The organism is Asanoa siamensis, assembly GCF_016862555.1.
Classification (GTDB): Bacteria; Actinomycetota; Actinomycetes; order Mycobacteriales; family Micromonosporaceae; genus Asanoa; species Asanoa siamensis.
Genome location: NZ_BONE01000003.1, coordinates 55,174 through 111,501, shown reverse-complemented (window position 1 = coordinate 111,501; position 56,328 = coordinate 55,174). Strand labels below are relative to the sequence as shown.

The following is a 56,328-nucleotide window of genomic DNA, read 5'->3' as shown; positions in this document are numbered from 1 at the left end:
CGACCGGGCCGAGCAGGCCGTCGAGCCGTGTCCGCAGCTCCTCGGCGGCCCGCCGGGTGAACGTGATCGCGAGGCAGTGCTCGGCGAAGACGCCCAGCTCGGCGCAGAGGTAGGCGATCCGGTGGGTGAGCGTACGGGTCTTTCCCGTGCCGGGGCCCGCGACGATCAGCATCGGACCGCCGGGTGCCGAGGCCGCGACCCGCTGCATCGCGTCGAGCCGGTCGAGCAGGCCGGTGCCGACCTCCTCCATGCCGGCGAGCATCGGTTCGAACGGCTCGTGCGGGGAGACCTGGGGTGGTGGCGGGATGGCGGGTTCGACGCGCTTGACCGGGCCGCGCCGGGCCGACTGCTCGGACGGGCGGTCGGGGGCGGTGACCTTCTTGCGTTTCGGTTGCTGCGGCTGCGTCGGCACGTCGAACAGCGTGTCGGCCTGCTGGTGGCCGGTGGGCAACTCGTGCTTGTCGAAGACGCGGATCACGCCGTACGCGCCGTCGTAGCCGGGGGTGCGGTGCACGTCGCCGCGGCGCAGCCGGCTGATGGCTTCCTCGAGGTGGTCGCCGCCGGCCTTCTTGATCTCGTCGAGCGGGGTGTCGCGCAGGATGGTCAGCTCGGGGCCCAGGGTGGCGATCAGGGTGTTGAGCTTGCCCTCGACGGTTTTGGAGCGCGGGCCGACGCCGGCGATCTCGCCCAGGATCTCGGCGAGGGCGAGGAGGTGCTGGACCGGCTTGGGGTCGAGGCGGGTCTGTCCGTCGTGCCGGTCGGCCAGGTCCTCGACGCGGCTGAGCACGCCGACGGTGAGGGGTTTGTGGCATTCCGGGCACAGGCCGCCGGCGGCGCGGGTCCGGGCGGGTTCCCAGTTGACGCCGCAGAGGCGGTGGCCGTCGGCGTGGTACTTGCCCTCTTCCGGGAAGAACTCGAGAGTTCCGGCGAGGCCGTGGCCGGTGCGGAGGGCTTCGCGTACGGCGTAGTAGTCCAGGTCGGTCTGGAGGATCGTGGCCTCGCGGGCCAGGGCCGGCGGGGAGTGGGCGTCCGAGTTGGACACCAGTTGGTAGCGGTCGAGGCTGGAGACGCGCCAGTTCATCGCCGGGTCGGAGCTGAGGCCGGTCTCGACGGCGAAGATGTGGTCGGCGAGGTCGGCGTAGCAGTCGGCGATCGCGTCGAAGCCGGACTTGCTGCCGAGGGCCGAGAACCAGGGCGTCCAGATGTGCGCGGGGACCAGGAAGCCGTCGGGGCTCGCCTCGAGGGTGATCTCCAGGAGGTCGCGGGAGTCGAGGCCGAGGATCGGGCGGCCGTCGGAGGCGAGGTTGCCGATCCGGCCGAGCGCCGTGTTGAACCGCCCGACGGCGTCGAGGTCGGGCAGGTAGATCAGGTGGTGCACCTTGCGGGTGCGGTCGTCGCGCTTGTAGATCGTGGAGATCTCGACGGAGAGCGCGAAGCGGACCTGTTCCTCGCTGCTGGCCAGGCGCGGCGGGAGTTGCTTCGTGATCGCCTGCTCGGCGTCGCGGCTGAGCCGGAAGAGTCCGGGTTCGGCCGGTTCGAGATGCTCCCGCAGGTGGTCTGACCAGGCGGGGTGGGTGAAGTCGCCGGTGCCGAGGAGGGTGACGCCTTTGCGGCGGGCCCACAGCGCGAGGTTGGGCAGGGTGAGGTCGCGGCTGCAGGCGCGGGAGTACTTGGAGTGGATGTGCAGATCCGCGACGAAGGGTGCGGCGGAGTACGGGAGCACGGTGCATAGTGCCATGCCCTGCCCGGCAATGCGGTGACCGTCCACCGTGGTGCGGCGTGTCGCACAGCCGTCAGGGACTACGAAGCTCCACGACGGTGACTTGCGGGGGCGCACCGACGCGTACGGGCGGCCCCCAGAACCCGGCGCCGTTGGTCACGTAGAGCTGGGTGTCGTCGAACGTGGCGTAGCCGTTGACCACCGGTTGTTCGAGCCGCACCAGCAGGTTGAACGGCACCATCTGCCCGCCGTGGGTGTGGCCGGAGAGCTGCAGGTCGACGTTGTTCTTGGCGGCCTCGTGCACCTGGATGGGCTGGTGCGCGAGCAGGACGACGGGAATGTTCGTGTCGCGGTCGCGCAGCGTGCCCGGGATGTCCGGCCCACCGGTGCTGGTCCCCTTACCGGCGACGTCGTTGACCCCGGCGAGATCGATCGCCCCACCGGCGGCGGTGATGAGCTGACGCTGGTTGCGCAGGGTCCGGATCCCGAGCCGCTCGACCTCGGCGAGCCACTCCTCGGCGCCGGAGTAGTACTCGTGGTTCCCGGTCACGAAGAACGCACCGTGCCTGGACTGGATGTCCCGCAGCGGCGCGGCGGCGGCACCGAGCTCCTGCACGGTGCCGTCGACGAGGTCCCCGACGACGGCGACGAGGTCGGCCTGGGTGCGGTTGATGACGGACACGATGCGCTCGGTGTGGGCGCGGCCGGCCAGGGGCCCGAGGTGGATGTCAGAGACGGTGGCGATCCGGAAGCCGTCCATGGCCCTGGGCAGCTTGGCCAGGGTGATCTGCACACGATCGATCCGCGGGGCACTCAACGCGGTCCGGGCGCCGTAGCCGGTGATACCGGCGGCGGTCAGGCCCGCGAAGATCGCGGCGCCGCGCGCGAGGAGCACCCGCCGCTGCATCCCCGCGGGTTCGCCTGGGTTGTTTGTTGCCGACCCGGCGGACGGAACACCGATCGCGGGTTCGACGTCGTTCGCTTGCTTGTCGGCTGCCGGGTGATCGCCTGTCGCGTCCACAGCCGTGGTGACGGACGCGTCGGTAGTCGCGTCGTCGCCCGCCCGGCCCGCGGTGGCCGCCGCCGGCACGTGGGCGGCGAGGTGCTCGTCGACGTCGCTCGCGGACGAGTCGTCGGCGGCGGCGGCGCGGCGGCGGAGCGCGATGCGCACGAGCAGCATCGGGATCTCCAGCAGGGCCAGCACCACGAGCAGATAGAACATCAGGGCGATCCACAGGTACCCGGGCCAGGCCAGGGCCGTCGCACCCGTGCGCGTACCGATCAGGGTGGCCGGCACCAGCAACCCGAGCACGATCGCGAGGCCGGCACCGAAACGCCGCCAGCGCCCGGGCCGCGTCACGTCCTTGACGAGCCGTTTCCAGAGGTAGAAGTGGATCAGACCGATAGCGACGAAGGCGAAGCCGACGAACAGAACGACGCCCACTTACCCACCCGCGAACGGCGGAAGGACGTCAACCTCGGCCCCGGCCGGCAACGGCCGCTGACCGTCCCGCCAAGCGACGCCGTCGACCAGAAAGCTCGCGGCCTTGAGCACGGTGGCGAGCCGCTCACCATGCCGCCCGGCCAGCTCCGCGACGAAGCCGTCCTGCGTCAACCCAGCGGCCACGCTGGTCTCCGCGACCCCGGCGGCCGCCCGCGCCCCGGCGAAGAACCGGACGGTCACGACCCCCGACGCCAACCCGTCGACGGGATTACCCATGCCGATCAGCCTATCTCCCACCGTCACGCGGAATTCGCGCCACCACACATCGCCGCCCGCACGCCGTCACCGGCGTTGGCGGTGTGCGGGTCGTGCGGATTGCATTTCGCCGTGCCGGCGGCTTCGGCCGGGTGGGCGGTGTGCGGGTGGTGCGATTGGCGTTTCGTCGCCGCTGGTGACGATGCCCCGGCGGCCTCGTGCCGGTTCGCGTGGTCGCGGATTTATCCGCCGATAGCGGACATCGGGCGGGCTGGCTGCAGGAACGACGGGTCGTCGATGCCGTGACCGGCACGCTTGCCCCACATCGCGGCCTGCCACCGGGTGGCGAGCTCTTCGTCGGTCGCACCCGCGCGTAGCGCGCCACGCAGGTCCGATTCGTCCGTCGCGAACAGACAGTTGCGGATCTGCCCGTCCGCGGTCAGCCGCGTCCGGTCGCAGTCGCCGCAGAACGGCCGCGTCACGCTGCCGATCACGCCGACCCGCGCGGGGCCGCCGTCGCTGGCCGTGTAGCCGTCCACGACCCACGTCTCCGCCGGCGCACCACCGCGCTCCACCGGGTCGGGCAGCAGCGTGTAGCTGGCCCGCAACGCCGCGAGAATCTCGTCGGCCGTGACCATCGTGCCCCGGTCCCAGCTGTGCTGGGCGTCGAGCGGCATCTGCTCGATGAACCGCAGCTCGTAGCCGTGCGACAACGCGAACCGCACCAACTCCGGCGCCTCGTCGTCGTTGACACCGCGCATCAGCACCGAGTTGATTTTCACCGGCACCAGGCCCGCCTCGGCTGCGGCCGTCAGGCCGGCGACAACGGCGTCGTGCCGGTCGCGCCGGGTGAGTTCCTTGAACCGCGCCGGATCCAGCGTGTCCAGGGAGACGTTGACCCGATCGAGCCCCGCGCTCTTCAGCGCCGGCGCCAGCCGCTCGAGCCCGATCCCGTTGGTGGTGACCGACATCCGCGGCCGTGGCAGCAGCTCGGCACACGCGCGCACGATGTCGACCAGACCCGGCCGGATCAGCGGCTCGCCGCCGGTGAACCGGACATCCGTCACACCAAGCCGCTCCACCGCGATACGGACCAAACGCACAATCTCGGCGTCGTTCAACAACTCTTCCCGCGGGAGCCACGCGAGCCCCTCGGCGGGCATGCAGTAGGTGCAGCGGAGGTTGCACCGATCCGTCAGCGACACCCGCAGATCGGTAGCTACCCGCCCGAAGCGGTCTGCCAGCACCCCATCGGTGGCGCGGACCTCGGACATCGTCACCGCTCGACCGTATCGCGTAACGCTCGATCCCGTGGATTCCCACAAAAGGCCCAGTCCACCAGAGCCACTCGTACACGACGGTATGGCCTTGATCGACGATGACCGCTCTGCCTCCGCGAGGCGCTACGAGCGGAGCAAGCTGTCGACCGCCTGCCGCACCTCGGACCGGTAGGCCGCGCCGAACAACGCGGTGTGCACCAGCAGCAGATGCAGCTGATGCAACGGCACCCGCTGCCGCCAGCCGTCGTCGAGCGGCCACTCCTCCTCGTACGCGTCGATGATCCGGTCCAGGTGGGGAGTCCCACCCCAGAGCGCCAACTGCGCGAGATCGGTCTCCCGATGACCACCGTGCGCCGCCGGATCGACAAGCCACGCGCGGCCCTCGGTCCCCCAGAAGAGGTTGCCCGGCCACAGGTCGCCGTGCACCCGCGACGGTGCCTCGACCCCGCCGTAATCGTCGATCTGGCTGAGCACCCGTTCCGTGGCGGTGACGTCGTCCGCTGAGAGAGCGCCACCATCCGCCGACAGCCGCAGGTAGGGCCGTAGTCGCGACTCGGCGAACCACCTCGGCCACGACTCGTCGGACAGCGTGTTGTCCTGCGGCAACGCACCGATGAAGCCGGGCCACTCCGCACCGAAGGCCGGCGCTCCGGCGCGATGCATGATCGCCAGTTCGCGACCGAACCGCTCCGCCCCGGCCGGGCTCGGTCGGCCGGCGTCGAGCCACTCCAGCGCGAGCATCTCCGGCAGCGCGACCAGCACCTCCGGCAGCGGCGGACCGCCCGGAACCCGGAGCCAGTCGAGGCCGGCCGCCTCCGTCGTGAAGAACCCGTCGGGCGCCGGCGTCGACGACTGCTCCGGCCAGGTCTTGACGAACAGCGACGCCCCGTCGTCGAGCGTCAGCCGGCTGGCGGCGGCGATGCTGCCACCCGCCACCGGGGTCTCCCGGATCCGCTGATGCTTGAGAAACGTGGGCAGATGGTGCGGATGTGACCGGAGATAGGCCAGGTCCATGACGTCCAAGTCTGGACCCCTCTTGTGCGTCGGGTTCCGCCGGGTCGATTCGGAGAGTAAGCATGAGGACATGACGGATGTGGTGGTCCGCCCGTATCGTCCCGGAGACCATGCCGCGGGTCGGGCGCTCTGGGTCGAGCTCGCGGAGCGGCGGAGCGGTCTTTACGGGCAGTCCGCCGGCCCGGACCCGGGCGCCGGCTTCGAGGACTATCTGACCCGGCTCGACCTCTCGGGGATCTGGGTGGCCGAGGACGGCGAGAACGGCGTGATCGGTCTCGTCGGCCTGCTTATGCAGGGCACCAGCGGCGAGGTCGAACCGATCGTGGTGGCCACCCAGCGTCGTGGGTCGGGCGTCGGTGCCGCGTTGCTCAAGCACGTGACCGGTGAGGCCAGGAAACGGTCGCTCGCGCGACTGACCATCCGACCGGAGTCGCGCAACGTCGAAGCCATGAAGTCGCTTCATGCCGCTGGTTTCGACCTCCTCTCCGCTGTCGAGCTCAGCCTGGACCTGCGCCCGGCGCCGTCCACCGTGGACGACATCGAGATCGATCTGCACGGGCTGCGCTTCCGGGGCTGAGTCTCCCGTTCCGCGGGGCCGACGCGGGGATCTTCACGGCGGCCTGTGGATAACTCGTGCCGCCCGCGTCGGCGTACGAAGTTATCCACAGCTGCGGTCCGTACGGTGGCGATCACCCACCGCCGTCGACCAAGCTTCCGCGCCATGACCGCTACCGAGGCGCCACCCATCACAGTGCGTTCCTGCGCCGACCTCATCGCGTCGGTGCCCTATTTGCTCGGTTTCTATCCGACCGAGAGCATCGTGGTCCTCGCGATCGTCGGCGACCGCGTCCGTTTCGTGGCGCGCGGCGATCTACCGAGCGCGGCATCCGTGGACGAAGCCGCTCGTCGCCTGGTCGCGGTGCTGGTCCGCGACACCGTCGACGCGATCGCGATCATCGGGTACGGACCGTCGAACGCCGTGACACCGATCGCCGAGGCGGTGTGCGTGGCGCTGCGGTCCACCGACATCACCATGCTCGACGTGCTCCGCGTGCAGGACGGCCGCTACTGGTCCTACGTCTGCGCCAACCCGAACTGCTGCCCGCCCGAGGGCCAGCCGTTCGACCCGACCACGACCTGCGTCGGCGCGGCCGCCGTCTACGCGGGCCGGGTCGCGCTGCCCGACCGGGAAGCCGTCGCGGACTCCATCGCACCGGTCACCGGCCCCGACCGTGCCCCGATGACCGAGGCCACGGCCAGGGCCGACGCCCGTCTGACGGCCCTCGTCGACCGCACCCGGGCAGCGGCAGACCGCGGTTCGACCCGGCTGCGCCCGATGACGCCGCGGGCGGCCGGCGCCGCCGTGCAGGCGAATGCCCGTGTGGCGAGAGCACTGCGGGCCGCGGGCGACGAGGCGGTCGACGACGCGGCCGACCGCTATCGAGCCGGCGGTCGGCTCACCGACGACGAGGTGGCCTGGCTGAGCGTGCTGCTGGTCCACCTGCCCGTGCGCGACCACGCGTGGGAGCACACCACCGACGACGAGTGGCAGGTCGACCTCTGGAGCGACGTGGTCCGTCGCGTCGACCCGCCGCTCGCGGCCGCGCCGGCCAGCCTGCTCGCCTTCGCTGCCTGGCGGGTCGGTCTCGGTGCGCTGGCGACCATCGCCGTGGAACGAGCGCTCGCGGTCGACCCGGAGTACGGCCTGGCACTCATGGTCGACGACGTCCTCGAGCAGTGCCTCCCACCGTCGGCCATGGTGGAGGCGGCCGACCGGCAGCGGCACTCCCCGTCCAGCCGGGAGCGACGCGTTCGGCGCCGCTGGATCGGTCCGCACACCGGCCTCGAACAGGCGAGCTGAGGGTGGTGCGTGATGTGGGAGCGATGGGTCGCTCTGGTCTGGGTCGTCGCTTCGCGATTGCTCGCGACCGCCGATGTCGCCGGGCGGGTCTCAGCCGGCCGCCTGCGTCGCCGTGCGCTCGGGATCGGCCTGGGTGACGCGGTGGGCGCCGGCGTACACGTTCATGGTCACGCCACGCAGGAAGCCGACCAGCGTCATGCCGGCTTCCTGCGCCAGGTCGACGGCGAGCGAACTCGGCGCCGACACGGCGGCCAGCAGCGGGATTCCGGCCATCCACGCCTTCTGCGTGAGCTCGAAACTGGCGCGCCCGGACACGAGCAACACATGGTCGCGCAGCGGCAAGCGGTGCTCCGCGACGGCCCGTCCGATGACCTTGTCGACGGCGTTGTGCCGCCCGACGTCCTCACGCACCAGCACCGGCTCGCCGTCGGCGGTGAACAGTCCGGCGGCATGCAGTCCACCGGTACGGTCGAACGCCCGCTGGGCGGCCCGCAGCCGCTCGGGCAGGGCCGCGAGCTGGTGGGCGGAGATGGTCATCCCGCTCTCGGCGAGTTGCCACGGCGACCGGGTACGGATCGCGTCGATGCTCGCCTTGCCGCAGACGCCGCAGGAACTGGTCGTGTAGAACGCACGAGCGGGATCGGTGTCGGGCGCGGGCACGTCGTCGGCGAGCACGATGTCGACCACGTTGTAGGTGTTGGGAGTGTCCGTGCCTGCGCACAGCTGGGCGGTGACGATGTCGCCGGCGTCGCGGATCACGCCTTCGGTCAGCAGGAACCCGATGGCGAGATCGATGTCGTCACCCGGAGTACGCATGGTGACGGCGAGCGGCCGCCGGGGCCCTGGCCCGTCGGCGCGGCTACCCACCCGGATCTCGAGCGGCTCCTCACCGGAGATCGAGTCCATCCGGCGCACGGCGGTGCCGGTCGAGAGGTCGATACGCACGATCTCCCGCCTGTCGGTTACGCGTCCCACGCCACCATCCTGCCCCTGCTGGCGCTACGACGCGCACGGATGACCGGCAAACCGGCGCGGACCTCGGCCGCTGGCCCGCGCAGTGCGAAGGCGCTCGGGCTCGGGGCGCTCGGGCCCGGGTCCCCGACGGACTGGAGGCGCGGCGGTCGCTGGGTCGCTCTCACGACCCGCTGCGGGGAAGGAGGCACCGGGTAGGAAACGCGCTTCTGCTGGGCATGAAGCTCGGTCGACCGCTGCATCCAGGGGCCGCCGACCCACCGCGGTGACTTGTCGCAGCGGGTGGGCGTCCCCCGGCCGGCGCGGGGCACTCCTGCCGATGATGGCCGACTGACCGGTCGTGGCCAGGGTTGACCGCGGCCAAGGTCACGCGACGGCTCGGACGGTTCGGCCGAGGATTCGGGGTGGCCGCGTGATGGCGTCAGCGGTGGGTGGCTCGGCGGGTTTGGGTCAGGGGTTCGGGGTGGCCGTGAGGTGGCGTCAGCGGTCGGTGGCCCGGGGGGTCGGGCGGGGGTTCGTGGCCGTGAGGTGGCGTCAGCGGTCGGTGGCTCGTTCGCCTGCCGGCCCGGCGTCGGATTGGCCGGTCGCGAGCGCGGTCAACTCGGCCGCGGTCGTGCGGGGGTCGGCACCGCGACCGACGGAGAGGCCCAGCAGGTAGGCGGTGACCGGTGCCGCCGGTCGGACGGTGTTGTGGGCGACGTCCTTGGCCAGGTTGAGCACCAGCGGCACCTGGGCGTCGGACGGGTCGATGCCCAGGTGTGCGCAGGCCGCCTTGACCCACTCGTCGAGCGTTATCCCGTGGTTTTCGCTGTCAGCCATTCCCGCACCTTACGGAGGTCGTCATCGGTGTCGCAGTCGAACCACGGCGGCGGATCTTCTCCCGCCCACGAAACGTCGACCACGTCGAGGGGTTCGATCAGGGCGCGCATCGACGCGCCGGCTACCCCGCCGGGCTGCGCTGCGGCCATCTCGGTCAGGCGGCGGCGCAGGGCCGCGGTCCGCCATACCCCGCACAGCAACTGCCGCCGGCCGTCGCGGTCGACGAACAGTGATCCGTCCGCAGTGGACAGAGCTTCGCGCAGGTCGTGTACGGCTGCCGTCGTCAGCATCGGTAGGTCGCCGGCTACGACGACCACCTCTTCCGCGCCCGGGTCCACCGTCGCGAGTCCGGCGGCGAGGGCGGCGACCGGTCCGCCACCGGGTGGCTCCTCGCGGGTCCAGCGCACGCCGTCCGGCACATCGGAGCGTCCGCCGACGACCACGCGCGGTTCCGCCGCGGCGACGGCGGACAGCACCCGGTCGCGCATCGAGATCCCGGCCACGAGCACGGACGGCTTGTCGGATCCGCCCATCCGCCGGGCACTGCCGCCCGCCAACACGACGGCCGCGAACCTCGCCACGGTGCTCCTTCCAGACCAGACCTGCTACGAGGCTATGCCCCTGCCCGTCCGAACGCCGCCGCTAACCGACCACGGCCCATACGCCGGATCATTGTCAAGCCGGCCAGCGACCGCAGGGCCGCCGGGACACGGTTGTCGGTGGCAGGCAAGAAGACCCTGCGGGCGTCTGCTGCCGAAAACCGCGAAATCTTCGGGTTCGCTTCGGATGGTGGATTTGGGTGGTCGTTTGGGTGATGGCGTTGTTGGCTCGTACGAGGGCGCGTGTCCCCCCGGGGAACGCGTTGATCATGGGTTTGGCCTAGGGTCGGGGCTTGGGCCCCGGGCTCGGTCCGAGGAGCGGGCGGAAGCGCGGTGTAATGCGGTTATCCGACTCACACCGGCCTATCCGTGCCGACCGGTGCCGTGGGTAGGGTGTGGCTGACGGACGGAGGCGATCATGACGTCAGCGCAGCTAGCGAGTACGGGCGACGAAGGCTTTGCCGATGCCATCCTGCTCGACGAGGCGAGCACGGCTGACCTGCGGGGCAAGGTCATCGAGGCGTGGCGTGACTTCGCGCGGGCGCTGTCGACGGTGCTTCCCGGGCTTCCGGTCGGCTCGCGCGTCGAGCTGACGCTGGATCCGACCGCCTCGGGCACCGGTGCTGCCGTCTACTCGGTCGAGCTTCAGATCGTCAGCGACGGCATGGTGCGCGCGCTCGCGGTCGGCAACGCGTCGCTGCCGGAGGGCTACCGGCTCGACCGGGGCGCGGTAGCCGATCTTGTCGCGCTCGGGTGGTCGCCGCCCGGGGTGTTGCCGGATTCCGGTGAGCAGTTCGGGTTGCATGCGCCGATCAAGGACGCGTCCCGGATCGCCACGACCGTTTCGCGTACGTTGCGCGACGTCTACGGCGCCCCGCACCCCGCTTTCCTCGTCTACCTCGTGCACGACGCCGAGGATGAGCCGATCCCCGTCGAGCCGCTCGCCACCGCGCGCCCCGAGTTGGCCGGGAGCCTCGACCTCGACAGCGCCATTAAGGCCGGCCAGGCGATCGCCGCCCGCGGTGAGCAGCAGCCGGCCGACGACGACAGCGTGGCGCTCGAGGAGCGCGTGCGCACCGTGGTCGCCGCGCTGATGAAGTCCGAGCCGGACCAGCTCACGCTCGACTCCGACGGCGACATCGGCATCAGGGCCGGCTCGGCCATGGTCTTCGTACGCGTCCGGGACAACCCGCCGCTGGTCGACGTCTTCTCGCCGGTGCTCACCGAGGTCGACCCGACCGAGCAGCTGTACGTGAAGCTCTCCGAGCTGACCAACCGCATGCCGATCGGCCGCCTCTACTGCACCAACGACACCGTCTGGGCGTCGATCCCCGTCTTCGGCCGCAACTTCCAGGCGACCCACCTGATGCTCGCCGTCCAGGTCATGACGGGCCTGGCCGACGAACTCGACGACCGCCTACACGGCGAGTTCGGCGGCAAGCGCTTCTTCGGCGAGGGCGACAAGCCACCCCACCGCACGACCGCGCAGGAGCCCAAGACGGGCATGTACCTCTAAGCAAAAGCACCAACTGGCGCGGCGTGCCGCTGGCAGACGCGCAACGAACGCCGCGCATCATCAGCACGCCGCAGAACTACCCCACGCGCCCGTGCGTTGCCAGGGCCCTGCGGTCGTGCCTTGCGCGGGCGGCGGCGGGGCGTCCGCGCTTGCGCCTGTGCCTGCGGGCGTCTGCGCCTGCGCCTGCGCCTCGTGCCTGCGGGGTCCCCCGCCTATGCACATCCTAGAAGGCGATCCACCCCTGGTCGCGCATGGACGTAGGATCCGTCGCCCGCATGCCGGCCTCCGACACCGTCCACAGTGTCCCGGAGACCATCAGGGACCGGCGGATCATCGGTGGATAGTCGAGCTTGCCCATTGCATGCCGCACCGTGCCCAGCGACGTCAGCTTCGAACCCGAGAGGTGCAGCGCAAGCATTTCCTGCTGGCCACCTGTGTTCACCGGGACGACCAGCAAGCCCGTCCGCTCCCAGTAGAGGAACGCGTGTGGGTCGTGCTCGGCCTCCGAATAGCTGCCGGGGATGCGATGCTGAGCCACCCGCGTGGGGGTCGACAGGTTCGAGACGTCGAAAAGTGACACCTGGGTGCCGAGCGTCATGCCGCGTTCGTCCGCGTCCTGGCCTACCCCGATCAGGCGGCCGTTGGGCGCCGGGTGCAAATAGGCGGAGTATCCGTTTATCTTCAGCTCGCCCCGCACCGCCGGCGCCATCGGATTGGAGAGGTCCACAGTGTAGAGAGGGTCCGTCTGCCGGAACGTCACCACGTAGCCGACCACGCCCGCGAACCGGACACTGTAGATTCGCTCTCCCTTGCCCAGACCGCCGACCATGCCCACCCGGGCCAGGTCGCTTACGCGCAACACGTAGACAGACGACTCGTTCGACGCCAGCGTGGTCGCCACGCGCAGGTGGCCGTCGAACTCCGACATCGCGTACTGGTTGAGCACATTGCCGGGGATCGAACCGGCGGCGACGTAGCGCGGTGGTCCGGCCGCGGACACGTCGAAGCGGTAGATCACCGTCGAGAGGTCCTGCGGTCGTCCGGGCGAGGTCCGGACCAGGTCCGTCTGGAACGTGCGCCAGCGCTGGTCGTTGGCCACATAGAGGCTGGGGCCGTTGCTGTAGACCAGATCGCCGTCGGCCAGGATCGTGGTCGGGTCGCCGGTGCCGTACGCGCCGCCGATGTCGAAGCTCAGCACCGTCAGCAGCGACGTGCCCGAGAAGACGTCGGGCCTGCGCAGCGCCCCGCAGTCGATCCGGCCGCCGTCGCGTGACCCGCCGTTGAGCGACGACCAGCGTGGCAGCCAATCGTCGATTGTGGACCGGTCAATCGTCGCCCGGTTGTCGCGTAGGCGCTGGGCGTCGGTGCCCTGCTCCCGATAGGGGAAGGTGATCCGCGGGCGCGAGCGCACCACGATCCGTGCGGTCGTGCCCACCTGGCGTGCGTCGACCAGCGAGCCGTCGAGAGTGTAGGAGCCGACCACCGACAGCCCGACCAGGTCGACCGTGATCAGCCGGACGGTGGTCGCGGCCCACGGGACCAGGCTCTCGCGGACAGCCTCGCGGCCCGGCTCGACCCGCGACGGCACCGCGGTGAGCACCATGGCCCGGTCGCCGGAGAGCAGCAGTTGCGGGTCGATCAGCGGCAACTCGTCGCCGCCGAGGTCGACGGTGCCGGTCAACCGGCGGGAGGCGGGGTCGACCACCCGCAACACCTGGCCGCTGACCGTCACGATCCGTCGCCCGTCGGTCTTCACCAGGTCGGGCTCGTCGACACCCGCCTCGTGGGTGTTGGTGCCCGAGAAGCCGGTGTCGCCCTTCTCGACGGCGTCGCGGGCATTGAGCGACTCCGGCGCGGCACCGGCGGCCCGCGCGGACGCCCAGGCCCGGCCGAACCCGTCAGGGAAACCCCACGGCGTCACCGACTCCTTGGCCGCCTTCTTCACGGAGGCCAGCACGTCGGCACACGAGTCGAACGCGACGAGCTGGAACGCGGGCGCGGGCGCCGCCGGCGGCGGAGGCGGGGGAGACGAGGCCGGCGGGGGTGAACCGGCGGTGCACCCGGACACGAGCAACACGGCGGCAACGGCGATCGCACCGCGACTGGCCTTCGTCATGCCGGGTTTGACGCCGCGCGCCCCGACCGCGTTCCCGCCGGGTCAGTTCGGCGCCGGCACCACGTTCGGGGCGTCCACCAGCCGGCTCAGCACGATCATGCTTCGCGTCGAGGTCACGAACGGCTCCGCCCGCAGTCGCTCCAGCGCCTGCTCCAGATGCGCGATGTCCGCCGCCCGTAAATGGACCAGCGCGTCCGCCTCGCCCGACACCGTGTAGGCCCCCACCACCTCCGGATGCCTCCTCGTCGCCACCGTCAGCTGCGCCGGCGTCGTCCGGCCCGTGCAGTAGAGCTCGACGAACGCCTCCGTCGTCCACCCCACGGCCGCCGGGTCGACCACCGCCGTGAAGCCCTTGATCACCCCTGCGGCCCGCAGTCGATCGACGCGCCTCTTCACCGCCGGGGCCGAGAGCGAGACCCGTTCACCGATCTCCGAGTACGAGGACCGCGCGTCCGCGACGAGCGACGCAATGATTCGCTGGTCCACCTCGTCGATCTGCAACGTTTCGCCTCTTCCAAGCAAGAGATTCGGCTGTCTTGACCACGAAGAGTACCTGATCATGGTGATCGTGAAGGACGAGCGGATGTCGCGTAAGCGGACATATCTCATGTGCCCGCCGGAGCGTTTCACGGTGGCGTACGCGATCAACCCGTGGATGGACACGAGTGCGCCGGTAGATGTCGAACTCGCGTTGAAGCAGTGGCAGCTGTTGCGCGAGACGCTCGCCCGGCTCGGGCACACCGTCCACGTGCTCCCCGCGCAGGACGGCCTGCCCGACATGGTCTACGCCGCCAACGGCGCGTTCACGGTCGACGGCACGGCGTTCGGCGCCCGCTTCCGCTACCCGCAGCGCACCGCCGAGGCAGCCGCCCACCGCGCCTTCTACGAGGAGCAGGGCACCTGGGCGTACGTCGAGCCGACCGAGATCAACGAGGGTGAGGGCGACTTCGCCTACCTGCCCGACGCGTACGGCGGGATGATCCTCGCCGGCTACGGCTTCCGCACCGAGGCCGTCGCGCACAGCCACGCTCAGGAAGCCCTCGGGCGCCCGGCGATCTCGCTCCAGCTCGTCGACCCGCGCTTCTACCACCTCGACGTCGCCCTGGCGGCCCTCGACGACGGGAACATCGCCTACTACCCGGGCGCCTTCTCCGCGGGCTCCCAGCGCATCCTGGCCCAGCTCTTCCCCGACGCGCTGCTGGCCGACGAGGCCGACGCCCTGGCCTTCGGCCTCAACCTGGTCAGCGACGGCCGCAACGTCGTGCTCAACGCCGAGGCGACCGGTCTCGCGGCGAAGCTGACCGCGGCCGGCTACACCCCCGTCCTCGTCGAGCTGAGCGAGCTGAAGAAGGGCGGCGGCAGCGTCAAGTGCTGCGTAGCGGAGCTGCGACCCTAGGAACGCTCAGCCCAGCGTCGCCAGCTCGTTGATCAGCACGTTGGCCAGCACCGGGCCGTCGTTCTGCACCTGGCGGAGGTACCACTTCTGCTGCGGGGTCCGGGTCTGGTTGAACTGCCAGTCACCGCGCGGGCTGGCCACGAGTCCGATTTTGCCCATCGCGAGGTTGACCTCCTGCGGTGTCGGGTTCGCCCCGGCGAGCCGCACCGCCTTGTCGATCACCTGAGCCGCGTCGTAGGAGGCGACCGCGTAGCCGCTCGGCGTCGCCTCGTAGGCGCTGCGGTACGCGGTCGCGAACGCGCGGTTGGCCGCGTTGTTGAGGTCCGGCGAGTAGTTCAGGGCCGTGTAGACACCCTTGGCCTCGTTGCGCTTCAACTCGCGCAGCACCGCGCCCTCGGTGAGGAAGCCGGGCGCGTAGACCTGGCCCGTGTAGCCGTCGGCGCGCAACTGCCGCAGGAACTCGACCGCCGCCTGTCCACTGTAGAAGCAGTAGATGGCCTCCGGGTTGGTCCGCCGCACCTGGTCGATCTTGGCCCGGAAGAAGGTCTTGGTCGGCTCGGCGACGTACTCGGTCCAGACAGGCGCGGCCATCCGGGTCTGGGTGGTGCCGAACGCGGTCCGGAAGCCCTCGACCGCGTCGCGCCCGGCCTCGTAGTCGGGCGCGATGATGCCGACCTTGCCGCCGACGTTCTCGGCCACGTACCGACCGAGCGCCTGCCCCGCCTCGTTGTTCACATAGGACGTGCGCCAGATGTAGACGACGCTCTGCAGCGCCGACGGCGAGGCGGCCGACCCGATCAACGGGATCCGGGCCTGCTCGACGGTGTCCCGGATGCCCAGCATCACGGTCGAGTTGACGACGCCGGTCAGGGCCAGCACGCCCTGCTTGAGCAGGCCGTCCAGGGCGGCCTTGCCGGACTCGACGGTCTCGCCCTCGTCGGCGACCAGGAGCTGCACCTGGTGGCCGCCCAGCCGCTGGTCGTTCATCTCGAGGTAGAGGTTGAACCCGCGGGCGATCTCGTCGCCGATGTCCTTGTAGCCCGCCGTCTGAGGGGCGATAAGACCGATTTTGATCGGCTCGTCGCTGACCAACTCATTGGCCTCGGCGGCCTCGCCGGCTGAGCCCGTGCCGCAACCGGCGAGGAAGCCCGCGGCACCCAATCCCGCGAACAACCGCAACGCTTTGCGACGATCCATCTGCGACACGGAACCGACCCTCTCCGACCGGTGGGCTAATTGCCACACTCCCTCGGGTTCCTACCGTCTCAGCGACGCTGCGTCAATAAAGGTGATCACCGCCGCAAGGACCGCAACGCCTCCGTCACCTTTCGCCAGGCGGCCGAACGGGGATCGATCAACTCGAAATGCCCAACTTCGGGAAGTTCGTGGAGCGCGATTTCGGCATCCGCCGCCCGCGCCGCCACCACGAACCGGCGGCTCAGCTCGATCGGCACCTGCACATCCGTCGTTCCGTGGATGATCACACAGGGTAACGACAGGGCACGCGCCGGAACGGGAGACGCCCCCGCGTACGCCTCCGGGAAGTCACCGGGAGCACCTCCGAGCAGCGCCTCGACCGCTCCCTCGTCAAGATCCAGCCGGTACGCCTCGGCGAGATCCGCGACCGGAGCCAGCGCCAGCACCCCACCGGGCGCCGCCTCAGCCGGCGCGTGGGCCGCGTACCAGAGGGCGAGATGCCCCCCGGCCGAATGCCCGATCAGCAGCGGCGGCGCCGCGGCGGGCGCGGGCCGGCCGAGGGCGTGCGCCGCTTCGGCCACCAGCTCCGGCAGCGCGGCCACGCCGGCCAGCACGTCGTCGAAGGTCGCCGGCCAGCCACCCTCGGCACCCGGCCCGGTGCGCCGGTATTCGACCTGCGCCACCGGATAGCCCTCGGCGGCCAGCGCCGCCGCCAGGTGCCCGGTGTGCGCGCGGTCGTACTCCGCCCGCCAGAAACCGCCGTGGATCATCACCACGAGCGGTCCGGTGCCGCCCAGGCGGACATCCGCGACATGATCGGCGTGCGGCCCATAACGCACGACGGCGTCCGGCGGCGGCGCCGGCAGGACCAGCACGTCGCGGGGGTCGGGTTCGCGCGCGGGCATGCGCGGAACGCTAGCTTGCCGGGTCCCGTGAGCACAGCCGGCGGGCGGTGGGGAAAGATGGAGCGCATGACCGAGACCCCAGGAGCGCCGGACGAGCAGGTCGAAGGCAACCGTCGGTCGGGCACCGTCGTGGTGGTCGGGCCGGACGGCCGCCCCGTCGGCACGGTCGACGCGGACGGCGCCGGCGAGGAAGACCCGGGCCGCCAGATCGAGCAGCCCGCCAAGGTCATGCGGATCGGCAGCATGATCAAGCAACTGCTGGAAGAGGTACGCGCGGCGCCGCTGGACGAAGCCAGCCGGGCCCGCCTGCGCGACATCCACCAGCGGTCGATCGTCGAGCTGGAGGACGGCCTCTCGCCGGAGCTGCGCGACGAGCTCGAGCGGCTCTCGCTGCCGTTCAGCGAGACGTCGACGCCGAGCGAGGGCGAGCTGCGGGTCGCCCAGGCTCAGCTCGTCGGCTGGCTGGAGGGGCTGTTCCACGGCATCCAGGCCGCGCTGGTGGCCCAGCAGATGGCTGCCCGCATGCAGCTCGAGCAGATGCGCGGTGGCGGCGGCGGCCGCCCGGCCCTGCCACCGGGCGCCGTGCCGGGCGTGATCCCCGGCCTCCCCGGCGGCCAGCAGCCCGGCACCGAGGGCCGCGGCACCGGCCAATATCTCTAGGGCAGGACAGACCCTAGGGCAGCACCGACTCCAGATAGGCCGCCACACCGTCGTCCTCGTTGCTGGCTACGACCTCGTCGGCGACCTCCTTGACCGCCGGGTGGGCGTTGCCCACGGCCACCGCGCGCCCGGCCCAGGCCAGCATCGGCACGTCGTTGGGCATGTCGCCGAACGCCGTGACGGAAGCGGCGGGCACGCCGAGCCGGTCGCAGTACCAGGCCAGCCCGGCCGCCTTCGTCACGCCGGACGCGGAGACCTCGACCAGCCCGGACGTCGACGAGTGGGTCGCCTCCGCGACCCCGGCCAGGGTCTTGCCGACCAGCGCGCTGAACTCGTCGGGGTCCCGCTCGCCGGCGCGTACGAGCAGCTTGACCGCGGGCTGGGTGAGCAGCTCCGCGACCGCCTGGACGGCCTCGACGCCGCCGTGCTCGGTGTCCCAGCGCATCGGGTAGTCGATGTGGTGCCGCATCTCCCGCCCGTCCATGACCTCGACGGCGAGCACCGCTTCCGGCACCTCCTCGGCCAGCCGGCGGGCGATCTCGGCGAGCCCCTCGGGTGCCAGCGGGTCGGCCCGCAGCACCTGGTCACGGGCCGGGTCGTAGACCACAGCCCCGTTGGCGCAGACGGCCGGCAGGGGCGTGGCGAGCTGTTGGTAGACCATCCGCAGCCAGCGGATGGGCCGCCCGGTCACCAGCACCACCGGCAGGTCGGCGGCCGCGGCGCGCTCCAGCACGGCGGAGGTCCGGGCGCTGATCGTCTTGTCGGCACGCAGCAGGGTGCCGTCGAGGTCCGTGGCGATCAACATCATCGTGACAGTAGCCGGTCGAGGTAAACCGCCACACCGTCTTCCTCGTTGCTCGAGGTGATCTCGTCGGCGGCGGCCCGGACCAGCGGGTGCGCGTTGGCCACGGCCACCCGGCCCCAGCCTGCCCAGGCGAACATCCCCAGGTCGTTGGGCATGTCGCCGAAGACCAGCACGTCGCCCGGGTCGACGCCGATCGCCTCGGTGACGACCGCGAGGCCGGTGGCCTTGTCGACGCCGGGCGGGAGGATCTCGATGAAGCCCAGCCCCGCCTGGGTCACGGTGGCGACCGTCGGCGACACGATCCGCGCGGCCGCGGCCAGCAGTTCGTCGACGTCGTGCCCCGGCGCCCGGGCGAAGGCCTTGATCACGTCGCCGGCGAAGCACTCGGTGCGGCTGCGCGGCTCCAACCGGTCGGGATAGCGCCAGGACGGGTCCGGGTCGCCCCAGAGCGGGTCGTCGTGCCCGTCGAGCGCCTCGACCATGACCGTGAGCGGCCCGACCGCCGACTCCAACTCGGTGATCACCGCGGCCAGCACCCGGCCGGGCAGCCGGGCGTCGCGCAGCACGATCGGGTCGAGGGGATCGGTCTGGTCCACGACCCGACCGCCGTTGGCCATCACGAGGAAATCCGCGTCGCGGATGTCGTTGCGGGTCAGTTCGGCCAACCGCGGGCCCCGCCCGGTCGCGCCCACGACAGGGATGCCCGCGGCCCGCACCCGATCAAGAACCTCATGGGTGTACGCGGACACGGTGTCGTCGTTGTGGACGATCGTGCCGTCGAGGTCGGTGGCGACCAGTTTCGGCAGGCCCGGTCGGGGCATGGCTCCTCCTCGCCCCGACCCGGGACGGCTGCCCGGAGCGAGCCGCGAGCGGCCGGGCAGCAACCGTACCTCGCACTGGGTAGCCCAGCCATGACGTTTGGGAGAAATCGTCGCGGCCGGGCCACCTACGCCCAGGGCGGCACAGCGAGGTCAGGACCGCTTGACCGGCTCCAGCACGTCGCGACCGCCCAGATAGGGCTGCAGCGCCTTGGGCACCGTCACCGAACCGTCGGGCCGCTGGTGGTTCTCCAGGATCGGCACGATCCACCGGGTGGTCGCCAGGGTGCCGTTGAGCGTCGCGGCGATCTGCGGCTTGCCCGCCTCGTCGCGGTAGCGGATGTTGAGCCGGCGCGCCTGGAACGTCGTGCAGTTGGACGTCGACGTCACCTCGCGGTAGCGCCCCTGCGACGGCACCCACGCCTCGCAGTCGTACTTGCGCGCCGCGCTGCTGCCGAGGTCGCCCGCCGCCGTGTCGATCACCCGATAGGGGACCTCGACCTTGGCCAGCATCTCCTCTTCCCAGGCCAGCAGCCGCAGGTGCTCGTCGTGGGCCTGCTCCGGCCGGCAGTAGGAGAACATCTCGACCTTGTCGAACTGGTGCACGCGGATGATGCCGCGCACGTCCCGCCCGTACGAGCCGGCCTCCCGCCGGAAGCAGCTCGACCAGCCCGCGTAGCGGACCGGCTCGCCGAGGTCGAGGATCTCGTTGCTGTGGTAGGCCGCGAGCGGCACCTCGCTCGTGCCGACCAGGTAGAGGTCGTCGGCCTCGAGCCGGTAGACCTCGCTGGCGTGCGCGCCGAGGAAGCCGGTGCCCTCCATCGCCTCGGGCTTGACCAGCGCCGGCACGATCGACGGGGTCAGGCCGTATTCGACGGCCTGGGCGATGGCCATCTGCAGCAGGCCGAGCTGGAGCAGCGCGCCGACGCCGGTCAGGTAGTAGAAGCGGCTGCCCGACACCTTGGCGCCACGCTCGACGTCGATCGCGCCCAGCAGCTCGCCGAGCTCCAGGTGGTCGCGGGGCTCCGCGATGTCGGGCTTGGTGCCCACCTCGCGCAGCACGACGTAGTCGTCCTCGCCGCCCGCCGGGGCGCCGTCCTCGACGACGTTGGAGAGCCGCAGCTGGGCCGCGCGCAGCGCCGCCTCGGCCTCTGTGACCGCCGCCTCGGCGGTCTTGACCTCGCCCGAGAGCTCCTTGGTGCGGGCGAGCAGGGCTTCCTTCTCGGCGCCGGTCGCCCGCGGCACCTGCTTGCCGAGCTGCTTCTGCTCGGCCCGCAGACCCTCGAAGTGCTGCACGGCCGTCCGCCGCGACTCGTCGGCCCCGATCAGGTCGTCGACGGCGGACTCGGACTCACCCCGGGCCCGCTGGCTGGCGCGCAGAACATCAGGGTCGTCACGGAGCAGTCGAAGGTCAATCACGGTAAATCAGCGTACCGGTGGCCACTGTCGCTGGTCGCGCCGATATCACCGGGTGCGGTCGTCGTCGCCGTTCGGTCGGGCGAACGGCCGGGACGGCTGCACGGTGAGGTCGAGCGGCGCGGCGGCGGCGACCTCGTCGGCCATCTCGTCGCGAACCTGGCGGGGGCGCTGCCAGGCCCAGTCGGCGCCCGGGTGCGCCGCCGGCGCCGCGGCCGGCGGCAGGTCGGCGAACGACAGCCGGCCGACGGCGACCAGCACGGAACCCGCGAGGACGACCGCCAGGTAAGCGGCGTAGAGACCGGTGGTGGTGTCGACCTCGAACGTGCCCTCGGAACCGTAGAAGAAGTTGCGTTCCATGGACTTGCCGAGGCTGGACGTGAGCGCCACCAGCACGCCCACCAGACCACCCGCCAAACTGATGCCGGCCAGCCGGGTGTAGCGGCGGCCGGGCGGCGGGCCGAACAGGGTGAGCACGACCGTCACCGCGAGCAGCAGGAGGCCGAGCACGTAGGCGTTGCCCAGGACGCCGAGGTCCGTGACGGTGAACGGGAGCGCCTGGTCGCTCGGCTGGCCCGTGGTCGGGTCGGGCTCGCCGACGGGCATAGTCATCGAGTACCAGGTCGCGACCAGCGACACGAACCCCGCGGCCGCGGCGAGCACGGCGCCGGCCAGCAGGTGCCAGCGGTCGCCGACCAGCCGGCGCAAGCGGCCGACGACGGTGCGATCGGACCCGTCGGAGGCGTCGTCGTCACCGAACTCCACGACGGCGGGGCCGGTCTCGTCAGCGGACATGTGGCCCAGCATGACATGGTGGGGCCGGTCGCGGGTCGATGCGTTGATCAGGGTCGGCGGCGCCGGTCGCGGATGATCTGGCGGACCACGTTGCGGCCCGGGATGCCCGTCACGCCGCCGCCGCCGTGCGTCGCGCTGCCCGCCTGGTAGAGACCCCGGATCGGCGTACGCAGGTCGGCGTAACCGGCCGCGGGCCGGCCGTGGAACATCTGCCCCGGCGTCAGTTCGCCGTGGAAGATGTTGCCGCCGACCAGGCCGTACTCCTGCTCCATCGTGTGTGGACCGATGACCTGGCGCCCGAGCACGGAATCAGTGAAACCCGGCGCCACCAATTCGAGGCGGGCGACCAACCGGTCCGCGTACGCGTCGAGATCCGCGGTGTGCGGCTGCGCGGCGTAGGTGTGCGGGACCCACTGGGTGAACGCGCTGACCACGTGCTTGCCCTCGGGCGCGAGGGTCGGGTCGAACACCGACGGGACGCAGATGTCCGCGAACGGCAGCGTCGCCGGCCGGCCGGTCACCGCCTCCTGGTAGGCGCCCTCCAGGTCGTCGATCGACTCGGCCAGCACGATCGTGCCCCCGTGCACCTCCGGCGCGTACGCGGGATGGCTCGTGAAGGTGGGCAACCGGTCGACCGCGAAGTTCACCTTCACGGTGCCCGACCGGCTGCGCCACGCCTCGATGTCGGCGACGAAGTCGGCGGGCAGCACGGCGCGGTCGAGCAGGTCGAGGAAGGAGATCCGCGGGTGGGCGGTGGTGATCACGGTCGGTGCCCGCAGTTCGGTGCCGTCGGCGAGGGTCACCCCGACCACCGCGCCGCCGCGGGTGTCGATCCGGGCGACCGGCGACCCCGTCCGGATCTCCGCGCCGAAGGACCGGGCGGCGGCGGCCATCGCCGCGGTGACGCCGCCCATGCCGCCGCGCGGGAAGCCCCATCCGGCCTGCTGGCCGCCGGTCTGGTCGAGGTGGTGGTGCAGGGTGACGAAACCGGTGCCGGCGCTGCGCGGTCCGGCCCAGGTGCCGATCACGCCGGAGACGCTGAGCAGCCCGCGCATCGCGTCGGACTCGAAGCGGTCCTCCACCAGGTCGGCGATGCTCGCCGTGAAGAGCCGGGTCAGGTCCACGGCGGCGCGTACGTCGACGCGGCGCAGCCGGGCCGCGAGCCCCGCCTGGCCCGCCAGGTCGAGCGGCCGCTTCGAGCCGAGCTTCGGCGGGATCTCGTGCAGCAGCGGCCCCACCAGCCGGCCGAGGTGCGAGAGCCAGGCCTCCCAGCGCTCGTACGCGTCGGCGTCGCGGGCCGAGAACCGGCTGATCTCCCGGTGCCGCGCGGCGGGGTCGTCGGGCAGGCGCAGGGCCCGGCCGTCGGCCCGGGGCGCGAAGTAGGGCCCCTGCGGGTAGACGTGGTAGCCGTGCTCGACCAGGCGCAGGTCGCGCACCATGTCGGCGGGCAACAGGCTGACCACGTACGAGAGGCTCGTGACCGTGAAATCCGGGCCGAACGGGTGCTCGGAGACGGCGGCTCCACCGACGGTGTCACGGCGTTCGAGCACCAGCACCCGGCGGCCGGCCCGGGCCAGATAGCCGGCGGCCACCAGACCGTTGTGGCCACCGCCGATGACGATGACGTCGTAGGGGGTCGTCACCCTTCGACCACTTTGATGTTGAAGGCCAGGTTGCCGTCGACCGCCCGCAGGATCGAGACCCACAGCGGCAGGTACATCTCCATGCCCCGGGATCCCGTGATGTCGCCCAGGTCCAGCACGTCCTTGGCGGCCCAACCGAACTCGCCCAGCAGGCCGACCACCACACGCTTGGCGTCGGCGTCGTTGCCGGCGACGAACATCGTGTGCGCGCCGGGCACCAGGCTCGGCTCGACCATCACGCTGCCGTTGACGGTGTTGAGGCTCTTGACGACCCGGGCGTCCGGGAACGCGCGCTGGATCTGCTCGCCGACGCTGTCGGTGTTGCAGACGCTCAGCCGCATCTCGCCGGTGGAGAAGTCGAGCGGGTTGCTGACGTCGAGCAGCACCTTGCCGGCCAGGGCCGGGTTGCCGCCGGCCATCTCCAGCGCGTCGACGGCGTACTGCCCGGCGGTGGCGTTGATCACGAGTTCGGCGCCCGAGACCGCGTCGGCGAAGGTCCCGCAGGCCGCCGCGTGTGCTTCGGCCCACTCCACCGCGCGCGGATTGCCCAGTTCGCGCGCACCGACGGTGACGTCATGGTCAAGATTGCGAAGCCGCGTGCCGAACGTGAGGCCAACGGTGCCGGTCCCGAGGATGCCGATCCGCATCCAGCAATCATGCCGCAGGGTGGACTAGCGTCGAGGGCATGCCAATCCGCAGTTCTTCCGCCCGCTGGTCGGGCAACCTGACCGAAGGTTCCGGCACGATCCGCACCGGCAAGGGCGGTTTCGAGGGGAACTACAGCTTCAAGTCGCGCTTCGAGGAGGGTGAGGGCACCAACCCCGAGGAGCTCATCGCCGCCGCGCACGCCGGCTGCTTCTCGATGGCCTTCTCGAAGGGTCTCGCCGACGCGGGTCACACGCCCACCTCCGTCGAGACGACGGCCAAGGTGCACCTCGACAAGACCGACGCCGGCATGACCGTGACCCGGATCGACCTGGAGACCGTGGGCGACGTCCCGGGCCTCGAGGACGGGGAGTTCCAGAAGATCGCCCAGGGTGCCAAGGAAAACTGCCCGATCTCGCGCCTGCTGTCCCCCGGCGCCGAGATCACCCTGACCGCCCGCCTCGCCTGAGCCCTGCGCCGGCGGCGTCCCGCATCGTCCCGACCGGCACGGCACAATGGGAGCCGTGCCGGTCGAGATGAGTCGCGAGCGCTTCGAGGAGCTCGTGGCCGACGCCCTCGACGAGGTGCCCGAAGAGCTGCTCTCCCTCATGAGCAACGTGGTGATCCTGGTCGAGGACAGGTCGCCGCCGGGCACGCGGCTGCTCGGCCTCTACGAGGGCCACGCCCTCACCGACCGCGGCTGGAACTATGCTGGGGTCCTGCCGGACCGGATCACCATCTACCGCCTGCCGATCCTGTCGATCTGTGACACCGACGAGGACGTGGTCGACGAGGTGGCGGTGACCGTGGTGCACGAGATCGCCCACCACTTCGGCATCGACGACGAGCGCCTGCACGAGCTGGGCTGGGGCTGAAACAGACGTTTTTGCGACAGTCGCGATCTCGCGTTTGCGCAGGCTACCTACGCTCTTGGGCAGCAATCACACCCCCGGTCATGGAGGAACGCCCAGATGCGTAGCGCCCTGTTCTCCGCGGAGAACCTGGAGAAGGAGTCCGACCAGCCAGGCATCCGGCTGCAGAACTCCAAGATGGTCAAGATCGAGCTGAACGGTGAGTGCATGGCGCGCACCGGGTCGATGGTCGCCTACCAAGGCCAGGTGCAGTTCCAGGCGCTGGGCTCCGGCGGCGTCGGCAAGTTCCTCAAGCAGAAGCTGACCGGCGAGGGCGTGCCGCTGATGAAGATCAGCGGCCGCGGCGACGTCTTCCTGGGCGACCGGGCCGCCGACATCCACCTGATCGACCTCGACCACGGCGACGCGCTGTCGATCAACGGCGCCAACGTGCTGGCCTTCGACTCGACGCTGCAGTACGACATCAAGATGGTCCAGGGCATGGGCATGCTCTCCTCGGCCGGCCTGTTCAACTGCGTCTTCACGGGCCAGGGCCGGATCGCCATCACCACCAAGGGCACGCCGGTCGTGCTCTCGGTCGACCAGCCCACCTACGTCGACCCGCAGGCCGCGATCTGCTGGTCGGCAAGCCTGCAGACCGGCTACCACCGCGCCGAGCAACTCGGCATCGGCACGCTGCTCGGCCGGTCCACCGGCGAGGCGTTCACGATGAGCTTCGCCGGCCAGGGCTTCGTCGTCGTGCAGCCCTCCGAGGAGCCGCCCCAGGGCATCGCCGGCGCCGGCGGCGGCCAGCAGCAGGGCGGCGTGCTCGGCGGCCTGTTCAGTTGAGCTGGCCGCGCCTCCGGCGCGGCGGCTTCGCGCCCCTTCCGGTGCTGCGGTGTGGCTCCGGGCGCTGACGACTTCGTCGCAGCGTCCTCACCACACCGCAGCACCGGGCGCTTCACGGTGTCTGGTGGCGGTCGGCGGGGCGCTCGCCACCAACCCCTTCGCCCGTAGCGCTCTGTCCGCCGATTACGCTGGGTTTATGCCCGGAACGCCGCCCACCCGATATGTCTTCCTCGGGCCCGAGGGGACCTTCGCCGAGCAGGCGCTGCGCACGATCCCGGCCGCCGAGCGCGGGCAGCGCACGCCGGCCCGCAGCGTCGGTGAGGCGCTCGACGCCGTGCGCTCGGGCGACGCCGACGCGGCCCTGGTGCCGCTGGAGAACTCGATCGGCGGCGGCGTCGGCGTCACCCTCGACGAGATGGCGGCCGGCTCGCCGCTGGTGATCACCCGCGAGGTGGTGCTGCCGGTCGAGTTCGTGCTCGCCGCCCGCCCCGGCGTCGCGCTGCGCGACATCCGCTCCGTCGCCGCGCATCCGCAGGCGTCCACCCAGTGCCGCGGCTGGCTGCGTGACAACCTGCCGGACGCCGTCGTGGTCGACGTGCTCTCCAACGGGGCCGCCGCCCGCAGTGCCGCCGCGGGCGAGCACGACGCGGCGATCTGCGCGCCGATCGGCGCCACCCAGCAGCGGCTCACGGTGCTGGCCGAGAAGATCGCCGACCACGGCGACGCGGTCACCCGGTTCGTGCTGGTCTCCCGCCCGGGCACCCCTCCGCCGCCGACGGGCGACGACCGCACCTCGCTCGCCGTCTACATCGCCCACGACCGGGTCGGCGCGCTGCTCGGGGTGCTGATGGAACTCGCGGTCCGCGGGGTCAACCTGACCCGGATCGAGTCCCGCCCGACGGGCGAGGCGCTCGGCCGGTACGCGTTCTTCCTCGACTGCACCGGGCACGTCGCCGACGACCGGATGGGCGAGGCACTGCGCGGTCTGCGCCGGGTGAGCGCGGACGTGCGCTTTCTCGGCTCGTACCCCCGGCACCGCCTGACCGACGCGCAGAGCGACGATCCCGTGCCGGCCCCACCCGGTCAGTCCGATCTGGACTACGCCGACGCGGCGGCCTGGCTCGACCGCATCCGCAAGGGCTAGAAGGGCCTAGACACACCCGATCGCCGTGCGGATGCCGGCGGGTGCGCCCGCCCGCACCTCGACCGTGCAGACGTCGGTGCCCGCGGTGATCAGGCGCAGCGTGTTGCCCGACAGCTCGCTGACCGCCTGGATCGGCCCGTTGCTGGTGTCGAGGACCGTCCATTGCCAGTCGCCGGAGCACATCGGCCCGGTGGTCGGCTGACTCCGGTAGGACGAGGGGAGCAGCCCACGCCGCTTGAGCAGCGTGATGATCTGGGCGCCGGAGGGCCGGCCGCCGCAGGCGACCGCGTAGCTCTCCGAGAAGCCGGTCGCGGTCGGGCTCGGCGGTGGCGGCGGCGGAGGTTGCGGCGGCAGCGTGCTGGGCGGTGCGCTGGCGGTCGCCGACGGGCTGGGTACCGTCGAACCAGGCGGGTTCAGCTCCGGCGGCGTGCCGCAGCCGGCCACGCCCAGGGCGATCGTCGCGACCGTGACGATCGGCAGGATTCGGGTGGGGCTGCGCACGGTACCTCGGGGTGGGGCATCGACGTGGGTGCGGGCCGGGTCATCGTATGCCCGCTCAGGTGGTGACGGGATGGCCGGCCCGGTCGAGCGTCGCCACCGCTTCCGCCAGCCGGACGCTGGGCACCAGAAGATAGTCCGTGTCGTACGTGGAGAAGGCCATGATGTTGACGCGCGCGGCGGCGAGCGGGCCGACCATCGAGGCCAGCACGCCGGTCAGCGCGAAGTCCAGCGGGCCTTCGACGCGCAGGCAGCGCCACGGCGCCTCCGCGGTCGCGCCGTCGGGCACCAGGTCGGCTCGGCAGATCACCGAGACCTCGTCGGCGGTCCAGGTCACCGACACCACACCGGGGCGGTCCCCGTTGCCGCCACCGACCAGGCCGGGCGGGAGCGCCGACCCGGCCGGAAGCCGGCAAACCGCGTAGTCCTCCGGCAAAAGATCAAGAGCGGGCATGACAGGAAGAGTACGACCAGCGGGGCGCCCGGAAGAACTTTTTCGCCGCCGGTAGTGGGGGAGCTATCTCGTTCGTCGTATGGCGAAGGACGCGCACACGAAGTGGAAGGAAACCCGAGATGAAGTACCTCTTTCTGATCTGCACCGAGGCGCCGGGCAACGAGCCGGGCGCGGAGTCCGTCGAGGCGGCCGGCGGGCCGATGCCCGTCGAGGAATGGGTCACCGAGATGGACGGGAAAGGCGCCCGGCTCAGCGGCAACCGGGTGCGCCCCGGCGCCGACGCCACCACGGTGCGGGTACGCGACGGTGAGGTTGTCGTGCTCGACGGGCCGTACGCGGAGACCAAGGAGCAGATCGCCGGCTTCGACATCATCGAGGCGGAGAACCTGGACGAGGCGATCGAGATCGCCGCGAAGCACCCGATGGCCTGGGCGGGGATGGTCGACGTGCGCCCGTTCTGGACCGAATGACCGACATCGGCGCCGAGGTTGCCGCCGTCTACCGCGCGGAATGGGGCCGCGTGGTGGCGGCGGTGATCAGGCTGACCGGCGACTGGGACCTCGCGGAGGAGTGCGCCCAGGACGCCTTCGCCAAGGCGCTGGAGCGCTGGCCGCACGAGGGCGTTCCCACGCGCCCCGGCGGCTGGCTGGTGGTGACCGCGCGGAACCGGGCACTGGATCGGGTACGCCGGGCGGCCGTCGAGGCCGAGAAGCTGCGGGAGGTGGCCCGGATGTCGCAGCCGGAACCGCTGGTGCCGTACGGGATCCCCGACGACCGGCTCGAGCTGATCTTCACCTGCTGCCACCCGGCGCTGGCCCGGGAGGCCCAGGTGGCGCTCACCCTGCGTACGCTGGCCGGCCTGACCACCGCGGAGATCGCCCGGGCGTTCCTGCTCCCGGAGAAGTCCATGGCGCAGCGGCTGTTCCGGGCGAAGGGCAAGATCCGAAACGCCGGCATCCCGTTCCGGGTGCCGCCGGACCACCTGCTGCCGGACAGGCTCGCCGCCGTGCTCGCGGTGGTCTATCTCCTGTTCAACGAGGGGTACGCGGCCACGGCCGGCGCCGACCTCGTCCGGGTCGACCTGACCGCCGAGGCGATCCGGCTGGCCGAGGTGCTGGTTGCGCTGATGCCCGACGAACCCGAGGCGGCGGGTGTGCTGGCGCTGATGGTGCTGCACGACGCCCGGCGGGCGGCCCGCCTGGACGCCGCGGGCGAGTTGGTGGCGCTGGCCGACCAGGACCGCTCGCGCTGGGACGTCCGCCGGATCGCGGCGGCCGACGACCTGCTGCGCCGCGCGCTGCGCCGAGGCCGCCCGGGCCCGTACCAGATCCAGGCGGCGATCGCCGCGGTCCACGCGACAGCACCGACGGCGGCGGACACCGACTGGACGGAGATCGCGGGCCTGTATGCCGAGTTGGCGAAGCTGACACCGTCACCGGTGGTCGAGCTCAACCGCGCGGTCGCGGTGGCGATGGCCGACGGCCCGCAGGCGGGTCTGGCCCTGGTCGACCGCCTCGCGGCGACGGGGGCCTTGCGCGGTTACCACCTGCTGCCGGCAACGCGCGCGGACCTGCTACGCCGCCTGGACCGCAGGCCCGAGGCGACGGCGGCCTACGACGAGGCGCTGGCCCTGGTCACCGCGGACCCGGAACGCCGCTACCTCCTCCGCCGCCGCGCCGAGGTGAGCGACTAGAGAACCGCGAACCCGACGCGGCCGTCGCCTGCGTCATCGCATCCGGGCGGGCTGAACTGTCGCGGCGCCGGCGCGCTGTTGCGGCGCCGCGCGAGAGTCGGCCTAGACCGTGGCGAAGAAGGTCAGGGAGCCCGCTACCGCGCCCTCGACGTGGAGGGGGGTCGCGATCGCGTCGACCGTCGCGTCGCCCTCGCCGTGGTGGGACTGGACGCGGAGCAAGCCCCTGGCCTGCCGGCCCGAGGTGACCGCGAGCAGTGGCGGGATCTTGTCGACCTCGATGTTGGTCAGCTCCGTACGCGCCGCGGTGAAGTCGACCAGGCGGAGGCCCGCGTCGAGGAGCGGGCGGCCCACGGCGGCCCGCGGGTCGGCCAGGCCCAGCAGCTCGCAGCAGCTGGCGGACGCGGCGACGATGGTCATCTCGGCGTCGATGACCAGGCAGGGCTCGTCTGCCGCGAACACCGTCTCGGCCCAGCGGTCGAAGCTGGTCGGCGGGGCAGGTGGCGTCCACGCGAGTGGCGCCCACGCCGTGCCAGCGGGCGCGCCTGTGGTCGGCTCGACGCCCTCGGACTCGCCTGGTGCCAGAACCTCGAGCTCAAGTTCGACGTGCGCCACCGCGCCTCCTGTGCATCGCCGGCAGTTGCCCCACCGTCACGCTAACCGGTGATTCGCGTGCCGACGACCCTCCAGTCGGCCAGTGCTGCGGATGGTTGCCGCAGCGCGGTCAACGGCGGGTGGCGAGTTTGGTCGAGGCGGTGCGCCCGTCTTCGTACCACCGGTAGCCGCCGCCGCTGTGTGCCACGTTCAGCCACGTGCTGGGCTGGCTGGCCACCTGCGACAGCTTCTCGGCGGTGCTGGGGCTGATCCGGTCGCCACCGGCCACGAGCAGGCGGTCGAGCTCGCGGTGGGTCGCGATCAGACAGTCCTTGGGCAGCCCGTAGACGCTGATGACGCCAGAACCGACGAATACCAGCACCGGGGTGACCGGGATGGTGTGCCCGATCGCGGAGCTGAGTGCCTTCGCGGCCCGCTTGGCGTCACGCCGCGCCTCCGAGATGTAGGGCGGGCGCTTGCCGCTGATCTGGACGACGTCTCCGGCGACCATCACGCGGGACCGGCCGTGGTCGGCGATCGTCACGGCGAACAGGCCACTCGGCCCGATCACCAGGAAGCCCGCCTGGTCGTCGGCGCCCGTGAACAGGGCGTCGAACGAGTCGGTGCGGGGCCATTCCACGATGTGCCACGACGGGCCGAGGTGCTCGATGCGGTTGAGAGCACGGGCGCCGGCCGCTTCGATGCGGCGTGCGTCGCGCTCTGCCCGCCTGCGGCGCGCCCAGTCGAGCGGGCGTGAGCGGGCGTCGATCAGGTCGGGCTGGGGGGATTCTGCGCTCGGCAGAGCTCGTCGGGGGGTGATGGGGACGGCTCGACGCGCAGGAAATACGGTCATCGCTGCCTCCGGCAAGGGCGAGCTTTGGCTGTCTAGCTACCGTACGTGGCGACACCGGTACTCAGGCAAGATGCTGCGGGGGAATGAGTGCGGATGAATGCCACATTCACCGTACGGCTCTTTTCCCGGATGGTGACAACCACGGCCTAGGCTCGGGCCTTGTGACGCACTATGTCGGAAGCGAAGTTGGCCGGTTGGGCACTGTGCTGCTGCACCGCCCCGGCCGGGAGTTAGCCCGCCTGACCCCGCGAAACAACGATTCGCTGCTGTTCGACGGCATCCCGTGGGTCGGTCGAGCCCAAGAGGAACACGATACCTTCGCGGCGGCCCTGCGCGCACGTGGCGTCGAGGTCCTCTACGTGTCCCAGTTGCTGGCCGAGACCCTCGCCGTGCCGGAGGCCCGCGCCGAACTCACGGCCGGCGTCGTCGACGACACCCGGTTGGGTGACACCCTGCGCCGCCGGGTCGCCGACCATCTCACCTATCTGGATCCCGTGGCGCTGGCCGCGGTGCTGATCGGCGGGCTGGCCCACGACGAGTTGCGGACGAGCGCCGACCGACCGGGCGGCCTGGTCTACACGCTGATGCCGAGCAACGAGTTCGTCATCGACCCGCTGCCCAACCTGCTGTTCACCCGGGACTCGTCCGTCTGGGTGCGCGACCGGGCGGCCGTGACCAGCCTGGCCATGCCGGCCCGGCGCCGGGAGACCACGCTGACCGACGCGATCTACCGCTACCACCCGCGGTTCGTCGGCACCCGGATGCTCTACGACCCCGCCCTGGAGCCGGTCGAGGGCGGCGACGTGCTGCTGCTGGCCGAGGGCGTGATCGCGATCGGGGTCGGCGAGCGGACCACGCCGGCGGGCGCGGAGCGGCTGGCCCGGCGGGTGTTCGGCGCCCAACTCGCGCACACGATCCTGGTCGTGCCGATTGCCCAGGAGCGGGCCACGATGCACCTGGACACGATCGTGACGATGGTCGACGCCGACGCGGTCATCATGTATCCGAAGTACGCGCACTCGCTCCAGGCGTACACCGTGATCGCCGGCGCCGACGGTGAGCCGCAGGTCGACGGCCCGGCACCCTTCCTGCGCGCGGCGGCCGACGCGATGGACATCGGCACGCTGCGGGTCATCGACACGGGCCTGGACCCGGTCACCGCCGAGCGCGAGCAGTGGGACGACGGCAACAACACCCTGGCCATCGCCCCGCGGCTGTGCGTCGCCTACGAGCGCAACGTGGAGACCAACGCGCAGCTCGAGCGGGCCGGCATCGAGGTGATCCGGATCCCCGGCTCCGAGCTGGGCTCGGGCCGGGGCGGACCACGCTGTATGTCGTGCCCGATGCTCCGGGAACCGACTAGCGCAGGGTGAGCTGGCGGCCGACCAGGCCCTGGCGCGACCGGCGGGCGGCGGCGTCGAGCGGGGAGGTGTCGGCGAGCGCGTCCGCGTAGCGCTTGGCGAACGCCTCGACCGGCGCTTCCCACTCGGCGGCCTCCGGGTCGCGCGGGATGTCCCAGACCGGGACCAGCAGCCCGTGCGCCCGGAACATTCCGGCGAACTTGGTGCCCTCGCCCAGCAGCAGGTCGCCGGCGGCGGAGAGGCGGGCCAGGGCGGCCAGCGCGGCGTCCTCGTCGTCGGGCAGCACCCAGCGGATGTGCCCGCGGTCCGGGACCCGGCACCAGTACGCGGCCTTCGCCGCGGCCAGCCGCACCGTCGGGTAGATGGACGCGTTCGCCCGTTCGAGCGATGCCTTCACGTTGGCGTCGTCGCCGGCGTCGTCGTCGAGCCAGAACTCGAAGCCCTCGTGCAGCGTGACGTCGAGCGGGCCGTCGACGATCAGGTCCTGCAGCCGTGGGCCGACACCGGCGTGCGCCGGCACGGAGACGGGGCTGCCCGGCTTGGTCTGCAGCGCGCGGACCAGCGCCACGGCGAGGTCGCGGGAGACATCACCGGACTGCACGTGCCGCTGGAGGCCGAGGAACACCCGGCCGTCCGGCTTGGTCATCGCCGGCCAGGCCATCGGCAGCACCGTGGCGAGGATGACCTTCCGGTCGCCGAACTCCTCGACGAGCTGCGGCGCCAGGGTCAGCGGCGCGGAGGCGGCCGGGACCAGCTCGCGCAGCGCGATCCACTCGACCTCGTCGACGAGGCCCTCGAACGGCCGCGCCGAGAACATGTCCTGCTGCTTCTCCCGCTTGGGGGTGCCGTCGTTCTTGATCCGGCGCTTCTTACTCATGGGGAGACAGCCTATTGCCACCCTTGCGTAGCCGGGCGGTCGCGGGGTGGCGTTTCACGCCAGGGAGTGGGAGTGCTCGCCCAGCTCGGCCCAGACGCTCTGGTCGGCGCCTTCGTGCTCGACGCCCCAGCGGTCGGCCAGCGCCGAGACGATCTGCAACCCTCGGCCGTCCAGCGCGGTCGGGCCGGCACGGCGGGGGTTCGGGCGGGCCCGGCCGCCGCCGTCGGTGACCCGGACCCCGACCACCCCCGCGGGGGACACGTCCCAGGCCACCTTGATCACGCCGCCGGGCAGCGGGCGGGCGTGCCGCACCGCGTTGACCACCAGCTCACCGGCCACCGCGACGACGTCGGCGAGCAGCTCGTCGGGGACCGTGCCGGTCAGCTCCGTGGTCAGCTGGTGCCGTGCGGCGCGTGCGCCGCGCGCGTGATGGGGCACCACTGCCTGCCAGGACCGCTCGGCCACCGCCGTCGTCACCGCCCGCCTCCAATGAACTAGCCGCGGGGGAGTCGCACCTCCGCGACGGTGCCGCCGCCCTCCCGGGGCCGCAGCGACACCCATCCGTTCTGTCGCTCTATTACCCTTCGTACCAAATACAGGCCTAGTCCGGCACCCGGGTACCTCCGCCGGTCACCCGATTCGGCCTGCCAGAACCGGTCGAACGCCCGCTCCACATGTTCGGGTCGTACCCCGATGCCCCGATCGGAAACGCGGAAGACCACCGTGCGCTCGTCACTGAGCGCGGTCAGCTCGATCGCGGTGCCGTCGACGCTGTACTTGTCGGCGTTGGTCACGAGCTCCGTCAGGATCGTCGAGATCGTGCTCCGGTCGCCGACCGCCTTCGGCAGGTCGACGGGCAGCCGGACGAGCAGCCGCCGGCGCAGGGCGGTGGGCAGGTCACGCTCGGCCACCCGGAGCGCCTCGACGAGGTCGAACGGGCTGGGCGGCGAGCCGGCGGTCGGGCCACTCTGGTCGGCCGCGGAGAGCAGCCGGTCGACCAGCTTCGCGAGCTCGCCCGCGCGCTGCCCGATCACGTCGGCCGCGTGCCGGCGCTCGTACTCCGGCAGCTCGTCCCAGTGGCTGTTGAGCGTGTCCGCGTACCCCTTGATCACGGTGACCGGCGTGCGCAGCTCGTGGCTGGTCAGCGCGACGAACAGGTCGCGGTCGCCGTCGCGGCGGTGCTGGTCGCTGATGTCGCGGAACGTGACGACGACCGAGTCGACGGTGCCGGCCAGCTCGCTCGCGGTGATCTTCAGCCAGCGACCGTCGGCGAGCCGGTGGTCGAGCGTCTGGCCGAGCACCGGGATGGGGAACGGCAGCGTCGCGTTCAGCACGTCGGCGGCGGACAGCCCGGTGACCTCCTCGGCCGCCGGGTTCCACAGCCGCACCTTGCGGTCGAAGTCGATGATCGCGAGCCCGTCGGCCAGGGCGGCGACGACGGGGCCGTCGCCGTGCACCGGGAGGCCGGCCTGGTGCCCGTACATGTGTGCCAGGTTGATCGCCACGAACTCGATGAGGCTGTGGTGCTCGATGGTCGGCAGGTCCTCGACCTCGCGGTAGAACGCCTGCACGCTGCCGACCACCAGCCGGCCCAGCATCGCCCGGGTGACGAGCATCGTGTGCAGGCCCTGGCCGGTCGCCTGGTCGGGGAACTTCCCCTCGATGCGGTCGAGCGAGAGCACCTGCGTACGCAGGCCCGTCAGCAGCCGCTTCGTGGTCGGTGACTCCTTGTCGACCGGGCGGCCCAACGCCCACTCGGCCGCCCCGGTCGCCGCGACGATCCGGCCGCCGGACGGGCCGTACTCCGCGAAGGTCATGCCCGCCGCACCCAGTGCCTGTTCGGCGAGGCGCAGGACGACGTCGAGGATCGGCAGGCCCGCCTCGCCCGAGTTGATCCGCTCGATCACCTCGGCGTGGCCGGCGATGAAGGAGGCGAAGTCCGGGCGCGCGGGCATGGTCCCGAGTGTGCCCAACCCGGGGCGCACTGCAAAAGGGTCAGCGGCCGATGTGCTTCAGGACGAACCCGGGGCGGTCGGTGATGATGCCGTCGACACCCAGGTCGATAAGGAGGTCGATCTCGTCGGGCTCGTTGGCCGTCCAGACGTAGACCTTGTTGCCGGCGGCCTGCAGCGTGCGGACCAGCCGCGGCCGGGCCTTGACCAGGTGGATGCCGGGACCGGCGATCCGGGCGCCGAACGGCAGGGTGCCGCGCAGCGTCGAGGGCAGCAGCTCCATCAGCAACGCCGTGGGCAGGCCGGGCGCGAGCTCGCGCATCCGGCGCACGGCCAGCGCGGAGAACGACATCACCGTCACCGCCACCCGCTCGCTGTCCCGCGGCTGGTCGAGGCCGTGCCGGCGGAGCAGGGCGGCGAGCGCGCGCTCGACGTCGCCGCCGTGGTGGGTCGGGTGCTTGGTCTCGATCAGCACCTGCAACTCGCGCCCCGCGTCGCGGACCGTGCCGAGCAGGCGGTCGAGGGTGAGCAGCCGGCCGCGGTCCGGATCGGCCGGGACGTCGCTGTCGGGCCACCTGCCGAAGTCGAGTTCGGCGAGCTCGGCCAGGGTGCGCCGGCTGACCCGGCCCGTGCCGTTGCTGGTGCGGTCGAGCCGCCGGTCGTGCACGCAGACGAGGTGCCCGTCGCGGGTGAGCCGCACGTCGCACTCCACGCCGTCGGCGCCCTCGTCGAGGGCTCGCTGGTAGGCCGGGAGCGTGTGTTCGGGCAGCACCGCGGAGGAACCGCGGTGCGCGAAGATCAACGGCGACTCGCCCACCGTGGGCTCAGACCACGCGGGCCGGTTGGCCGTCTTCGCTGACCATGGGACGGCCGGCGGACTGCCAGGCCTCCATGCCGCCGTCGAGGTTGCGTACGTTGTCCCAGCCCTGCTTGGACAGGTAGGTCACGACCTGGGCCGAGCGGCCGCCCATCCGGCAGACGACCACGACGTCGGCGTCGGTCGGCACGTCGGCCAGCCGGGCCGGCACCTCCATCATCTGCACGTGGTGCGCGCCCGGGGCGTGCCCGGCCCGCCACTCGTCGTCCTCACGGACGTCGAGCAGATAGGCGTCCTCCGGCACATCGTCCGCGGCGACCCACGGAACCGGTTCTGGTCTCCACACGCAGCCAAGCCTAGATGCTCAGCACCCACTTGGGGTTGGCGGCCGCCCAGGCTGCGACGTCGCCCTCCCGGACCGCCTTGAACAGCAGGTCCGCGTCCGGGGTGAGCACGTTGTAGGAGGTGCCGTCGATGCGGGCGCCGGTGGACGGGATCCGGATCCCGTAGACGTTCTCGGCCCGCATGTTGCGGAACGAGATGACCAGATCGTTCAGGGGTACGCCGTTCGTGTCGACGGTCATGGTCGCCCCGATGGCCCGGACCGTCTGGTCCAGCTTGATCGGGTTGGCCAGCACGGTGGGGTCGGTGAGCTTCTTGGCGATCCCCTTGAGGATCTGCTGCTGGTGGCGCTGCCGGTCGTAGTCACCCCGGGGCAGGCCGTAGCGCTGCCGCGCGTAGTCGAGGGACTTCGCGCCGTCCATCCGGTAGCAACCGACGGGGAAGACGTGGCCCGTGTGGATGGAGGTGACCTGCCGGTCCACGCAGACGTCGACGCCGCCGAGCAGGTCGACGACGCGTTTGAAGCCGGTGAAGTCGACGATCGCGGCACCGTCGAAGCGCACGCCGGTGAGGTTCGTGACGGTCGCGGAGAGCAGCTTGGCGCCGTCGGCACCGCCGTACTGGAAGGCGGCGTTGATCTTGTCCTGTCCGCCCTTGTAGTTCGACGCCGGCCAGGGCGGGATGGCGACCCGCAGGTCACGGGGGATCGAGATCAGGTACGCCCGGTCGAGCCCCGCCGGTATGTTGACGATCACGATGGAATCGGCCCGATGTCCCATGGTGGGGTTCGCGTCCCTTTGGTCCGACCCGATCAGCAGATAGTTGAGCGGCCCGTGCAACTCCCCGTTGCCCGACCGGGCGCCGGAGTCGAGCAGGTCGGCCTTCTGCAGCGCGTCGTTGAGGCGCTCGGAGAGCAGCTTGAGCCCGCCGAGGCTGAGACCGGCCAGGACGGCCAGGGCGACACCCACGACGATCAGGATCTTGGCCCAGCGCGGCCGACTGGCCGGCCCACCGTCCGGTGGCCGCTGCTCCCCCTTGCGTCCTGAGCTGATGGCCCCTCCCGACCCCCGCCGCATCGCGCTAGCGACAGCTTAAGTCGGATATGTCGGGCCAGGGCCAGCCTTGTCATTCGTCCGGATCGGGGTAATTGTTACTTCTTGTTGGCTGCCGCCCACTCGGCCATCTTGTCTTCGTTGATGGCCTTGTACATGGCCAGCGCCTTGGTCTTGTCGGAGACCACCACGGACTCGCCGCCGATCGTCTGGCTGCCGCTGTGGGGGCTGGTCAGGAACTCGAGGTTCTCGCCCCGCAGGTTGCGGAACTGCAGTGCCATGTCGACCAGCGAGAACCCCTCGTCGACCGTCACCGCGTTGGTGACCGCCTTGAGGAAGCTGTTGAGCTTGCCGGGGTTGGTCAGCGTGCCGCTGCTCGCGGCCTTGTCCATCAGCGCGCGAAGGAACTCCTGCTGGTGCCGCATCCGGGCGAAGTCGCCGTCGGGGAACTGCTTGCGCTGGCGGACCCAGTCGAGGGCCTCTTCGCCGTTCATGTGGTTGACGCCCTTCTGGAAGGTGCGGAAGGGCTTGTGGATCGACTTGGTCGTCCGCTCGACCTTGAGGTCCACACCGCCGAGCGCGTCGGTGACCTCCTTGAACCCCGCGAAGTCGATCGCCATGACGTGGTCCATCCGGACGTCGGTGAAGCACTCGACGGTACGCACGGCCAGGGGCAGCCCGCCGAAGGCGAACGCGGAGTTGACCTTGTGGCGCTCGGAGTTGGCGCACTCGGCCTTGGCCGACTTCGGCACCGGCACGTAGAGGTCGCGGGGGATCGAGACCAGGTAGGCCTTGTCCTGCGAGGCCGGGATGTGCATGACGATGATCGTGTCGGCCCGCCACTGGCCGGCCTTGTCGAGCGCCGCGTCCGGGTCTCGGGAGTCGGTGCCGACCATCAGGATGTTGAGCGCGCCCTCGGCCGTCTTGACCGGCCGGCCGTCGGTGATCTCGGAGAACGGGTCGGTGCGGCCGATGTTGCCGTTGAGCGCGCGCACGTAGATCCACGTGCCGCCGGCGCCGAGCAGGCCCAGCACCACCAGGCCGACGACCGCGACCAGGGCGATCCGGCCCCACTTGGGCTGTGGACCCTTGCGGTAGGGCGCGCCCGGGCGGCGCGGGCCGCGCGGACCACCGGGGCCGCCGGGACCACCACCGCCGATGCGGGGGCGGGCCTCGGTGCGTGCTCCCGGCACGTGCGCCCGCCCGCTGATGCGGCCGCCGGTCGGGGCCGCCGAGACGCGGGCGCTGGACGTACGGCCGGGCACCGAGGCGCGGCCGGAGGTGCCGCCGGACGATGACGTGGTCGCAGACATGTGACCCAGGGTACGAAGCAAACCTAGGTACGGCTCACAACCAACGCCGGCACGGCACGAACTTGGTAGGTAAAAATTTCCGCGTTGACCTGCCGTTATGCCTTAAACGGCGCGGCGCTGGAAGTCTTCGATGGTGCGGCGGAGACCCTCTTCCGGGGAGACCGTCGGTGCGAAGCCGAGCTTGGTGCGCGCCAGCGTGAGGTCGGGGCGGCGCATCTCCGGGTCGTCGGCGGTGCGTGACGTGAAGGTCACCGTGGAGGCGCTGCCGGTCAGCCGCACGATCGTCTCGGCCAGGTCCTTCATCGACATCTCGTGCTCGTCGCCGCAGTTGATCGGACCGGTCTCGGTCGAGTCGAGCAGCAGCAGGATGCCGCGGACCAGGTCGTCGACGTAGCAGATGGAGCGCGTCTGCGCGCCGTTGCCGTGCACGGTGATCGGCTCGCCGCGCAGCGCCTGGGAGATGAACGTCGGGATCGCCCGGCCGTCGTCGGGACGCATCCGCGGCCCGTACGTGTTGAAGATCCGCACGATCGCGGCGTCGAGCCCGCGGTAGCGGTGGTAGGCCATGGTGGACGCCTCGGAGAAGCGCTTGGCCTCGTCGTAGACGCTGCGGATGCCGACCGGGTTGACGTTGCCCCAGTAGGTCTCGACCTGCGGGTGCACCAGCGGGTCGCCGTAGGCCTCCGACGTCGACGCCATCAGGAACCGGGCACCGTCGGCGACCGCGCGCTCGAGCAGGTGCAGCGTGGCGATCGAGCCGACGCGCAGGATCTCGATCGGCAGCGTGGTGAAGTCCTTGGGGCTCGCCGGCGACGCCATGTGCAGGATCGCGTCGAACCGGCCGTCGAGCGCCGGGTGGTGCGTCGGCAGCCCGTCGGCGACGTCGGCCTCGACCAGCGTGAACTGCGGGTGGTCGACGAGGTGGGTGACGTTCTCCTTGGAGCCCGTGACGAAGTTGTCGACCGCGACGACCGCGCAACCGCGGGCGATGAGCACATCGATCAGGTGGGACGGGACGAAGCCGGCGCCTCCTGTCACAAGGATGCGATGACCGGCTCCGAAGCGTTGGGCAACCACCATGAGCCCAAGACTACCGATGAAGCGGATCTACCGTCGGGCCCGGGTTGCCCTTGACAGGGGCCCCGGCGGTGTGCACCGCCGGGGCCCATGTGACTCAGTGCGCGCCCGAGCCCGTCAGGGAGCGAACTTCCAACTCCGCGTATTTGGCGTCGTCACGCTCCTTGGACAGGACCGTCCCCAGCCAGCCGCAGAAGAAGCCGAACGGGATCGAGATGAGACCCGGGTTGGACAGCGGGAACCACTGCCAGTCGGAGTCCGGGAACATCGAGGTGGCGCCGCCGGAGACGACCGGTGAGAAGAACACGAGCACCACGGCGGAGATCAGACCACCGTAGATCGCCCAGACCGCACCGGACGTGTTGAACCGCTTCCAGAACAGGCTGTAGAGGATCGCCGGCAGGTTGCCGGAGGCGGCGACCGCGAACGCCAGCGCGACGAGGAACGCCACGTTGAGGTTCTGCGCGAAGATCGACAGCAGGATGGACACGGCGCCGATCACCAGCGCGGAGATCCGGGCGACGTTCACCTCCTGCCGCTCCGACGCCTCGCCCTTCTTGAGCACGTTGGCGTAGAAGTCGTGCGCGAGGCTCGACGACGACGCCAGCGTCAGGCCGGCGACGACCGCGAGGATCGTCGCGAACGCGACCGCGGCGATGATGGCCAGCAGTGTCGCGCTGCCGATCTCACCGCCGAAGAAGCGCCGGCCGAGTTCCGCGGCCAACTGTGGAGCCGCCGTGTTGCCCGCCCGGTCCTGTGCGGTGATCGCCTCGCTGCCCACCAGGGCCGCGGCACCGAAGCCGAGGGCCAGCGTGAACAGGTAGAACGTGCCGATGATGCCGATCGCCCAGAGCACGCTCTTGCGGGCCGCCCGCGCCGTCGGCACCGTGTAGAAACGGATCAGGATGTGCGGCAGGCCGGCGGTGCCGAGCACCAGGGCGATGCCGAGCGACAGCAGGTCCATCTTGTTGTAGAAGGTCTGTGTCGCGTTGCCGGCGACTTCCACGCCGTAGCGCAACCCTGGTTCGAGGAAGGCCTCGCCCTTGCCGGACGACTGCGCCGCGTCGCCGAGCAGCGACGACAGGTTGAACCTGAAGACCGCCAGCACGAGGATCGTCATCAGCAGCGCGCCGGTCATCAGCAGGAACGCCTTGACGATCTGGACGTACGTCGTGCCCTTCATGCCGCCGACCGTCACGTAGACGATCATCAGGGCGCCGACCAGCACGATCGTGGCGATCTTGGCGGCGTCCGCGTCCATGCCCATGAACGTCGTGCCGGGCTTGATGCCGAGCAGCAGCGCGACCAGCGCGCCGGCGCCGACCATCTGGGCCAGCAGGTAGAAGATCGACACGGTGATCGTGGAGACCGCCGCGGCCGTGCGGACCGGCCGCTGGCGCATCCGGAACGCGAGCACGTCGGCCATCGTGTAGCGGCCCGAGTTCCGCAGCAGTTCGGCGACCAGGAGCAGGGCGACCAGCCAGGCCACCAGGAAGCCGATCGAGTAGAGGAACCCGTCGTAGCCGTTGAGCGCGATGATGCCGGCGATGCCGAGGAACGACGCCGCCGACATGTAGTCGCCGCCGATCGCCATGCCGTTCTGGAAGCCCGAGAACGATCGGCCGCCGGCGTAGAAGTCGGTCGCCGTCTTGGTCTGCCGGCTCGCCCAGACGGTGATCGCCAGCGTGATGGCCACGAAGACCAGGAACAGGATGATCGTGAGGGTACGGGCGGTGCTGCCGCCGGCGGCCTCGGCCGCGAGGAGCTTACTCACTGCGCGTCTCCTCCAACTCGGCGTGGATCGTGTCGGCGAGCGGGTCGACCTTGCGGCTCGCGTACCGCGAGTAGAACCACGCGATCAGGAAGGTCGAGACGAACTGGAGCAGGCCGAAGATCAATGCCACGTTGATGTGGCTGTCGCCGATCCGGATGCTCATGAAGTCGCGCGCGTACGCGGACAGGATGACGTAGAGCGCGTACCAGACGAAGAACGCGACGGTCATCGGGAACACGAAGCCGCGGAACGCTTTGCGCAGGTTGCCGAACTCCGGGGAACGTTGCATGGCCAGATACCGGTCCTCGGGGGTCTCCGTGGGAGCGGTGTCTCTCGCCTCCGTACTCATGTGGTCACCACCTTCGCAGGGGCGTAGGGACAAGGTCGAACAGCGGCACCGTAGGAACGGTCCACGCGGCCCCGGAAGCCCTGGCGCGGCCGGCGCAGCCACCTGCGCCCAACGGACGGATGGCTGCGCCGAGTGACCCGCGTCACGCCGGTGAACGGCGCGAGTGGTGGCCTAGCAGGCGGCGGTGCCCTGGCAGAGCCGGTCGGCGGCCGCCCGCCCGAGATCTTCCGCGACCCCGACGGTCACCTGGTGCTTCTGCCAGATCTGGGTGAGCAGCGGACCCTGGCGTACGAACACGTACAGGTTGGGCTCCCCGCCGTCCGCGGTGGCGCGCACGACGAGCGACCCGTCGCCGGCGAAGTCCTCGGCCACCACCGCGAAGCGCACCCGGCCGCAGTCGGTGCCGAGCCGGTCGGGCAACTCGTCGAGCCACTGCCGGGCGGCGCTCGACGTGGGCATCCGCTCGACGACCTGCAGGAGGCTCTCGTCGGGGCCGCGGCGGAAGGCGGCGCCGCGCTGGGCGACCCCCGGCGGCTCGACGCCCCGCGGTGGGTCGCAGGACGCGGCGATCGCGGCGAGGCTCCAGTCCCCGTCGACCGCGTCGCCCCGGTAGCGGTAGCCGGCGGGCACGTCGAGCTCCCGGAGCAGGGCTGCGGCGGGGACGTCCGCGGGCTCGGTGGGCCGCGGCGGCGTGCTCGGCGGCGTGGTCGGCGGCGCGGTCGTCCGCTGGGTGGGCTCGGTCGTGCGGGCCGGCGGGTCGCTGGCGATCACGCCCGGTGGCGGCGGGGTCCGGTCGAACGCCCCGGCCGCGAAGGCCACGGACGGTGCGGCGACGGCGAGGGCGGCGAAAGCACCGGCCACCACCGCGCGGGTGTGCCGGCGGCGGCGAAACGCCTCCCGGGCCGCGTCGGCGCCGGCCGCCACCGCCAGCGGCGCCCCGCCCCGGAACCGGTCGAACACGTCGTCCAGGCGCTGCTCATCCACGGCGGTCCTCCTCGTCGGTCAGCAGGGTGGCCAGGGCGGCCCGGCCACGGTGCAGCCAGGCCTTGACGGTGCCGTCGGGTACTCCCTCCTGGGCCGCGATCTCCCCGATCGAGAGGTCGGCGATGTGGAACAGCACGATCGCCCGGCGCTGCCGCGGTGGCAGGGCGCGCAACGCCCGGGCCAGCGCGGCCCGGTCGGGGCTCGGCGGCGGCACCGACTCCGCGCGGTGGAAGCGGGCGTGCGCGCGGGCGGCCTGCACCCGCCGCCACCGGTTGGTGGCGACGTTCATCGCCACGCGGCGGACCCAGGCCGCCGGTTCGTCGTAGCCGGCGACCCGGTCCCAGCGGGCCCAGGCGCGGCTGAACGCCTCCTGCACCGCGTCCTGCGCGGCCGAGACGTCCGCCGTGTACGCGTACAACTGGAGCACGAGCCGGTCGAAGTTCGCGGCGTAGAACGCGTCGAAGGTGTCGGTGCGGCCATCAGGCCGGGTCACCCGGACCGTCTCCATAGGCTGCCTCCCCGTGTCTGGAGGGGACACCGGTGAGCCACGCCGCCGGTTGCGTTCAGCTCGCGAGATATCGACCGCGGTAGTGGATCAGTGGGGGTGCCTCGCTGACGATCTCCACCTGCTCGATGGTGGCCTCGACCAGCAGGCCCCAGCCGAGCTCGCGGGCGTTGTCGAGGCGGCAGCCGGCCCAGGCGGCGGCGTCGGCGGGCACCGGGCCGTAGGGCGTCTCGGTCCACGAACCACCCTGGAACAGGCCGCCGGGCGCCGGCATCAGGCCCGCGAAGCGGTCGGCGAGCTGGCGGTGGGTCGGGCCGAGCGGCGCGACCGCGAACCGGCCGGCCGCCGAGAGCGCCGTCCACAGGTCGGACTCGTCGTCGAGCACGCCGAGCAGCCGCCCGGGGTCGCCGTCGACCACCAGCGTCGACGAGACGGTGAATCCCGCCGGCCCCGGCGCCGTCCAGAGTGTCACCGGCGAGGCCAGCCGGCCGCGGAACCGGCGGATCGGCGAGCGGGCCCCCTCGGGGGTGGCGAACGGGTCGGTGCCGTGGATCTGGGCGCCGGGTTCGATCGGGTTGTTCACCGGCCCATTCTTTCTAGCGGCGGGGCGTGATGGTCAGCAGCAGTTCGGGCATCCGCCGGTCGAGGACGTCGCCGACGATCACGCTGCCGAGCCAGGCCGCCCCGGCGCCGTAGGCCAGGCCGACGGGCAAGGCGACCCAGAGCCAGACGTCACCCGCGAACAGCGCGCCGAGCAGCAGCGGCACGGCGAGCACGACGCCGATCACCATCGAGAGGATGCTCAGCAGGCCGCGGGCCATGCCGGCGCCGGTGTTGAGCGCGAACGGGTTCGACGTCTCCGGCAGGGCGTAGGCGCCGATCACCGAGAGCATCGAGTTGGCCGCCAGGCCGCAGCCGAACGTGCCGACCAGCGTGCCGAGCGCCATCGGGATCCAGGTCGGCTCTCCGACCAGCACGCCGATGATCACCGCGATCAGCACGACCAGCGGCAGCACGTAGACCGTGAACGCGGCGGCCCGGGCGGCGATCTGGGTGCGCCCCGGCACGCCCGCGATGATGTCGTTGGCGTACGCGCTGCCGTCGAAGCCGAACTGGTTGGCCAGCGTCACCGCGGCCAGCGTGCCCACGAAGATCATCGAGAGCGTGAAGGTGAGCGGCGAGGCCGCCACGTCGCGGGCGGGCTCGCCGGCCTCCGTGCCCCAGATCGCCTCGCCGAAGTTGACCATCGCCGAGACGAACAGGGCGGCCACCGCGAACGTGATCAGGTTGGACCGCCGGCGGGCGTCCCGCCACCAGTAGCGCACCTCGCGAGCCAGGATCGCGCCGAACCGGTCGCGCCGGGCCCACCGCAGGATCCGCGGGAAGAGCTGGTCGACGGGGGCGCCGGGGGTGCCCTGCCGGGCTGCCGGACCGAGGCTCGCGGTGCCGACCATCGCCGTCTCGATCGTGCGCGACCACCACCAGAGCAGCACGGCGATCGCCGCGACCACGAGCGCGAGCTTCGCCAGCGCCGCGAGCCAGTGCCCGGCCGCCGCCTCGAAACCCGCCGTGTACGGGGCGCCGAACGGCGTCCAGCCGATGACCTCGGAGAGCGGCAGGAACCGCCGCCAGTCGGTGTTGGTGCTCGCCCGGTTGATGGCGATCTGCAGCGGGCCGATCAGCGCGGCGGAGACCGCGAGCAGCACGGCGGCCAGGTCGCGGGTGCGGCGCGAGCGCAGCAGGTTGGCGAAGGCGCTGGTCACCGCCCGGCTGACCGCGACGCAGAAGACCAGGCCGAGCAGCACGCCGAGCGCCTGCACCACCGCCGCGCCGGCGCCGCCCAGTGCGCCCGCGGAGAGCACCAGCCCGGCGGTCGCGATCAGGGTGGCGGCCGCGGGGACGCCGATCAGCGCCGCGGTCAGCAGGCCGACCACCAGCGTGCGGCGGGGCAGCGGCAGCAGCGCGAACCGCGACGGGTCGATGGTCTCGTCGACGCCGAAGAACAGCAGGGGCAGCAGGGTCCAGGAGAGCGCGACCACGCCACCGCCGGCCGCGGCGACCAGGAACGCGGCGTCGGTGTTGCCGGCGAGCCCGGCCGCGGCCGCCGCGAAGAAGCCGGCGGTGGCGTAGATGAGGCCGAACAGGATGCCGAACGAGAACAGCACGACCCGCCACACCTGGCCGCGGAAGCTGTTGCCCATGATCCGCAGCTTGAGCCGGACGAAGTGGCGGGGCGACACCGCGCGCGGGGCGGCGGCGACCTCGGTGGCCTGCGTGGCCTGCCCGGTCAGAGCCACGCCAGCTCCTCCCCGGTCGCCGTGCGCCCGCCGACGACCTCGACGAACACGTCTTCGAGCGAACGTTCGCCGGTCACCTCGGCGAGCGTGCCGACGCGCTTGATGACACCGTCGGCCAGGATCGCGACGTGGGTGCAGAGCCGCTCGACGACCGCCATCACGTGGCTGGAGAAGATCACGGTGCCGCCGCCGGCGACGTATCGCTGGAGGATGTCGCGGATCAGCGCGGCCGCGACCGGGTCGACGGCCTCGAACGGCTCGTCGAGGACGAGCAGTCGCGGCGCGTGCAGCAGCGCGCAGGCGAGCCCGATCTTCTTCTTCATGCCGGCCGAGTAGTCGACGACCAGGGTGTTTCCGGCGTCCGCGAGCGCGAGCACGTCGAGCAACTCGCGGGCGCGCTGGTCGACGACCGCGGGGTCCATGCCGCGCAGCAAGCCGTGGTAGGCGAGCAACTCGGCGCCGCTGAGCCGGTCGAACAGGCGGACCCCGTCAGGCAGCACGCCGAACAGCCGCTTGGCCTGGATCGGGTCGCGCCACACGTCGTGGCCGAGCACCCAGGCCTGGCCGTGGTCGGGCCGCAGCAGGCCGACCGCCATCGAGAGCGTGGTCGTCTTGCCGGCGCCGTTGGGACCGAGCAGACCGTAGAACGAGCCGGCCGGCACGTCGAGGTCGACACCGCCGACCGCGACCTTGCCGTCGAAGCTCTTGGCCAGTCCCCGCAGCACCAGGGCGTCCTTCACCGTCGTCACCCCTTGACCGTATCGGTCCCGGTCACCGTCGGGTGGTACCGGACAGCACACTTTCCGGCGCGTGCAGGCGCAGCATCACCGCGCCGACGTCCGCCGGGACCCGGCTGCGGCTGGCCAGCGACACGACCACCATCACCGCGAAGGCCAGGGGTACGGTCCACGCCGCGGGCTGGCTGACCAGGGCGGCCGGCCAGCCGGTGAGCGGCGGCCCGAGCACCGTGAGCAGCACCGCCCCGCCGGCCGCGCCACCGCCGGTCAGCACGCCCGCCGCGGCGCCGCGCGCGGTCAGCCCGCGCCACCAGATCCCGAGCACGAGCAGCGGGCAGAAGGTGGACGCGGCGACGGCGAACGCCAGGCCGACCACCTGTGACACGTCGAGACTCTCGATCGTCAGCGACAGCACGATCGGTGCGACCCCGGCGATCACGGTGGCCAGCCGGAAGTCGCGCACCGAGCCGCGGCCGATCACGTCGGTCGAGATGACCCCGGCGACGCTCGTCAGCAGCCCGGACGAGCTGGACAGGAAGGCGGCGAACGCGCCGGCGGCCACCAGCGCCGCGAGCAACTGGCCGGTCAGGCCGCTGCCGAGCGCCGCGCCGGGCAGCAGCACGACCACGGCGTCGGTGCGCCCGGTCATCAGCAACTGCGGTGTGTAGACGCGGCCGAGCACGCCGTACAGGGTCGGCAGGAGATAGAAGAGCCCGACCAGACAGAGCACCACCAGCGTCGTACGCCTGGCGGCGTTGCCGTCGGGGTTGGTGTAGAAGCGCACGAGCACGTGCGGGAGGCCCATGGTGCCGAGGAACGTCGCGAGGATCAGCGAGTAGGTCGCGAACAGGCCCGTGTCGCTGTCGCCGGGCAGCAGCCAGTCGGGCCCGCGGGTCTCGTCGACCGTGGACACCTCGGGCACGGGCTCGCCGGCGGCGAACTCGAGCCGCTGGCCCGTCTGGACCACGACCGTCGAGCCGTCGGCCAGCGTCAGTGTCGCGTCGTGTTCGATGACGACGCTCGTCGCGGTATGGAACACAGGGCCGTCCGGGGCGGCCACCGCCGGGCGCCCGTCGGCCTGCCACTGCAGCAGCAGGAAGATCGCCGGGACCAGCAGCGCGGTCAGCTTCAGCCAGTATTGGAAGGCCTGCACGAAGGTGATCGCCCGCATGCCTCCGAGCGCGACGTTGCAGGTGACGACGGCGCCGACGAGCAGGGCACCGAGGGCGTACGGCTGCCCGGTGACCGTGGTCAGCGTCAGCCCGGCGCCCTGGAGTTGCGGCACCAGGTAGAGCCAGCCGATGAACACCACGAAGGCCGTGGCGAGCTTGCGCAGCCCGCGCGAGCCGAGCCGGAGCTGGCAGAAGTCGGGCAGGGTGAACGCGCCCGACCGGCGCAGCGGGGCGGCCACGAAGAGCAGCAGGGCCAGGTAGCCGGCGGCGAAGCCGACCGGGTACCAGAGCACGTCGACGCCGTACTTGAGGATCAGGCCGGCCACGCCGAGGAAGCTCGCGGCGGAGAGGTATTCGCCCCCGATCGCGGCCGCGTTCCAGGTCGGGCTGACGCTGCGGGACGCGACCAGGAAGTCGCTCGTGGTGCGGGCCAGCTTGAGGCCGTAGAAGCCGATCGCGACCGTGACCAGCGTGACCACGACGATGGCCGGGACGACGTACGGGTTGCCCACTCAGCGCTCCGGGCGGCGGACCACCGCGACGAAGTCCTGCTCGTTGCGCTCGGCGAGGCGCACGTAGGCCCAGCCGACGACGACCAGGAACGGGAACGCGGCGACCCCGAGCAGCAGCCAGGGTAGGTCGATGCCGGCCAGCCGGGCGGTGCTGATCTCGGGGGCGACGGCGAACAGCAGCGGCAGCCCGCCCAGCCCGATCGCGACGACGAGCGAGAGCCGCAGCGCGAGGGCGAGCTGGGCGCGGACCAGGCCGCGGACGAGCGCCTGGCCCACCTGGGTCTGCTCGGCGAGCTCGACGCGGGTGCGGTCGGGATCGTGCGTCATGGGGTGCACGTCGGCCAGCACCACGCGCGTGCGCCGCCCATGCGTCATGCCGGCAGTGTCCCCGATCACACCCGGTCGCGGTAGTGGGGACTCATCTGATCACCGCGCAGTCGCCGGCCGGGTCGCGCGCGAGCAGCGTACGGGCCTCGTGGCGGGCGGTGTTGGCGGACCGCCAGTCGTCGGGGGCGGCGTCGAGCTTGCGGGCGATGCGCCACAGGGCGCACGCGCGGTCGTCGCCGGTGAGACGGTCGAGCGCGGGTACGGCGTCGGCGGAGAGCGTGCTGAGGTAGGAGAGGTCGATCCGGCCCGTGCTCTCGTACCGGTCGACGTTGCGGTCGGCGATGAACCGGTCGGGGTTGAGGATCGCGAGCGCGAGCAGGCCGCCGGTGGCGATCGCGAGGGCCGCCCGGGGCAGCCAGGCGCCGCGCAGCTTGAGGCCGGCGACGAGCACGGCGACGAAGAGCGCGCCGAGGCCGAGTTCGACGGCCGTGACGAAGACGCGCAGGCGGGTGTAGCCGTACGCCTGCTCGTAGACGTTCATCCGGTGGGTCGCGCTCGCCACGACGACGAGCGCGAGCACGGCCAGGGCGCCGAGCAGGAGCCGGATCGTGGCGCGATCGGCGCGGCCGGCCTTCGGTGCCCACCGCCCGGCGACCGCCAGCACGACCAGGGTCAGTGCGGTGACGGCGAGCAGCTGCCAGAAGCCGCCGCGGGCGTAGTCGGCGAAGGTGGGACCGCCGGGGTCGAGGACGTGCCGGCTGCCGCCGAACAGGACGGTGGCCTGCACCGCGACGAAGGCGAGGAAGAGCAGGTCGAGCAGGGCGACCGGGATGGCCCAGTCGAGGCGGCGGAAGGCGAACCGTGCGGTGGTCTCCGTCGGCCGCTCGACGGTGGGCGGGGCGATCAGGATGAACGCCGCGCCGGCGAGGGTGGCGAAGAGGATCGGGAAGAGCACGAGCACGCGGGCGATCGCGCCGTCGTCGACGACGGGGACGAACCGGTCGACGAGGTCGGCGAAGGCGGCGTCGGCGGAGGAGAACAGGGCGCCGAAGACGAGCAGCAGGCTGACCGATACGGCGGTGACGGCGAGCACGCGGGTGGGCAGGCCGGGGCGACCGGCGAACCTGGCGCGCAGCCCGGCCCGCACCCACGGCAGGGCGCGCAGGGCGGCGGCCGGTGGCAGGACGAGGGCGGCCAGCATCGCGCGGACCTCGCGCGGATCACCGAGGCTGAACGCACCGGTGACGACGGCGGCCAACACACAGAGCACGAAGAGCCAGTCGGCGGCGCGGACGGTGCCGACCCCGAGGAGGGCGATGGTGGCCAGCGCCCAGGCGGCCTGCCGCCAGGAAGCCCTGGTTTTTGTGACTGCCAGGGCAACAATGCTTGCAGCACCCCCGATGAGCCATCCGACACCGGCCCGCTCGATCGGCAGCGCGGCAGCGGTGACGGCGGCGGCGATGGCGAGCGCGAGCAGAACCGACGCCCTCGGCACCCGATTCGGCCCGGCCCACGACCACTGCGGCGGCTGAGGCGGGCCGGCCGGGCGGCCGGCGCCTGAGGTAGCGGCGGCCGGAGCCACGATCGGGCCCGCTCCCGAGGTCGAACTCGCGGAGGCGCTCGCAGCCGCGGCCGGCCTCACCGCCGGGCCCGGCGTCGCACCCTGAGCGGACGCCTCGCCCTCTCGGGGAGCGGGCGCGCCTGGGTTCGGGTTCGGGGTTGTCATGCGGGCACCGCCGGGGATGTGAGTCGGGGTAGGGATACGCGGACCAGGCAGCCCTTGCCCGCCGGTGGGTCGACGACGTGGATCGTGCCGCCGTGTAGTTGGACCACCCATTGGGCTATCGCCAGGCCCAGACCCGTGCCGCCGCCCGCGGCGCGGTCGCCGCGGGTGAAGCGGTCGAAGACCGTCTCGCGTTGGCTCGGGGGGATGCCGGGGCCCTCGTCGCCCACCTCGATCACGACGCGGTCGTCGTCGAGGCGGCCGGCTACCGAGACGGTGCCGCCGGGTGGGCTGTGGCGGGCCGCGTTGTCGAGCAGGTTGGCCAGCACCTGGTGCAGGCGGGCCGGGTCCGCGTGCAACGTGACCGGGCTCGGCGGTGGGGTCACCGTCAGCTTGATGTCGTGGCCCGCGCCGATCGCCGTGACCGCGGCCTCGTCGGCCACCTCGTCCAGGAAGTCGGCGACGTCGAAGCGGACCGGGTGCATCGGCTGGACGCCCGCGTCCAACCGGGACAGGTCGAGCAGCTCGGCTACCAGGCGCGTCAGCCGCTCCGTCTGGTGCAGCGCCGTGCGGAGGGTGGCCGGTTCCGGCTCCGCTACGCCGTCGACGATGTTCTCCAGGACACCCTGCAACGCGGTGATCGGCGTACGCAGTTCGTGCGAGACGTTCGCGATCAGCTCGCGGCGTTGTCTGTCGGCGGCGGCCAGGTCGGCGGCCATCTGGTTGAACGCGTCCGCCAGCTCGCCGACCTCGTCGCGGGAGGTGGCGCGGACCCGACGGGTGTAGTCGCCGCGGCGCATCGCCCGGACCGCCGCCGTCATGTCGCGCAGCGGTGACGTCATGCCGTGCGCCAGGACCTGCGACGTGAGCAGGCCGACGAGCAGCGCCGTCGCGGAGGTGATGTACGGGATTCGACCCAACGCATACCAGAAGTAGGCGAGGCCCGCGGCGGCCGACGCGACCAGTAGGAGGGCCAGCTTGAGCTTGATCGACCGGACCGGATCGAGCGGCCGGGGCAGCAGGTCAAGGCCGCGATTGAGCAGGTCTTTCACAGTTTCACCTCGAGGGCGTAGCCGACCCCGTGCACCGTGCGGATCAGGTCGGCGCCCAGCTTGCGGCGCAGCGCCTTGACGTGGCTGTCGACCGTGCGGGTGCCGGCGCCGTCGCCCCAGCCCCAGACCTCGGCCAGCAGCCGCTCACGGGGCAGCACCGTGCGCGGCCGGCCGGCGAGGTGCACCAGCAGGTCGAACTCGGTCGGGGTCAGGTGCGCCTCGGCGCCCGCGCGGCTGACCCGGCGTTCGGCCTGGTTGATCTCCAGGTCGCCGAGCCGGATCGTGGTCGGGCCGACGGACTGGGCCCGCTCGACGCGGCGCAGCAGCGCGTGCACCCGGGCGGCCAGCTCACGCATCGAGAACGGCTTGGTGATGTAGTCGTCGGCGCCGACCGCGAGCCCCACGAGCATGTCGTTCTCGTCGTCGCGGGCGGTGAGCATCAGCACCGGGACGGGCCGGTCGGCCTGGATCCGCCGGCACACCTCGAGGCCGTCGAACCCGGGCAGCATCACGTCGAGCACGACGAGGTCGGGCGGTTCGCGCCGGGCCGTCTCGACCGCCGACGGACCATCGCCGGCCAGACTCACCATGAAGCCCTCGGCACGCAGCCGCACGGCGATCGAGTCGGCGATGGTCCGCTCGTCCTCCACCACCAGGATCCGGCGCTCTCTCATGTCGGCGACTGTAGTGAGCGCCTGTGCGGATCCCGGTCCGGCGATGTGAACGATCTGTGCAGATCAGGCGGTCAGCACCACGATTTCCGTGGTCAGACCCCCGGCCGGCACGCGCACAGGGTCACCCGGCACCCGCTCGACCCGATATTCGCGGTCGCCCGCGTAGACGCTGTAGGAGAAGTAGATCCGTTGGCCGGGCAGCACGCGGATCGAGAACTGGCCGTTCTCCGGCCAGTTCGAGCCCGCGAAGTCGCCCGAATCGGCGGTGCGCACGTCGACGAAACCGCCATCGACAGCGCCGCCGTCACTCAGCCGGATCGTGCCGGTGACCAGGACGCCGTCCCGCAGAGCGATGTCGGCCGTCGCCGTGCTGCCGGCGGTGACCACGGTGGGGGTCGCCGTGTAGCGACTGGCGGCGCCGCCCGTCCAGGCGAGTGCGCTGCCGAAGGAGGAGAACTTCAACGGCCACGGGTACGGGCCCAGACCGTCGACCTGGTAGTGACCCTGCGCGTCGGTCTCGACCTCGGATGCCCCGAGGCCAGGGCTCTGCGTGAACAGCGCCACCCGCGCGCCCTCGATCGGCGCGCCGGTCTCGGCATCGGTGACGGTGCCGGCGATCGCCCCGGCGGGGTCGATCCGGATCTGCGGCGCGGTGGCGACGGCGCCCAGCGTGGCCGGGACGACCGCGGCCTGCCGCTCGTCGCCGGTGCCGCCGGTCGCGCCCACCCACTGACGGCCATAGGTCGTGGACTGCGGCGCCGCGAACAGCCGGTAGTTGCCGTTGGTCAGCTCACCGATGGTGATCTTGCCCTGCGAGTTGGAACAGACGTTGAAGCCGTCCCAGAGCCGCACCTGCTTCGCCTTGTAGGCGATCACGCAGACGTTGGCCAGGGGCCGGCTCGTCGCCGCGTCGACCACGGTGGTCGTGATCTGCGCGGCGGGCTTGAGCCGCAGCGTGACCTCGGTGGTCCGGCCCTCCCGGACCGTGGCGGTGAATGCGCGGGAGAAGTGGGTGCCGCCCGGCGTGTTGGCGGCGAACTCGTGGCTGTCCGCGGTCAGGCCGGTCAGCTCGATCGTGCCGGTCGTGGTGCAGCGATCGACACAGAACCGCAGGACCGGCGCACCGGTCACCGCGTCGACCGCGGTGACCCGGAGCCCACCGGTGTCGAGCAGGCGCTCGTTGACGCGGGTGGCCGCACCCGCGGTGACCGCGACGGGATCGGCTTGGTCGGCGCGCAGGGTGCGTCGGTGATATTGAGTCGCGCTGAACTCGTTGTCGGTGAAGCTCACGACGTAGCTGCCGATCAGGGCGGGGGCGATCGTGTATTGGCCGTTGGCGCCGGTGCGCGCGCTCAGCCAGGTGTAGTCGCCGGTGGCGGTGTCGAGCGCGACCCGCATGTTGGTCGCCGGTTCGCCGGCCGGTGTCGTGACCCGGCCGGTCACGCTGCCGGTCGCCAGCGCGGTATCGGTCACCTCGACGGTCTGGTCGCCGACGACGGTGAAGAGGCGGGCGCCGGCACGGTCGATGCTGCCCGGGACCCATTGACGCTGCTCCGAGCCCTCGATCGGGCTGAACCCGACGCGGTGGTTGCCCGGCAGCACCGCGAGCGAGAAGGCCCCGTCGCCGTCGGTCAGCGCGTTGCTCTCGGTGCCGTCCTCCGCCTCGGCGACGACCGGCTCGAAGGCCAGCGGGCTGCCGTCGGCACGCAGCAGGCGGCCGGTCAGCGTGCCGGTGGCTGCCAGATCCTCGTCGACGGTGGTGGTGCCGCCGGCGGCGACGGTCACCAGGTCGGCTTCCCAGAGGTCGAACTTGTTGTCGAAGTACTGTCGCGGGTGCCCTTCGGCGTTGAACGCCACGGAGTAGTCGCCCGGCGCCAGGTTGGCGAGCGTGTAGGAACCGTCGTCGCCGGTCGAGGTGTAGCCGTTGTAGTTGGTTTCCTCGTTGTAGACCTCGACGCCAGCGTTCGCGACCGCCGCGCCGGTGCTGCTGGTCAACCGACCCGCGATCGTGCCGGTGTCGTCGGCCGCGTGGGCCGGTGCCGCGAAAGCTGTTGCCGTCAGGAGCACGGCAGCCAGCATCGTCGCGCGGCGTAGTGCGCGATGTGCCATGGAACGTCCTCACCGGAGGTGTCACGGGGGGAGGGGAAATCGCCGCCGGGCGCCCCGTATCGCCGGCTGGCGCATCGAAGGATATGCCAGCGGTGTGACAGTCAGCGGTTCCAGTCCTGCTTCGCCGCGCGGACGAGTTTGTCCTTGAGCTCGCGCGTGTGCCGGCGGGAGACCGGCAGCTCGGCACCGTCCACGATGACCACGTAGCCCGAGTTCGCCAGCCGCAGCTCGGCGATCAACCGGAGCTGCACCAGATAGGAGCGGTGGATCCGGACGAAGCCGGCGTCGGCCCAGCGATCGGCGAGCGTGGCCAGCGGCACCCGCACCAGGTGCGAACCGTCGGAGGTGTGCAGCCGGGCGTAGTCGCCCTGCGCCTCGACCCAGCGGACCGCGGAGCGCGGCAGCATCCGGGTCGTGCCCGCCAGCTCGACCGGGATCGTCGGGTCCTCCTCGGCACGGGCCAGCGCGGCCGGGTGGGTGGGCACGACCCGCGCGCTGACCACGCGCCGGATCGACTCACTCAACCGCTCGGCCTGTACGGGCTTGCGGACGTAGTCGGCGACGCCGAGGTCGAAGGCGTCGACGGCGCCGTCGTCGTACGCGGTGACGAAGACGATCGCGGGTGGCCGGGCGAACCGGCGCAGCAACCGGGCGAGCTCCATGCCGTCGAGGCCGGGCATCCGGATGTCCAGGAAGACCACGTCGACGTCGGTGTCGCGGAGCACGCGCAGGGCGTCGGTCGCGTCGCCCGCGGTGTGCAGCCGGGCCACCCGTGGGTCGGCGCGCAGCAGGTAGGCCAGCTCGTCGAGGGCCGGCGGCTCGTCGTCGACCGCGAGCACGCGCAGGAAACCGCGGTCGGTCACGCCGCGCCGCCCGCCGCGTGCACGCCGGGGTGGAACTTCGGCACCCGCATGCTCACCCTGGTACCCGCTCCGATCCCGGTCTCCACCACCAGACCGAACTGGTCGCCGAACACCGACCGCAGCCGTTCGTCGACATTGGACAGACCGACGTGCGCGCCCGCGTCGTCGACACCGGCCACACCCGCCTCGGCCACTCCGGCGACGAGCGCCGCCGGATCCATGCCGACGCCGTCGTCCTCGACGGTGATGTGGCACTCGGCACCGGCATCACGGGCCTCGATGCTCACCATACCGAGGCCCGGCTTGCGCGACAGCCCGTGCCGCACCGCGTTCTCGACCAGCGGCTGGAGGCAGAGGAACGGCAGGCTGACCGGCAGCACCTCAGGGGCGATCTGCAGGCGCACCTGCAGCCGTTCGCCGAACCGGGCCCGCTCGATCGTCAGGTAGCGGTCGATCGAGCGCAGCTCCTCGGCCAGCGTCGTGAACTCACCGTGCGCCCGGAACGAGTAGCGGGTGAACTCGGCGAACTCGAGGATGAGCTCGCGGGCGCGTTCCGGGTCGGTGCGGACGAAGGAGGCGATCGCGGTCAGCGCGTTGTAGATGAAGTGCGGGCTGATCTGGGCGCGCAGGGCCCGCACCTCGGCCCGGGCGAGCCGTTCGCGGGACGAGTCGAGCTCGGCCAGGGCGAGCTGGGCGGCGGCCCAGCGGGCGGTCTCCAGGGTGGCCTGCACGAGCCCGGGTGCCGGCTGGCCGTCGGAGACGGCGACGAGGGCGACCGGGGTCGCGGCCCTGATCGGCGCGACGACCGCGCCGCGGATCTCGCAGTCGACCCGGTCGCAGGGCAGTTCCGCCTGCCGCAGCACGGTCGACCGCCCGGCGCTGATGGCCTTCTTCGCCGCGGCCTGGAGTTGGTGCGAGTGGTGCGCGCCGCGCCCGTCGAGGGCCAGCAACTCGTTGTCGTCGGCCAGCGCGAGCCCGGGCGCACCGACCAGCGCCCGCAGGTGCTTGGCGGCCTTCGCGGCACTGGCGGCGGTCAACCCACCCCGCAACGGCTCGGCGGCGAGCCCGGCGGTGTGCAACACCTCGTAGGTGGCGCGCTGAGTCGCGGTCGCGATCCCCCTGCGGGCCCGCAACCGCACGACGGCATAGACCGCACCGGCGAGCGCACTGACGAGCGCCAGCACGGCCAACGCCGTCGACAGGTCCGCACTCATGCGCGGAATCCTCGCCCGCCGACCACGTTTACGGAACCCCTCGCACGGACGCCAACCCCGGCGTGATCAAGAGAGACCGCGCCGCACGGCGGAGGTGGCAGCGAAGCGAAGCGAGCGGTGTCCGGCGGGAGCGACGGTCGTGCCCCAGACGAGTCCGGGACATGATCGTGCGTCTTAATAGGCTCCCTTGCGGGCCAGGACGACGCCGATGGTGCGCCAGAGGATGCTCAGGTCGTAGGCGAGCGACCAGTTGTCGACGTAGTAGAGGTCCAGCCGGACCGCCTCGTCCCAGGACAGGTCCGAGCGCCCCGAGACCTGCCACAGACCCGTGATGCCCGGGCGGACCAGCAGGCGCCGGCGCACGTCGCCGAGGAAGTCGCCGTCGTCGGCCGGCAGGGGGCGCGGCCCGACCAGCGACATCTCGCCCTTGAGCACG

General features: G+C 71.7%; 57 protein-coding genes and 2 pseudogenes (2 of these 59 cut by a window edge). 12 read left to right on the top strand and 47 right to left on the bottom strand.

The features are described from left to right. From Asi02nite_RS42670 to Asi02nite_RS03220, 6 genes and pseudogenes are all read right to left on the bottom strand, one after another. Positions 1-316: pseudogene (locus tag Asi02nite_RS42670) on the bottom strand (ATP-dependent helicase) (its annotated part extends 1,466 nt beyond the left edge of the window); the annotation flags it as partial. Between the two features lie 80 nt (positions 317-396). After that, positions 397-1,723: pseudogene (locus Asi02nite_RS42665) on the bottom strand (endonuclease Q family protein); the annotation flags it as partial. 70 nt (positions 1,724-1,793) lie between these two features. Beyond that, on the bottom strand, positions 1,794-3,164 hold the full coding sequence (locus tag Asi02nite_RS03235) for a metallophosphoesterase (protein WP_239126433.1): 1,371 nt from the start codon (positions 3,162-3,164) through the stop codon (positions 1,794-1,796). Further along, positions 3,165-3,440 (bottom strand): MoaD/ThiS family protein, encoded by a 276-nt coding sequence (locus Asi02nite_RS03230; protein ID WP_203710600.1) that lies wholly within the window; start codon positions 3,438-3,440, stop codon positions 3,165-3,167. It abuts the gene before it with no gap. 221 nt (positions 3,441-3,661) lie between these two features. Next, the gene (gene moaA, locus Asi02nite_RS03225) at positions 3,662-4,693 is read right to left on the bottom strand and encodes a GTP 3',8-cyclase MoaA (protein ID WP_203710689.1); all 1,032 of its coding nucleotides are present in this window, start codon (positions 4,691-4,693) and stop codon (positions 3,662-3,664) included. Between the two features lie 129 nt (positions 4,694-4,822). Continuing rightward, a complete protein-coding gene (locus tag Asi02nite_RS03220) occupies positions 4,823-5,713 on the bottom strand; it encodes a fructosamine kinase family protein (protein WP_203710599.1) in 891 nt (296 codons plus the stop codon). Positions 5,714-5,783: 70 nt separating this feature from the next. Here Asi02nite_RS03220 and Asi02nite_RS03215 point away from each other — a divergent pair, with 70 nt between their 5' ends. Together Asi02nite_RS03215 and Asi02nite_RS03210 are read left to right on the top strand one after the other, a co-directional pair. Further along, entirely contained in the window at positions 5,784-6,290 is a 507-nt protein-coding gene (locus Asi02nite_RS03215) for a GNAT family N-acetyltransferase (protein ID WP_203710598.1), read from the top strand. Positions 6,291-6,434: 144 nt separating this feature from the next. Further along, complete coding sequence (locus Asi02nite_RS03210; protein ID WP_239126432.1) at positions 6,435-7,574, top strand: DUF4192 domain-containing protein; 1,140 nt, start codon at positions 6,435-6,437, stop codon at positions 7,572-7,574. A gap of 90 nt (positions 7,575-7,664) precedes the next feature. On the opposite strand, the gene fdhD is transcribed toward Asi02nite_RS03210, so the two are convergent. From fdhD to mobA, 3 genes are all read right to left on the bottom strand, one after another. Continuing rightward, the gene (gene fdhD / locus Asi02nite_RS03205) at positions 7,665-8,549 is read right to left on the bottom strand and encodes a formate dehydrogenase accessory sulfurtransferase FdhD (RefSeq protein WP_203710597.1); all 885 of its coding nucleotides are present in this window, start codon (positions 8,547-8,549) and stop codon (positions 7,665-7,667) included. A 531-nt stretch (positions 8,550-9,080) separates the two neighbouring features. After that, positions 9,081-9,365, bottom strand: coding sequence for a DUF6457 domain-containing protein (locus Asi02nite_RS03200; protein WP_203710596.1), 285 nt, complete (start codon positions 9,363-9,365; stop codon positions 9,081-9,083). Further along, positions 9,338-9,946 carry a molybdenum cofactor guanylyltransferase gene (gene mobA / locus Asi02nite_RS03195; protein ID WP_203710595.1) on the bottom strand — a complete coding sequence of 203 codons (609 nt, stop codon included), beginning with the start codon at positions 9,944-9,946 and terminating at the stop codon, positions 9,338-9,340. The genes Asi02nite_RS03200 and mobA overlap by 28 nt, the downstream gene beginning before the upstream one ends. 436 nt (positions 9,947-10,382) lie before the next feature. Between mobA and Asi02nite_RS03190 the strand changes: the two genes are divergently transcribed. Next, positions 10,383-11,480, top strand: coding sequence for a T3SS (YopN, CesT) and YbjN peptide-binding chaperone 1 (locus tag Asi02nite_RS03190; protein ID WP_203710594.1), 1,098 nt, complete (start codon positions 10,383-10,385; stop codon positions 11,478-11,480). Positions 11,481-11,703: 223 nt separating this feature from the next. Here the strand turns inward: Asi02nite_RS03190 and Asi02nite_RS03185 are convergent, their stop codons facing one another. Both Asi02nite_RS03185 and Asi02nite_RS03180 read right to left on the bottom strand, forming a co-directional pair. Beyond that, complete coding sequence (locus Asi02nite_RS03185; protein WP_203710593.1) at positions 11,704-13,596, bottom strand: beta-propeller domain-containing protein; 1,893 nt, start codon at positions 13,594-13,596, stop codon at positions 11,704-11,706. A 42-nt stretch (positions 13,597-13,638) separates the two neighbouring features. Beyond that, positions 13,639-14,097, bottom strand: a complete 459-nt coding sequence (locus Asi02nite_RS03180; protein ID WP_203710592.1) for an Lrp/AsnC family transcriptional regulator — start codon at positions 14,095-14,097, stop codon at positions 13,639-13,641. 58 nt (positions 14,098-14,155) lie between these two features. On the opposite strand from Asi02nite_RS03180, the gene ddaH reads away from it, so the two are divergent. Next, a complete protein-coding gene (gene ddaH, locus Asi02nite_RS03175; protein ID WP_203710591.1) occupies positions 14,156-14,992 on the top strand; it encodes a dimethylargininase in 837 nt (278 codons plus the stop codon). Positions 14,993-14,998: 6 nt separating this feature from the next. Here ddaH and Asi02nite_RS03170 read toward each other — a convergent pair whose 3' ends face one another. Beyond that, positions 14,999-16,198 (bottom strand): ABC transporter substrate-binding protein, encoded by a 1,200-nt coding sequence (locus Asi02nite_RS03170; RefSeq protein ID WP_203710590.1) that lies wholly within the window; start codon positions 16,196-16,198, stop codon positions 14,999-15,001. Positions 16,199-16,284: 86 nt separating this feature from the next. Beyond that, complete coding sequence (locus Asi02nite_RS03165) at positions 16,285-17,094, bottom strand: alpha/beta hydrolase family protein (RefSeq protein ID WP_203710589.1); 810 nt, start codon at positions 17,092-17,094, stop codon at positions 16,285-16,287. A gap of 66 nt (positions 17,095-17,160) precedes the next feature. Between Asi02nite_RS03165 and Asi02nite_RS03160 the strand changes: the two genes are divergently transcribed. Next, positions 17,161-17,754 carry a bacterial proteasome activator family protein gene (locus Asi02nite_RS03160; RefSeq protein ID WP_203710588.1) on the top strand — a complete coding sequence of 198 codons (594 nt, stop codon included), beginning with the start codon at positions 17,161-17,163 and terminating at the stop codon, positions 17,752-17,754. Positions 17,755-17,767: 13 nt separating this feature from the next. On the opposite strand, the gene Asi02nite_RS03155 is transcribed toward Asi02nite_RS03160, so the two are convergent. From Asi02nite_RS03155 to Asi02nite_RS03130, 6 genes are all read right to left on the bottom strand, one after another. Next, the gene (locus Asi02nite_RS03155) at positions 17,768-18,559 is read right to left on the bottom strand and encodes a Cof-type HAD-IIB family hydrolase (RefSeq protein ID WP_373312122.1); all 792 of its coding nucleotides are present in this window, start codon (positions 18,557-18,559) and stop codon (positions 17,768-17,770) included. After that, positions 18,559-19,380, bottom strand: a complete 822-nt coding sequence (locus Asi02nite_RS03150) for an HAD family hydrolase (protein WP_203710586.1) — start codon at positions 19,378-19,380, stop codon at positions 18,559-18,561. Before Asi02nite_RS03150 ends, Asi02nite_RS03155 begins: the two co-directional genes overlap by 1 nt. A gap of 150 nt (positions 19,381-19,530) precedes the next feature. Beyond that, positions 19,531-20,796 carry a serine--tRNA ligase gene (gene serS / locus Asi02nite_RS03145; protein ID WP_203710585.1) on the bottom strand — a complete coding sequence of 422 codons (1,266 nt, stop codon included), beginning with the start codon at positions 20,794-20,796 and terminating at the stop codon, positions 19,531-19,533. A gap of 45 nt (positions 20,797-20,841) precedes the next feature. After that, positions 20,842-21,588: a hypothetical protein gene (locus Asi02nite_RS03140; protein WP_203710584.1), complete on the bottom strand. Its 747-nt coding sequence runs from the start codon at positions 21,586-21,588 to the stop codon at positions 20,842-20,844. Positions 21,589-21,635: 47 nt separating this feature from the next. Then, on the bottom strand, positions 21,636-23,231 hold the full coding sequence (locus tag Asi02nite_RS03135; protein WP_203710583.1) for a phytoene desaturase family protein: 1,596 nt from the start codon (positions 23,229-23,231) through the stop codon (positions 21,636-21,638). Continuing rightward, positions 23,228-23,878 carry an NADPH-dependent F420 reductase gene (locus tag Asi02nite_RS03130; protein ID WP_203710582.1) on the bottom strand — a complete coding sequence of 217 codons (651 nt, stop codon included), beginning with the start codon at positions 23,876-23,878 and terminating at the stop codon, positions 23,228-23,230. The genes Asi02nite_RS03135 and Asi02nite_RS03130 overlap by 4 nt, the downstream gene beginning before the upstream one ends. A 38-nt stretch (positions 23,879-23,916) precedes the next feature. Between Asi02nite_RS03130 and Asi02nite_RS03125 the strand changes: the two genes are divergently transcribed. From Asi02nite_RS03125 to pheA, 4 genes are all read left to right on the top strand, one after another. Then, a complete protein-coding gene (locus Asi02nite_RS03125) occupies positions 23,917-24,345 on the top strand; it encodes an OsmC family protein (protein WP_203710581.1) in 429 nt (142 codons plus the stop codon). Positions 24,346-24,391: 46 nt separating this feature from the next. Continuing rightward, positions 24,392-24,751: a metallopeptidase family protein gene (locus Asi02nite_RS03120; RefSeq protein ID WP_203710580.1), complete on the top strand. Its 360-nt coding sequence runs from the start codon at positions 24,392-24,394 to the stop codon at positions 24,749-24,751. 96 nt (positions 24,752-24,847) lie between these two features. Continuing rightward, positions 24,848-25,576, top strand: a complete 729-nt coding sequence (locus Asi02nite_RS03115) for an AIM24 family protein (RefSeq protein ID WP_203710579.1) — start codon at positions 24,848-24,850, stop codon at positions 25,574-25,576. Positions 25,577-25,772: 196 nt separating this feature from the next. Then, the gene (gene pheA / locus Asi02nite_RS03110; RefSeq protein WP_203710578.1) at positions 25,773-26,720 is read left to right on the top strand and encodes a prephenate dehydratase; all 948 of its coding nucleotides are present in this window, start codon (positions 25,773-25,775) and stop codon (positions 26,718-26,720) included. A 6-nt stretch (positions 26,721-26,726) separates the two neighbouring features. On the opposite strand, the gene Asi02nite_RS03105 is transcribed toward pheA, so the two are convergent. Continuing rightward, complete coding sequence (locus tag Asi02nite_RS03105; RefSeq protein ID WP_203710577.1) at positions 26,727-27,221, bottom strand: hypothetical protein; 495 nt, start codon at positions 27,219-27,221, stop codon at positions 26,727-26,729. 55 nt (positions 27,222-27,276) lie between these two features. Beyond that, positions 27,277-27,672 (bottom strand): ACT domain-containing protein, encoded by a 396-nt coding sequence (locus tag Asi02nite_RS03100; protein ID WP_203710576.1) that lies wholly within the window; start codon positions 27,670-27,672, stop codon positions 27,277-27,279. Positions 27,673-27,791: 119 nt separating this feature from the next. Between Asi02nite_RS03100 and Asi02nite_RS03095 the strand changes: the two genes are divergently transcribed. Beyond that, complete coding sequence (locus Asi02nite_RS03095) at positions 27,792-28,142, top strand: YciI family protein (RefSeq protein WP_203710575.1); 351 nt, start codon at positions 27,792-27,794, stop codon at positions 28,140-28,142. After that, positions 28,139-29,365 carry an RNA polymerase sigma factor gene (locus tag Asi02nite_RS03090; RefSeq protein WP_203710574.1) on the top strand — a complete coding sequence of 409 codons (1,227 nt, stop codon included), beginning with the start codon at positions 28,139-28,141 and terminating at the stop codon, positions 29,363-29,365. Before Asi02nite_RS03095 ends, Asi02nite_RS03090 begins: the two co-directional genes overlap by 4 nt. 102 nt (positions 29,366-29,467) lie before the next feature. On the opposite strand, the gene Asi02nite_RS03085 is transcribed toward Asi02nite_RS03090, so the two are convergent. Both Asi02nite_RS03085 and Asi02nite_RS03080 read right to left on the bottom strand, forming a co-directional pair. Then, positions 29,468-29,977, bottom strand: coding sequence for a transcriptional regulator (locus tag Asi02nite_RS03085; RefSeq protein WP_203710573.1), 510 nt, complete (start codon positions 29,975-29,977; stop codon positions 29,468-29,470). 109 nt (positions 29,978-30,086) lie between these two features. Next, positions 30,087-30,809, bottom strand: a complete 723-nt coding sequence (locus Asi02nite_RS03080; protein WP_203710572.1) for a hypothetical protein — start codon at positions 30,807-30,809, stop codon at positions 30,087-30,089. A 161-nt stretch (positions 30,810-30,970) separates the two neighbouring features. On the opposite strand from Asi02nite_RS03080, the gene Asi02nite_RS03075 reads away from it, so the two are divergent. Beyond that, on the top strand, positions 30,971-32,182 hold the full coding sequence (locus Asi02nite_RS03075) for an arginine deiminase (RefSeq protein WP_239126431.1): 1,212 nt from the start codon (positions 30,971-30,973) through the stop codon (positions 32,180-32,182). Here Asi02nite_RS03075 and Asi02nite_RS03070 read toward each other — a convergent pair. The 24 genes from Asi02nite_RS03070 to Asi02nite_RS02955 all read right to left on the bottom strand — a co-directional run. Beyond that, a complete protein-coding gene (locus Asi02nite_RS03070; protein ID WP_203710570.1) occupies positions 32,169-33,047 on the bottom strand; it encodes a DUF5926 family protein in 879 nt (292 codons plus the stop codon). The two genes, Asi02nite_RS03075 and Asi02nite_RS03070, sit on opposite strands and share 14 nt — an antisense overlap. Before the next feature lie 54 nt (positions 33,048-33,101). Beyond that, complete coding sequence (locus Asi02nite_RS03065; protein ID WP_203710569.1) at positions 33,102-33,524, bottom strand: ATP-binding protein; 423 nt, start codon at positions 33,522-33,524, stop codon at positions 33,102-33,104. Positions 33,525-33,541: 17 nt separating this feature from the next. Beyond that, positions 33,542-35,002 carry a sensor histidine kinase gene (locus Asi02nite_RS03060; RefSeq protein ID WP_203710568.1) on the bottom strand — a complete coding sequence of 487 codons (1,461 nt, stop codon included), beginning with the start codon at positions 35,000-35,002 and terminating at the stop codon, positions 33,542-33,544. A 40-nt stretch (positions 35,003-35,042) separates the two neighbouring features. Then, a complete protein-coding gene (locus Asi02nite_RS03055; RefSeq protein WP_203710567.1) occupies positions 35,043-35,816 on the bottom strand; it encodes a glycerophosphodiester phosphodiesterase in 774 nt (257 codons plus the stop codon). Between the two features lie 7 nt (positions 35,817-35,823). Then, entirely contained in the window at positions 35,824-36,162 is a 339-nt protein-coding gene (locus Asi02nite_RS03050) for a rhodanese-like domain-containing protein (protein ID WP_203710566.1), read from the bottom strand. A 10-nt stretch (positions 36,163-36,172) separates the two neighbouring features. Continuing rightward, complete coding sequence (locus tag Asi02nite_RS03045; RefSeq protein ID WP_239126430.1) at positions 36,173-37,126, bottom strand: LCP family protein; 954 nt, start codon at positions 37,124-37,126, stop codon at positions 36,173-36,175. 182 nt (positions 37,127-37,308) lie between these two features. Then, the gene (locus tag Asi02nite_RS03040) at positions 37,309-38,523 is read right to left on the bottom strand and encodes an LCP family protein (RefSeq protein WP_203710564.1); all 1,215 of its coding nucleotides are present in this window, start codon (positions 38,521-38,523) and stop codon (positions 37,309-37,311) included. 102 nt (positions 38,524-38,625) lie between these two features. After that, positions 38,626-39,603 (bottom strand): NAD-dependent epimerase/dehydratase family protein, encoded by a 978-nt coding sequence (locus Asi02nite_RS03035; RefSeq protein WP_203710563.1) that lies wholly within the window; start codon positions 39,601-39,603, stop codon positions 38,626-38,628. A gap of 94 nt (positions 39,604-39,697) precedes the next feature. After that, the gene (locus Asi02nite_RS03030; protein WP_203710562.1) at positions 39,698-41,374 is read right to left on the bottom strand and encodes a monocarboxylic acid transporter; all 1,677 of its coding nucleotides are present in this window, start codon (positions 41,372-41,374) and stop codon (positions 39,698-39,700) included. Continuing rightward, positions 41,367-41,723, bottom strand: coding sequence for a DUF485 domain-containing protein (locus tag Asi02nite_RS03025; RefSeq protein WP_203710561.1), 357 nt, complete (start codon positions 41,721-41,723; stop codon positions 41,367-41,369). Before Asi02nite_RS03025 ends, Asi02nite_RS03030 begins: the two co-directional genes overlap by 8 nt. A 171-nt stretch (positions 41,724-41,894) precedes the next feature. Beyond that, on the bottom strand, positions 41,895-42,707 hold the full coding sequence (locus Asi02nite_RS03020; protein WP_203710560.1) for a hypothetical protein: 813 nt from the start codon (positions 42,705-42,707) through the stop codon (positions 41,895-41,897). After that, entirely contained in the window at positions 42,700-43,215 is a 516-nt protein-coding gene (locus Asi02nite_RS03015; RefSeq protein ID WP_203710559.1) for an RNA polymerase sigma factor, read from the bottom strand. The genes Asi02nite_RS03020 and Asi02nite_RS03015 overlap by 8 nt, the downstream gene beginning before the upstream one ends. A 55-nt stretch (positions 43,216-43,270) precedes the next feature. Further along, the gene (locus tag Asi02nite_RS03010) at positions 43,271-43,795 is read right to left on the bottom strand and encodes a flavin reductase family protein (protein WP_203710558.1); all 525 of its coding nucleotides are present in this window, start codon (positions 43,793-43,795) and stop codon (positions 43,271-43,273) included. Positions 43,796-43,808: 13 nt separating this feature from the next. Next, the gene (locus tag Asi02nite_RS03005; RefSeq protein ID WP_203710688.1) at positions 43,809-45,503 is read right to left on the bottom strand and encodes an ABC transporter permease; all 1,695 of its coding nucleotides are present in this window, start codon (positions 45,501-45,503) and stop codon (positions 43,809-43,811) included. Then, complete coding sequence (locus tag Asi02nite_RS03000; RefSeq protein WP_203710557.1) at positions 45,500-46,258, bottom strand: ABC transporter ATP-binding protein; 759 nt, start codon at positions 46,256-46,258, stop codon at positions 45,500-45,502. The genes Asi02nite_RS03005 and Asi02nite_RS03000 overlap by 4 nt, the downstream gene beginning before the upstream one ends. A 22-nt stretch (positions 46,259-46,280) precedes the next feature. After that, a complete protein-coding gene (locus tag Asi02nite_RS02995) occupies positions 46,281-47,930 on the bottom strand; it encodes a sodium/solute symporter (RefSeq protein WP_203710556.1) in 1,650 nt (549 codons plus the stop codon). Then, positions 47,931-48,305, bottom strand: coding sequence for a DUF485 domain-containing protein (locus tag Asi02nite_RS02990; protein WP_203710555.1), 375 nt, complete (start codon positions 48,303-48,305; stop codon positions 47,931-47,933). It abuts the gene before it with no gap. Between the two features lie 43 nt (positions 48,306-48,348). Further along, complete coding sequence (locus Asi02nite_RS02985; RefSeq protein ID WP_203710554.1) at positions 48,349-49,752, bottom strand: DUF4153 domain-containing protein; 1,404 nt, start codon at positions 49,750-49,752, stop codon at positions 48,349-48,351. A gap of 227 nt (positions 49,753-49,979) precedes the next feature. Continuing rightward, positions 49,980-51,032, bottom strand: coding sequence for a HAMP domain-containing sensor histidine kinase (locus Asi02nite_RS02980; RefSeq protein WP_203710553.1), 1,053 nt, complete (start codon positions 51,030-51,032; stop codon positions 49,980-49,982). Next, positions 51,029-51,706 carry a response regulator transcription factor gene (locus Asi02nite_RS02975; RefSeq protein WP_203710552.1) on the bottom strand — a complete coding sequence of 226 codons (678 nt, stop codon included), beginning with the start codon at positions 51,704-51,706 and terminating at the stop codon, positions 51,029-51,031. Before Asi02nite_RS02975 ends, Asi02nite_RS02980 begins: the two co-directional genes overlap by 4 nt. Before the next feature lie 63 nt (positions 51,707-51,769). Further along, positions 51,770-53,815 carry a carboxypeptidase-like regulatory domain-containing protein gene (locus Asi02nite_RS02970; protein WP_203710551.1) on the bottom strand — a complete coding sequence of 682 codons (2,046 nt, stop codon included), beginning with the start codon at positions 53,813-53,815 and terminating at the stop codon, positions 51,770-51,772. 101 nt (positions 53,816-53,916) lie between these two features. After that, complete coding sequence (locus tag Asi02nite_RS02965; RefSeq protein WP_203710550.1) at positions 53,917-54,678, bottom strand: LytR/AlgR family response regulator transcription factor; 762 nt, start codon at positions 54,676-54,678, stop codon at positions 53,917-53,919. Next, a complete protein-coding gene (locus Asi02nite_RS02960) occupies positions 54,675-55,892 on the bottom strand; it encodes a sensor histidine kinase (RefSeq protein ID WP_203710549.1) in 1,218 nt (405 codons plus the stop codon). Before Asi02nite_RS02960 ends, Asi02nite_RS02965 begins: the two co-directional genes overlap by 4 nt. Before the next feature lie 174 nt (positions 55,893-56,066). Next, positions 56,067-56,328, bottom strand: partial view of a sugar transferase gene (locus Asi02nite_RS02955; RefSeq protein ID WP_239126442.1) — the final stretch only. 1,301 nt of this gene lie beyond the right edge of the window; 262 of the gene's 1,563 nt are visible here — the last part of the coding sequence; its start codon lies beyond the right edge, outside the window; the stop codon is at positions 56,067-56,069.

Coding starts and splice junctions, on each gene's coding strand:
- Asi02nite_RS03230 (WP_203710600.1), bottom strand. CDS start 3,440: ATGGGTAATCCCGTCGACGGGTTGGCGTCGGGGGTCGTGACCGTCCGG.
- moaA (WP_203710689.1), bottom strand. CDS start 4,693: ATGTCCGAGGTCCGCGCCACCGATGGGGTGCTGGCAGACCGCTTCGGG.
- Asi02nite_RS03220 (WP_203710599.1), bottom strand. CDS start 5,713: ATGGACCTGGCCTATCTCCGGTCACATCCGCACCATCTGCCCACGTTT.
- Asi02nite_RS03215 (WP_203710598.1), top strand. CDS start 5,784: ATGACGGATGTGGTGGTCCGCCCGTATCGTCCCGGAGACCATGCCGCG.
- Asi02nite_RS03210 (WP_239126432.1), top strand. CDS start 6,435: ATGACCGCTACCGAGGCGCCACCCATCACAGTGCGTTCCTGCGCCGAC.
- Asi02nite_RS03200 (WP_203710596.1), bottom strand. CDS start 9,365: ATGGCTGACAGCGAAAACCACGGGATAACGCTCGACGAGTGGGTCAAG.
- Asi02nite_RS03190 (WP_203710594.1), top strand. CDS start 10,383: ATGACGTCAGCGCAGCTAGCGAGTACGGGCGACGAAGGCTTTGCCGAT.
- Asi02nite_RS03185 (WP_203710593.1), bottom strand. CDS start 13,596: ATGACGAAGGCCAGTCGCGGTGCGATCGCCGTTGCCGCCGTGTTGCTC.
- ddaH (WP_203710591.1), top strand. CDS start 14,156: ATGGTGATCGTGAAGGACGAGCGGATGTCGCGTAAGCGGACATATCTC.
- Asi02nite_RS03165 (WP_203710589.1), bottom strand. CDS start 17,094: ATGCCCGCGCGCGAACCCGACCCCCGCGACGTGCTGGTCCTGCCGGCG.
- Asi02nite_RS03160 (WP_203710588.1), top strand. CDS start 17,161: ATGACCGAGACCCCAGGAGCGCCGGACGAGCAGGTCGAAGGCAACCGT.
- Asi02nite_RS03155 (WP_373312122.1), bottom strand. CDS start 18,559: ATGTTGATCGCCACGGACCTCGACGGCACCCTGCTGCGTGCCGACAAG.
- Asi02nite_RS03150 (WP_203710586.1), bottom strand. CDS start 19,380: ATGCCCCGACCGGGCCTGCCGAAACTGGTCGCCACCGACCTCGACGGC.
- Asi02nite_RS03140 (WP_203710584.1), bottom strand. CDS start 21,588: ATGTCCGCTGACGAGACCGGCCCCGCCGTCGTGGAGTTCGGTGACGAC.
- Asi02nite_RS03130 (WP_203710582.1), bottom strand. CDS start 23,878: ATGCGGATCGGCATCCTCGGGACCGGCACCGTTGGCCTCACGTTCGGC.
- Asi02nite_RS03125 (WP_203710581.1), top strand. CDS start 23,917: ATGCCAATCCGCAGTTCTTCCGCCCGCTGGTCGGGCAACCTGACCGAA.
- Asi02nite_RS03120 (WP_203710580.1), top strand. CDS start 24,392: ATGGGAGCCGTGCCGGTCGAGATGAGTCGCGAGCGCTTCGAGGAGCTC.
- Asi02nite_RS03115 (WP_203710579.1), top strand. CDS start 24,848: ATGCGTAGCGCCCTGTTCTCCGCGGAGAACCTGGAGAAGGAGTCCGAC.
- pheA (WP_203710578.1), top strand. CDS start 25,773: ATGCCCGGAACGCCGCCCACCCGATATGTCTTCCTCGGGCCCGAGGGG.
- Asi02nite_RS03100 (WP_203710576.1), bottom strand. CDS start 27,672: ATGCCCGCTCTTGATCTTTTGCCGGAGGACTACGCGGTTTGCCGGCTT.
- Asi02nite_RS03095 (WP_203710575.1), top strand. CDS start 27,792: ATGAAGTACCTCTTTCTGATCTGCACCGAGGCGCCGGGCAACGAGCCG.
- Asi02nite_RS03090 (WP_203710574.1), top strand. CDS start 28,139: ATGACCGACATCGGCGCCGAGGTTGCCGCCGTCTACCGCGCGGAATGG.
- Asi02nite_RS03080 (WP_203710572.1), bottom strand. CDS start 30,809: ATGACCGTATTTCCTGCGCGTCGAGCCGTCCCCATCACCCCCCGACGA.
- Asi02nite_RS03070 (WP_203710570.1), bottom strand. CDS start 33,047: ATGAGTAAGAAGCGCCGGATCAAGAACGACGGCACCCCCAAGCGGGAG.
- Asi02nite_RS03060 (WP_203710568.1), bottom strand. CDS start 35,002: ATGCCCGCGCGCCCGGACTTCGCCTCCTTCATCGCCGGCCACGCCGAG.
- Asi02nite_RS03040 (WP_203710564.1), bottom strand. CDS start 38,523: ATGTCTGCGACCACGTCATCGTCCGGCGGCACCTCCGGCCGCGCCTCG.
- Asi02nite_RS03035 (WP_203710563.1), bottom strand. CDS start 39,603: ATGGTGGTTGCCCAACGCTTCGGAGCCGGTCATCGCATCCTTGTGACA.
- Asi02nite_RS03025 (WP_203710561.1), bottom strand. CDS start 41,723: ATGAGTACGGAGGCGAGAGACACCGCTCCCACGGAGACCCCCGAGGAC.
- Asi02nite_RS03015 (WP_203710559.1), bottom strand. CDS start 43,215: ATGGAGACGGTCCGGGTGACCCGGCCTGATGGCCGCACCGACACCTTC.
- Asi02nite_RS02990 (WP_203710555.1), bottom strand. CDS start 48,305: ATGACGCATGGGCGGCGCACGCGCGTGGTGCTGGCCGACGTGCACCCC.
- Asi02nite_RS02975 (WP_203710552.1), bottom strand. CDS start 51,706: ATGAGAGAGCGCCGGATCCTGGTGGTGGAGGACGAGCGGACCATCGCC.
- Asi02nite_RS02970 (WP_203710551.1), bottom strand. CDS start 53,815: ATGGCACATCGCGCACTACGCCGCGCGACGATGCTGGCTGCCGTGCTC.
- Asi02nite_RS02960 (WP_203710549.1), bottom strand. CDS start 55,892: ATGAGTGCGGACCTGTCGACGGCGTTGGCCGTGCTGGCGCTCGTCAGT.